Origin of the sequence: uncultured Porphyromonas sp., from assembly GCF_915070105.1 — a bacterium.
GTDB lineage: Bacteria > Bacteroidota > Bacteroidia > Bacteroidales > Porphyromonadaceae > Porphyromonas.
The window spans coordinates 1-56,192 of the sequence record NZ_CAJZFJ010000005.1; the positions used below are offsets into that span (position 1 = coordinate 1).

Below are 56,192 nucleotides of genomic sequence, written 5' to 3' on the forward strand. Positions count from 1 at the left end.
CCATGAACTACCTCGTCGAGGAATGGGGCGGTAAGTACCAGTGCCAGGAGATCTCGGCCAAGCAGGGGATCAACATCGATGCCCTACTGGAGAAGGTGCTCCTAGAGGCCGAGCTCCTAGAGCTCAAGGCGAACCCCAACCGCCGTGCCGTAGGGTCGATCATCGACTCCTCGCTAGACAAGGGACGTGGCTACGTAGCCAAGGTACTCGTACAGAACGGTACCCTACGTCAGGGAGATATCGTCCTAGCCGGGACGCACTACGGACGTGTCAAGGCTATGTTCAACGAGCGTGACAAGAAGGTCAATGAGGCAGGCCCCAGCGCACCTGTCCTCATCCTCGGTCTGGACGGCGCACCAGCCGCCGGTGAGACCTTCAACGTCATGGAGACCGAGCAGGAGGCTCGTAGTATCGCCAGCAAGCGTGAGCAGCTCAAGCGTGAGCAGGACACCCGCACGAAGAAGGGGCTTACCCTCGACGAGCTGGCTCGTCGTCGTGCCCTCGGGAACTTCCAGGAGCTCAATGTCATCATCAAGGGCGACGTGGACGGCTCTATCGAAGCCCTCTCCGACTCACTCATCCGTCTCTCCACCGAGGAGATCCAGGTCAATGTCATCCACAAGGGTGTCGGACAGATCTCCGAGAGCGATGTGGTACTTGCCTCTGCCTCTTCGGCTATTATCCTGGGCTTCCAGGTGCGCCCCAGTCAGGCAGCCCGTCGCCTAGCAGACCGCGAGGGTGTCGAGATACGTACCTACTCCATCATCTACGATACGATCGAGGATATCAAGTCCGCTATGGAAGGGATGCTCTCGCCTGAGATCAAGGAGAATGTCGTGGCTAATCTGGAGGTACAGCAGACCTTCAAGATCACGGGTGCAGGTACCGTCGCTGGCTGTATGGTCGTCGAGGGTAAGATCAAGCGTACGAACAAGATCCGCCTCATCCGTGATGGTATCGTCAAGTACGCTGGTGAGCTCGGCTCCCTCAAGCGCTACAAGGACGACGCTAAGGAGGTCGTCATGGGTCAGGACTGTGGTCTGAATATCGAAGGCTACAACGATGTCCAGGTCGGTGATATCATCGAGGCCTACGAAGAGATCGAGATCAAGAAGACCCTCGACTAATCCCTCCCCAACAGGGCTACCCAAGCCCCTATCCCTAAACAGAGGCGGTAGACTTCGTATGAGGTCTACCGCCTCTGCTCTTTCTTGCCCTTCCCTCCTATCCCCCTCGTATTCTCGTACCAATCATCGGTAGGAACTTGCTCCGAGGGATACTCTCTTCGGAAGCTTTCCCCCTTGGTACTTGGAGGAAGGCAGGACTTGAGACGAGGCACAGACACTAGGGCTGACGCATGATTTCTCTTGCACACTCCAGCCTTTGGATCTTCGGGGACATCATTTCATATCCCAGGGAACCTTAGCCCATCCCTAGAGATCCTACGTATTACCCCAAAGAAACAGACATACAAGCGAGCCCTACAGAGGATATACTTAGAGCGCACTTGTGTACACGCGTGTATACAGTTGTGTACACGTGGGTATACAGTTGTGTACACACGTGTACACTCATCTCTCCTCGGTAGGAGGTATTCGCTTGGCATATCTACACTAGGACACAGATACTTCTATCTTCGGCGTATGCTCCTTGACGACCTTGCCCTCGCACTATAGTGATTTCATGCGTCAGCCCTGGGAGAAATTGGGGAGGGCTACACTGAGATAGGTTTTTGGTTACCTTTGCCCTTGAGGAAGATGCTTTCCCCATAGCTCTAGCTTTCCCTCCATACCGAGGGGGAGGGTATGCTCAGCTGGTATATGCAGCGGGATAGAGAGCGACCCTTGATGACACCTAGTGTAGTGACCTTAGTTGTCAGATGGTATATGACCTATTGTAAGGGACAGCGAGGTCTCTCTCAGAGAGAAGGGGAGTGGCATACGAATCTGATGCACACACAATCATTATATGGAAGGATGAAAGATTTATTGATCCTATTATCTACAATTGCATTGTTTTGCTCCTGTACTTCAGGTACACCAGAGGTCCATCTTGCTTCGGGAGCACAGCAGGATCTCCCCCCGAACAGCTCATCACCTCAGCTTATCTTGAACCTCTCTGCCGAGGTTGCACCCTTTAGTCTCGCCACGGAGAGTGCGGGGGGTACAGATCAGCTACGGGGTACTACGGGGCGGTTCAATCCCTTAGATGCCTCTCAGCGCTTTATCTCGCTCTTTGCCCAAGCGGATCAGCCAGATGGGAAGACACTTTTGGCACACATCTACATCTATAGAAAGGATCATCCTAAGCAGGTGATCCATCACCTGCTCCCCCTTGTGGTATCTTCGGGTGGGAAGAATCTAAGCTTCCGTGGAGACCTTACTCTTAAGTCCCTTACGTCCCAGCAGGCTCTTATCTGGGAGGAGATGGTTAGAGATGAGCTGAGGGACTGTTACCTCTCTGCAGTCGTTGGCCTAGATGAGGAGGGGCGATTCACAAACAAGGGGGTACACAGCATCCCTCGCTGGGGAGATGCTTCGCCTCTTCCCGACAACTTCGTGGTGCTCACGAGCGAAGCGATCCCGCTTGTCTGGCACAGTGAAGAGGGGGGCAAGGGGGCTGTGGTGACCCCGATGGGGTATGCTCCTATCAAGTTCCGTATGCACGGCTATCTCATGGCGCTACGCTTCTACAATAGCTACCCTAAGACCATCATCAGACAACGGATCAGTGCAGAGAATAGCCTAGAACCAGATCTCGTCAGTGAGGGCGGTAAGGAGAAATACTTTCAGGCGCCCCGTCCTCCCTATGAGGTATGCCTTCTACTCTCGGGTGGGCTCTCTGCGACTTGGGATATGAGGGTGGACTTCTCTGATGGAGCCATTACTCTAAGACCTGATGAGGAATACCAAGCGGGGAAGTACTGGCGGCATAGGTATAGCCGTGCCTATGAGGGCAGGCCCGAAGGGGGACGACCGTCCTCTGATGGCCATCACTATGATTATCTGATCGCCAAGCAGGACAAAGGTACCTCCCGACTTGCCCTGCCTGTCCCTGTGATGTCAGGGGGCTTCGCTAAGTATCCCGAGGAGGATGAGGCGGTAGCTCTCATCTACTTCCCCGACCCCAATGATCACGGGGCAATTACCTTCGAGGGGGCTAAGTGGGAGGGCAAGCCTGCACCATTCTATGACAAGACCCCCTATACTCAGTACAGAGTGAAGACGAGAAGGGGAGGAAATAAACTCTATGTCCTTCCCCTAGAGGCGGGTGAGGCCAACGGCAATACGATCGAGAAGCTACCTAGGGCAGGAGCTCATAATAGGGTGTACTTCCAGACCTTCAATATTGCCCCTAACCCCTCCTCGACGACGCCGATCAAGGGTGACTCCGAAGCCCTCAGAGCAGACTATGCTGAGATCTACAAGGGTCTCAGCTGGACAAAGATCGACCTCCCTCGCTAAATCCCACATAGCCCTATCATATACTTATGGAGATGAAGACCCGATGTAAGCAACTCTACGAGATGCCCCGAGCACAGCTCTATCCCCTTCCACAGGCTCTACCTATCCTCGTTAGTTTCTCCCTAGATGGGATGATTGAGGATCCTGAGTATGACGATACTTGGGGGACGAGACGTCGGCGCAAGGGAATATTTGGGGAGCTCTAATCGTACTGGCTACATGATCCTCGCTCCTATATCTATTTATCCTTGCCCTGAGATGGGGGAGGCATTATGTCGGTATAGTCACACGTAAAGGATAATTAAACTACTTTTGTAGTGAATAAACGAGTTAGTCAGTCCTTATTAAATAAATCAGATTGCTCTATGACAATTGACCAATTCAACTTCGCTGGTAAGAAGGCCTTCGTGCGTGTAGACTTCAATGTCCCCCTCGATGAGCACTTCAACATCACCGACGATACCCGTATCCGCGCGGCTCTCCCCACTCTAAAGAAGATCCTTGCCGATGGTGGATCTGTCATCATCGGTTCGCACCTCGGCCGTCCTAAGAAGGTCGAAGATAAGTTCTCCCTCCGTCATATTCTTGCCCATGTCTCCAAGCTCCTTGGGGTGGACGTGAAGTTCGCTCCTGACTGTGTAGGAGACGAGGCTCGTGAGCTAGCTGCTAGCCTCAAGCCAGGGGAGGCCCTCCTCCTAGAGAACCTCCGCTTCTATGCCGAAGAGGAAGGTAAGCCCCGTGGTCTAGCTGAGGATGCCTCAGACGAAGAGAAGGCTGCGGCAAAGAAGGCCATTAAGGAGAGCCAAAAGGAGTTCACGAAAAAGCTCGCTGCTCTAGCTGACGTGTACGTCAATGACGCCTTCGGTACGGCTCACCGTGCACATGCCTCTACAGCACTCATCGCTGCTTACTTCGATGCTGACCACAAACTCTTCGGTTACCTCATGGGTAAGGAAGTAGATGCTGTGAACAAGGTGATGCAGGACATCCGCCGTCCCTTCACGGCTATCATGGGGGGCTCGAAGGTCTCCTCTAAGATCGACATCATCGAGAACCTCCTAGGCAAGGTGGATAACCTCATCCTCACCGGTGCTATGACCTATACCTTCGCTAAGGCTGCTGGTGGCAACATCGGGAACTCCCTCTGCGAAGATGACAAGCTCGACCTAGCTCGTGAGATCGTGGCCAAGGCCAAGGCTAATGGGGTGAACCTCGTGCTATCTACAGACTCCAAGATCGCTGATGCCTTCAGCAACGATGCTAAGACAGACTTTGCTCAGAACGACAACATCCCCGCTGGCTGGATCGGTATGGATATCGGTCCCGACAGTATACGTGCCTACCGTGAGGTGATCCTAGGCTCAAAGACGATCCTATGGAATGGTCCTACGGGTGTCTTCGAGATGGACAACTTCGCTGATGGCTCACGTGCCGTAGCCGAAGCGATCGCTGAGGCAACGGCTGCTGGTGCCTTCTCCCTCGTCGGGGGTGGTGATAGTGTCGCCTGCGTCAATAAGTTTGGCTATGCCGACAAGGTCTCCTATGTCTCTACCGGTGGTGGGGCTCTGCTCGAAGCCATCGAGGGTAAGAAGCTCCCCGGTATCGCTGCTATCGAGGACTAGACTTAGGTAAGACTAGTCTCCATTTATAGAGCTCCCCCGATAGCCCCATGAGGGCTGTCGGGGGAGCTTCTTTATTGTCTCTAGCTATGCAGGGTGGGGGATAGGTAGATATTACTACTTAGTTACTTTCAGGTAGATAGGGGCATAAATATCACCATTTGGAGGTATAGAATAGCGCCGTAAAGTGGGCTACCTTTGCCGTGCACTTCCCTTGGTGAGGAGACCATGGGGAGGTGTGGTATAGATATTCACTTACAAATCACATATCAAGATGAAGAAATCAATGCTCCTCGTAGCGCTCGCTACACTAACCCTTGGGATCACCTCCTGCGGTAAGGACACCCCTACCCCCAACCCCTCAAACGAAATTGTCAAGAGCGTCGTCGTCAATGCTACGGCCTATGACGAGTATGTCTACTTCTCCTTCGAGCAAGGGAAGGTAATCAAGAATGCCAAGTATACAGACGAGGCGATTAAGAAGGATAAGAGCTGGGACCTTGCCTTCCACCGCTATGAGCTACGTACCAATAGCGGTCTCTCTGGAGAGGGGAATGGTGGTGCATACGAGGTCGGTCTGCAGGACATCAAGACTGCAGTGACGATCCCTGCAGCGGATAAGTTCACCCCAGACAACCAGACGCAGGCACAGATTGTAAAGTTTGCACATGGAGACCCCAAGGCTGCTGCTCCTGTCCAAGAGAATCTCGCTCTCAATCCCATCCTCTCCACTATGAGGAAGGTAGAGGTAGATCCTGGGAAGAAAGGTCCTGATGGAAAGCCTGCTACGAAGACCGTAATTCTACACGAAGGGGCTATCGTACAGAACCTCGACAACCACGGTACATCTAAGCCCATTAGCTGGGTCACGGGCAAGGTCTTCATCGTACGTACTGCTACGGGCAAGCATGCTAAGATCAAGGTCGTCTCTCACCAAGAGCCCCTCGAGACCGCCAAGGGTAAGACCGCTACACCTGGGGTAATCCGCTTCGAGTACGTCTATCCTATCGACTAGTCTCAGCCACTAGTATTATAATCTCTAGCTCAGTCACTCCTGCCTCAGCTGTGGAGCGATATGCCTCCTACAGCTCTAGGGTGGGAGTGACTGAACGTTTCACCGAACACTGCACCACTTAGGTGTACGAGCTTTGTCATTGATGATCTATAGATATATATGGGTCACGCTACTGGGGCTACTCGCTCCTCTGTGTCTGAGTGCACAGACTGCAGTGCAGACGGCATCGCCTGACCCTACAGACTCCGTGGCTCACGATCATACACTCTCTGCAGTCGTCGTCACGGGGACGCAGACCCCTCGCCTGCTGAAGAAGCTCCCGATCATGACACAGGTCATCACAGAGCGAGACCTACAGCGCATCAACCCCCGCTCTGCAGCCGATGCCCTACAGATGTCTATCCCCGGGGTCAATGTCACGATGCACGGTGCACAGTACCGAGTGACGATACAGGGGATGTCGGGGGACTATATCCTCTTCCTCGTCGATGGGGAGAAGATCAGCTCTGAGGGGAATGGTGTCGTAGACCTCAATCGCATCGATATGTCCACCATCGAACGTATCGAGGTGATCCGTGGCTCAGCCTCTGCCCTCTACGGCTCCAATGCGATTGGCGGTGTCGTGAACTTCATCACTCGCCAGGGGCTCCGCCCCCTACAGGCGAATGCCTCTGTGGATGTCTCCTCCGAGGGGGTCGCCCGCTATGCGCTAGGCCTGCAGGTACGCCGTCAGGAGTTCAGCAGTACGACCTCCCTAGGCTACACCCATCAGGATCCCTATTCGATCAATATCCCTCAGAGTGACGGCTCGGTGGACATCACTCCTGCACGAGGACAGAAGACCAAGACCCTCGGACAGACCCTCCGCTATCGTACGCTGGACAGCCGTAGTGAGGTCTATGGCTACCTCCGCTATAGCTTCCGTGATCAGGATGAGCCGATCGTCACCCGACGCAATCACTACACTACGCACTCGCTTGGGGGGCGACTCTACCATGCCTTCAATAGTAGGCACAACGTCCGCTTCGACTACGCCAACGAACTCTATGACCGATCCGACTGGTTCGTCTACACCCACGACTATTCCCCTGTCTTCCTACAGACGGCTCATACGGCTCGCCTGCAGTACAACTATGGGGAGGAAGGGGCGACAAAGCTCTTTGCCAATGTCGGGGGGGAGGCCAACCAAGAGGCTCTGCAGGGCAACCGCTTTGACAACTTCCGCTCTACCTACCGAGCTGAGCTCTACTCGGGCTACCTACAGGCTGAGTATCGCCCTACTGATCGACTCTCCGTGGTCGGGGGGCTACGCTACGACCATCACTCCCGCTTCGGGGGGAGACTCTCTCCTCGGCTTACAGCCCTCTACTCAGTAGGAGACCTACGGCTCAGAGCTTCTTACTCGGAGGGCTTCCGCTCTCCTTCGCTGAAGGAACTCTACATGGACTGGGATCACCTAGGGATGTTCTTCATCAAGGGGAATACCTCTCTGCGCCCTGAGGTCAGCCGTATGATCAGCCTTTCCCCTGAATATCAGACACGGGAGCTGAATGTGACTATCCTAGCCTCCTACAACATCATTCAGGATAGGATCAGCCTCGTCGAGCAGTCCAATACCGACCAGCGCTATGAGAACCGCCCCGGTACGAGCAAGCTCCTCAATGTCCAGACCAGCATACGCTGGCGCATGCCTTGGGGGCTCAACCTCAACGCCGACTATGCCTACCTCAATACGATCGACCGCATACGCACCAAGTCTGGCATAGCACTCCCCTTCGCCTCCACCCGTCCCCATAACTTCACTGCCACCCTCTCCTATGATAAGCGGGTAGGGGATGGGACGATCTCGGCTAGCTATACCCTGCGTGGGGCTAGTCGTGTCACGACCGCCCAGTATAATGCAGATACGGATGACTATATCCCTGTTGTGCACCGAGCCTTCGCCCTCTCACGTATCGCCGTCACTGCTCTCTGGAGCAGTCGGGTACGTATCAGCATGGGGGTAGACAACCTCTTTGACTACATCCCCGAGAAGGTGAATGTCACGGGGAGCATCTCCCCAGGGCGGACGTTCTTCTCGACCCTTGCCCTCACGTTCTAGTCGTACTCTCCTGAGTAGGCTCATCGTGCACAAGTCATCTCCCTACCGCTATATAAGGGGATGATGTAGGAATGCCTTCGTGTCAATCCGATAGTTCATAAAGCCATCTCCCTGCCCACAGCAAATAAGGAGAAGCCTAACCAACGCTCCCGAGTAGGACGCATAGAGCGAACATATCAGCTGCCCAAGCTATTAGATGGATAGGGGACACCGAGCCCTCACTATCTACTAGCTTGGGCAGTCTCTATCTGTCCCCTCTGTGTGCAAATGCTTATCGATCCCACTAAGGTCTCTCCCTCCTCTCCCCACGCTCCCTGCCCTCGGCTCTGGGTCTTCAATCCCGGTCACGAGGAGGCTCTGCGTATTCCTCCACACCTGCGCTATACTCCGACGAGTGAGGTGCGTCAGATGCGCTATGACCTAGCTCCTCTGCTAAACCTGCTTGCTGAGCAGGGGGACTATATCTATCGTCCCGCCCTCACTCCCTCCGAGTCCGCTGTACTCCTAGACCATGAGGGGCATGTGACCTCGGTAGAGCATCTGCGGGGAGAGAGCCTCGAGGTAAAGCCGTGGGGGCTAGAGCCCCATATCCTTAGGGAGCTCCAGGAGGCTCCTCTACTGCAGGGGATAGACCTTCGTCTACCTCCCATTACCCCTACTTATCTGCAGATGGCTCATCGGCATGCTGCTCATGGACTCCTATCTAGGCTCGTGGAGCAGGGTGGATATCCTGCGGAGCTCTTACCTCGATGGGTGGAAGCTAGAGCCACCAAGGCAGAGACACAACGTGCCCTGCAGCGTGCCCTAGACGATAGAGCCCTTCGTGACTTGGGCTCACGGGAGGAGGTGCTCATCAAGCGTCCCTTCTCCTCCTCAGGGCGGGGTGTGCATCCCTTTCCTCGTCTCTATACCGAGCGACATCTAGAGGCACTCACTGGGAGCTGTCAGCGTCTCGGTATGATCAGCATCGAGCCACTCTGGCAGGTGAGGGAGGACTGGGCTCTGGAGTACGAACGTACGGCAGAGGGGAGGGTCGTCTTCGTCGCCTTCTCCCTCTTCGAGACGCAAGCTACGGGACGAGCCTATGCGGGCAATCTTCTCCTGCCTCAGATGGCTCTACGAGAGCGACTCACAGAGCACATCGGGGAGCGAGCACTAGCGGAGCTCATTCAGCTCCATAGCGAGTATCTCACCGAGGCCTTGGAGGACTCTGACTATGTGGGCTATATAGGCATAGACCTCTTCCTCTACGAGCAGGGCGGTGTCCTCAAGCTCCACCCCTGTGTAGAGATCAACCTACGTACGACGATGGGTGTACTGGCACACCTAGCCTATGAGCGTTACTTAGCTCCTCGGGCTAGCGGTCGCTTCCTCATCGAGTACGTGCCCCGCACCTCAGTTCCCGTGACGGAGGGCGATCTGCTCCTCACACCTTGGGACGAGGATGCGCTCTTCCGTGCCGTCCTAAGACCTTCCTAGTACCCACTCACATATCACACCTTTACTCTTCTAAGTCGAGGTGGAGGTTTGGTCGAAATTTCCCTGCTCTAACTTGCTCTGTATCTGATGTTACGAGAGGGGGTAAAACGCTCTCGGTAAGAGCGTCCTTGCGTTCTCGATAAGAGCGTCCATGTGCTCTTGGTAAGAGCGTTCATGCGCTCTCGGTAAGAGCGTTTTTGTGCTCTCGGTAAGAGCGTTCATGCGCTCTCGGTAAGAGCGTTTATGCGCTCTCGGTAAGAGCGTTTATGCGCTCTCGGTAAGAGTATTCTCGTTGCCTATCTAAGATGATGGTTATGAGCATGCTGAGTCCTCTATAGAGGGGCATCTCATGTCTGGTAGGAGGGCTGTCAGGATGTGTGATACGCTGGTCGTGCATTCGGGGTAGGAGGAGATAGCTGTGAGGTATGGGTGGGACGGCAAGGAGGGAATAGTCGCTAATTTGTTGTACATTTACCCTAAATATAATATGGAGTGCCCTATCAGCCCCCGTGGGGGAGGGTGGGGAACACAACTAACTAAACAATACTTCAGTATGAGCCAGATAAAAGAATTCATCAAGCAGAACGAAGGACGTTTCCTAGAGGATCTATTTGCCCTCATCCGTATCCCATCCGTGAGTGCCCAGAGTGAGCACAAGCCCGACATGCAGCGCTGTGCAGAGCACTGGCGTGAGCATCTGCTGAGCCTAGGGGTACAGACCGTCGAGATCTATCAGACGGCGGGTAACCCCATCGTCTTCGGGCACTACGAGAAGGATCCTTCCCTGCCCACCATCCTCGTCTATGCCCACTACGATGTGATGCCTCCCGAGCCACTAGAGCTGTGGAAGAGCGAACCCTTCGAGCCCGAGGTGCGTGATGGCCATATCTGGGCACGTGGCGCCGATGACGACAAGGGACAGTCCATGATCCAGGTCAAGGGCTTCGAGACGGCGATGGCACTAGGGCTGGTACACTGCAACGTGAAGTTCCTCTTCGAGGGTGAGGAGGAGATCGGTTCAACACATCTGGAGCAGTTCTGCCGTGAGCACCTAGAGATGCTACGTGCAGACAATATCATCGTCTCTGACACGAGCATGGTCAGCGCCGAGACCCCTTCGCTCACGACGGGTCTACGTGGCTTGGCCTACTGGGAGATCGAGGTCACGGGTGCCAACCATGACCTACACTCTGGCCACTTCGGTGGTGCGGTGGCGAACCCCATCAACGAGCTCTGTAAGCTCATCGCACAGATACAGGACAAGGACGGGCGCATCACCATCCCACACTTCTACGACGACGTCGTACCCCTCTCGGATGAAGAGCGTGCGATGATCGCCAAGATCCCATTCAGCGAAGAGGAGTACAAGAAGTTCCTCGACGTAGATGACCTCTTCGGCGAAGTGGGCTACCACACCCTCGAGCGTAATAGCTGCCGTCCTAGCTTCGATGTCTGCGGGATCTGGGGTGGTTACCAAGGCGAGGGAGCAAAGACCGTCCTACCCTCCAAGGCCTACGCTAAGGTCTCCTGCCGTCTTGTCGCCAATCAAGACCACCACACCGTCAGCGAAGCCTTCGTCAAGTATATCAAGCAGATCGCACCCAAGTACGTGCGTGTGAAGGTCACCCCCATGCACGGAGGTGAGGCCTACCTCTGCCCCATCGATCTACCTGCCTACCAAGCCGCCGAGGAGGCTATCGGCGTAGCCTTCGGCAAGCGTCCTCTAGCGGTACGCCGTGGGGGGAGTATTCCCATCATCGCAGCCTTCGAGCGGGTGTTTGGCATCAAGACGATCCTCATGGGCTTCGGTCTGGAGAGCAACGCTATCCATTCGCCCAATGAGAATATGCCCCTAGATATCTTCTACAAGGGCATCGAGTCCGTCGCCGAGTTCTACAAGATCTACCCCAAGAGATAAATCCTCCTGCATGTCCATACTGATCAAGAATGTCCTCCACGAGGACACCATCACTGACGTCCTCATCGAGGGCAACCGCATAGCTCGCATTGCCCCTAACCTCCCCACCCCAGAGGGTGCGGAGGTGATCGATGGGACGGACAAGGCTGTCATCCCAGGCTTCATCAACACCCATACGCATGCAGCGATGACCCTCTTCAGGGGCTACGGCGATGACCTACCCCTGATGGAGTGGCTCGAGGACTATATCTGGCCCGTGGAGGCCAAGATGACTGCCCACGATGTCTACGTGGGGGCTCGGCTGGCTTGTCTGGAGATGCTACGCTCGGGGACTACATGCTTCCTCGATATGTACATGCATCCACTGGAGACGGCTCGGGCTGTGGAGGAGCTGGGGCTACGTGCCCACCTCTCCTATACGCTCTTCGACCAAGGAGGGGCAGAGCGTGCAGCCCTTGATCGTAAGCGTAGCTACGAGTACTACGAGGCCTTCAAGGCCTTTAGTGACCGCATCACCTTCACCCTCGGGCCTCACGCTATCTATACGGTCAGTGGGGAGCAACTGCAGTTCTGCCACAAGTTCGCCGTAGAGCATAATGTCAAGATCAACCTCCATCTAGCAGAGACCAAGGGCGAGGTGGACGAGTGTGTCCGCCAGCATGGCTTGACGCCCGTGCGCTACCTCGAGAAGCTCGGCATCCTGAGCGAGCACCTGATCGTCGCCCATGTCGTGTGGGTGGATGATGAGGAGATGGACCTCCTAGCGAAGCATCGAGTGAGTGTCGTGCATAACCCAGCCTCGAATATGAAGCTGTGCAGTGGCTATACCTTCAAGTACGAGGAGATGAAGAAGCGGGGCATACGACTCGGCATCGGCACGGATGGTTGCTCTTCGTCGAACAACCTCGATATGGTCATAGCGATGAAGCTCGCTTCGCTCCTGGGTAAGGCTTGGCGGTTTAGCCCCACAGCGACCAAGGCTGCGGACATCTATCACTCCGCCACCATCGGCGGGGCAGAGATCCTAGAGATCCCTGCAGGACGTATCGCCGAGGGTATGCTCGCAGACCTCTCCCTCGTGGACCTCAACGTGCCCGAGCTGGTGCCTCTGAATAGTCTGACCTCCAACCTCGTCTACGCCACCTCCGGCAGTAGCTGTATCGACACTGTCATCATCGACGGCGTCATACGTATGCGAGACCGCTATGTCCCCGGCCAGGAAGAGATCATCGCCGAGGCAAGAGAAGTCGCCCGACGGCTATTCTCCCGCGGATAGATATACGCTATCTGAACCCTCTTATAGACCAGCCCATATAGCTTCTAGGCTATATGGGCTAGTTTGTATCCTTGCTTTTGCTATTCGTCTCTCCATAGACTGATTTCCATTTCATTGGCCATCGTATAGCCCCGTCTAACCAACTAATAGATTCGCTATATTTGTGATGAATTAATCATCATGTAGTAGCATCGCAGGTACAGAGTATAAGACACGACAAGTAAAGACTAGCTATGATCAAGAAAATAGATATTCCATCTTTTGGGCAATTTAAGGACTATAAGTGGGATCAAAAAGGACTGAAGGGGGTAGACTTCAAGCAACTGAATATCATTTATGGGAAAAACTACTCAGGTAAGACTACCCTATCAAGGATATTTGCAAGTATTGAGCAGGGATATATTACAGAGAAATATATCGAGGGAGCTTCCTTTAAACTAACAACAGAGGAGGGTGAGCTATCGGAGTCTACTTTATCCAACTCTTCACCCTATCAGTTCAGAGTCTATAACTCAGACTTTGTCAAGCGTAACCTAGCCTTCTTCTATGATGAGACGAAGTCCATTGAGTCTTTCGCTGTGATTGGCTCTACGAATAATGAGATTCAAGTATTGATTGACGCAATAAATGGAGAGCTAGAAGGTAAGGAGCAGGGTGAAGGAAAGCGTGCTATACTCCGTAGATATGCGATCAAGCTCCAGGAACTTGAGGAGAAGCAGAGGAGTGAGGTTGAGCATTGGGAGAAGCAGCGGAAAGATGAGGCTAAGCAGATAAAGCTGGATCCTCTGCTCTGGATGAGCAGGACTAAAACGTATAATGTCACTACGATAAATAAAGAAATAGAGGAGATACTTAGTGCAAGAGTAGAGGCGATTAGGCTGGATGCAGATATGATTTCGATGTATCAGAAGACAATCATGGAAGAGGTGAAACCAGAGATGAAGTGCCTACCAGATGAGATGCCACAGCTACAACAATTTATAGAGCGAGCTAGAGGCCTTGTAACAAAGGAGATCAATCTATCTAAGGTCATAGAGGCCCTAAGGGAAGAAGCTCGTCTAAATGAGTGGGTCGAGGCTGGATGCCACTTACATGAAGATGGGCATCAAGTCTGCAAGTTTTGTGGTAACCCTATCTCTGAAGCTCGCTGGCAGGGACTAAAAGAGCATTTCAGTAAGGATGCCTCTGAGCTTAGATCAGCGATCGATGCCTTACTCAATAAGCTGAGAGGAGCAAAGGAGGCTCTAGCAATATTTATTCAGGAGCGTGGTATCTCCTCTTCATCATTCTATTTCTCATTGGGTCATGATTATGCCACTTGGGAAGATGGATGGAATTGTATCAAGAGTGAGTATGGTCGGAGTATTGATGCATTGATACGACAACTTGAAGCTAGAAGGCAAGACCTATTCATGCCTCAAAAGTGGCATGAAGTCGCCGATCCATCAAGTAAGATACTTGACGGCATAAGGTCTCTTAATGAGCTGATATCAAAGAATAATATTTGGACTGAAAACCTTAATAACAAGAAGGAAGAGGCCAGTAAGCGTCTACGATACAACAGGATCCTCGATTTCCTAGAGAGGAGTGATGATAGTAAGAACAAGGAGATAAGGGATCGAGAGGTAAGGATTAAGGATCTCAAAAAAGTATATAGCGAGCTACATAAAGAGGTTGAGGATTTAGAGTGTGAGAAGCAGAGACTTAAAAGGAAATTGCAGGATGAAGGGAAGGCTGTAGAGGCTATCAATGCATACTTGTCGGAGTTCTTTCATTTAGATCACCTACACCTAGAGGCTCAGATCCCCATATCGGGTCGAGATGATGCTCATAGGGGTAAATTTGTTATCAAGCGGGGTGAAAAGATTGCACAGCAACTGAGTGATGGGGAAAGAAGCCTTATCGCTTTTTGCTACTTCATAGCCAAGATACAAGATGACCTTAATTCTGATGTTGCTGATAAGCTGATTATCTTCATGGATGATCCCATGTCAAGCCTCGATAGTACCCATATATCGGATATGTTTGACTTAATTGATACGATAATCTGTCATCCTCAGAAGTATCATCAGCTCTTCATTTCAACTCATAATCTTGAGTTCTTCAAGCGCATACAAGGACTTACCGCCAGGGTCGGCTCTCGCTGTAGTCTTAATGTGTATAGAGTGGAGCATCCTGCAATAGGTTCATGCAGTATGATCCAGGAAATGCCAGAGCTGTGAATGTATCCTAGGGTAGTACACTCGGAGGATTATGCCGATGTGTACACCTAGTCGGACTCTCGAATGTGGGCCTATAAAGAGAGGACAAGGAAATAGGTAATCTCGTTCTTAGAGGCCAAGTAATTGGATCACACATAAGGAATTCATCGTATTTCTGGTTAGCGGTAGGAAGTCTTATCTCAGGCTAAGTTCAACAGAAAGTCAAATCAACAAGTCTTAAAGTCACGAAGAAGGATACCCTGATTATCTCGACTCTCGTTTTGGTGCTACCATGATTAGGAGTCCAGGAAACGATAATTGGGGAGTAGCAGTCCTCTCTATATGGCAAATGAACTCGGGATTTGTTATATTTGCTATGCTCTTCAGGCAATAGACATTAGCAACTATCAGTAAGATTACTCAGTATGCTCGAACAACATTATCACGAGGCGGCTAACTACCTTGCCTCACGCCTTCCTAAGGATATTCGTACCGCTATCATCCTCGGTAGTGGTCTCGGTAAGCTCGGGGATATGCTCCAGAACCCTACCATCATCCCCTACACCCAGATCCCACACTTCCCACACTCCACTGCTATCGGTCATAAGGGGAACCTTATCGCAGGTACGCTCTCCGGGGTGCCCGTGCTCTGTATGCAGGGACGCTTCCACTACTACGAAGGCTATCCTATGGAGCAGGTGACCTTCCCCGTGCGGGTGATGAAGCTACTTGGGATCGAGAACCTCCTAGTGTCCAATGCCGCTGGAGGGATCAACCAAACCTTCCGAGTCGGGGATCTGATGATCATCCGTGACCATATCAACAACCTCCCCAACCCGCTCATCGGGCCTAATATGGAGATGTTCGGTCCTCGCTTCCCCGATATGACCCGTCCCTACGATAGGGAGTTTATCACGAAGGCTAAGGCTATCGCTCAGGAGCTAGGTATCCACGTACATGAGGGTGTGTATGTCGGCCTAACGGGTCCTTCGTACGAGACTCCAGCAGAGTACAACTACTGGGCACGCTCTGGCGGTGACGCCATCGGTATGAGCACCGTACCCGAGGTGATCGTAGCTCGTCACGCTGGTATCCGTGTCTTCGGTATGTCGGTAATCACGAACGAAGGGTGGCACTTCGATGACGACTTCGTGAATGACGGCGACGATGTGATCCGTGCTGCCAATGCTGCCTCCGATCGTATGGGGCGCATCTTCAGCGAGCTTCTGCGCCAGATCTAGGATGCCCTAGGAGAGCTCTTGCCTCGAGGGGGTAGAGTGCTATCCATAGAGGAGCGAGGCAGACATGCTAGCCTTCCCCCTTTCCGTAGGGGTGGGGCTAGTATGTCTGCCTCGCTTTGTGGTATCTGAGCCCTTTCGGTGGTCTTGGCTATATTACGTATCTTTGCTAGGATAATAGATTTTAGATGAGTATAGTACGAGCAGAAGACTATCATGTACCTGTCCTCCTCGAGGAGTGCCTAGAGGGTATGTGCCTCACAGAGCAGGGTATCTATGTAGATGTGACCTTTGGTGGCGGAGGACACTCACGGGCTATCCTAAGCCATCTCAGAGCGGGGGGACATCTCTATTCGTTTGACCAAGACCCCGATGCAGCCCTTCGTGCAGAGGAGGGTGAGTGCTTCACTTTTATCGCAAGTAACTTCCGCTATCTGGATCGCTTCATGGACTACTATGGTTGTCTAGGTCGAGTGGATGCTATCTTGGCTGACTTGGGGGTCTCCTCCCACCACTTCGATGACCTAGATCGAGGCTTCAGCTTCAGAGCAGAGTCCCCTCTGCTCGATATGCGTATGAACAATCGCGAGGGCAGATCTGCTCGTGATATACTGAACGAGTACGAGGAGACAGCACTAGCCGATATACTCTATCGCTATGGAGAGCTGAAGCAGAGTCGTAGGCTGGCACAGCTCATCGTCCAGGCACGCACTGCTAGGCCCCTCTCGACGGTCGGCGATCTCATCTCTGCGGTGCGTCCTGCGGTACGTCCCGACCAAGAGAAGAAGCAGCTCTCGTGCATCTTCCAAGCCCTGCGCATAGAGGTCAATGAGGAGCTCACAGCCCTAGAGGAACTCTTAGAAGCCAGTCGGCGTGTCCTCAGACCAGGTGGACGGCTCGTCGTGATGACCTACCATTCGCTGGAGGATCGTATCGTGAAGACCTTCCTGCGTAGTGCGGAGGCGACCTCTTCGTCCGAAGCACAGATCTATGGTGCTGGACGCTCTGCTTGGCATCTGGTCACACGCAAGCCCATTACCCCCAGCCCCGAGGAGCAGGCTGCCAACCCACGCTCCCGCAGTGCTAAGCTACGTATCGCCGAGCTACTATAATGATCACACAAGGAATGGATACATCCACACGATATACCGAGCCAGAGGAGGCTACCCGTCCCCTCATGAATGAACCTCAGGAAGAGCCAGCGGCACAGGTGCAGGATGAGGAGGACGAGGAGCATTTCCTCTTCGAGGGGTGGGAGGAGGACTTCCTCAATGCCCCTTGGCTGAAGCGTAACTGGCTTTTCATCCTCTTTGTCATTGCCTGTGGCCTAGTGAGTATTGCTTGGCCCTATGTGTATATGATTAACTTGCGTGAGGTCACTATGATGGAGCAGAAGCTGCAGGATATTCGCTACAAGTCGCTCTTCATCTCCGCTGAGAGGATCGAGTATGAGCGTATCGGTAATATCCTCGATCGAGTAGGGGAGTATCGCCTGCCACTCGTGCCAGCCTCCCAGCCCCCCTATCTCCTCCTCGATACGGGGCAGTATGCCTCCTCCTCACCCAAGGAGTAGCCTAACCTCTCTTATTCGGATGACTGAATGAACAGGCTAAAAAAGACGGTAAAGGCTCTCTGCATCCTCCTCGTGGGGCTGCTCTTCAAGCGGAGACGAGGGACAGAGTGGGAGCAACTGACACAAGACCGCTACCCCTACATCATGATACTCTTTGCTGGTATCATGGTAGCCCTCGTGATACGCATTGTCCTCTTTATCTTCAGTGCGGATGGTGCGGTCTACCGCAAGATGGCTCAGGAGATCAACCCCCCACGTAGCATCACGGAGACCCCTCTTCGAGGGACAATCCACGATCGTGAAGGGCACCCTGTGGCGATCACCTCACCCTATTACCGCCTCTTCCTCGACTTCAACGCTCAGGCACTTGCTCCTCTTCATCGCCCCCTCCCTCCTAAGGGAGAGACGACGAAGGACTCCTTGCAGCGTGCTCGGGTGCTAGAGCTCAAGCGTGAGTTTGACCAAGGGCTAGAGGCACTGGCCCTCCTCGTGGATAGTGTGTATGACCTCGGGCGGCATGGACTGTCCAAGGCTGCGCTAAAGGAGCACTGGCGCAAGGGCTTCAAGCGCAAGGATAGACACTGCGCTGTGGTAAGCCTAGACCTCTCCTATATGCAGCTCAAGGGCATACAGAGCTCAGCCCCCTTCGCTCCCGTACCCACCAAGCGTGGCCGTTCGCGAGAGAGCCTCTTCAGCAAACTCCTCGTACGAGAGGATCGCACCAAGCGTATCTACCCCTATGGCTCTCTGGCCTATCGCACGATCGGACAGCTCTACTCGGTCTCCAATAAGGATGGGCTCACCGATGGTCGAAGTGGTATAGAGAAGAGCTACAACAGCTATCTGCGTGGCAAGATAGGCCATGGCGTACGCTTCTATAATGCCGGTCGCTACGAGAGCATCATCACCGAGCCAGCTATCGAGGGAGCTAGCATCTACACCACGATCGATATGAACATCCAGAGTATCGTGGAGCGTAATCTACGTGAGCAGCTGGGTAAGCTCGAGGCCGAGAGCGGCACAGTCGTGCTCATGGAGGTCAAGACGGGGAAGGTCGTAGCCATATCCAACCTCCAGCGTATGTCCTCTGGTGGCTATGGTGAGACGACCAATATGGCGGTGGCTGATATGAGCGAACCTGGATCTACCTTCAAGGTTGCCTCGATGATGGTTGCCCTCGATGATGGAGTTGTCCATCCCAACGATACTATAGATGTCGGTAATGGCCTATGGAAGGTCGGGGGCTCCACCGTGAGAGACCACAATGCCCATCATGGTGGGTATGGACGCCTATCGGTGGCTCAGACGATCGTGAACTCTAGTAATGTCGGTGTCGCCAAGATCATCTACCGAGGCTATGCTAATCGCCCTGATGACTATGTGCAGAAGATCCGTGACCTAGGCTTCGGCGAAGACCTCAAGCTCGAGATTGACGGCTATGCCCGTGCCCGCATCCGTAAGCGTTCGGATAATCCTGATCGCTGGTCGGCTACGACGCTACCCTGGATGTCCTATGGCTACGAGACCCAGATCCCTCCGATCTACACACTGTCCTTCTTCAATGCCATTGCCAATGGAGGTCGCTATATGCGTCCTTACTTCGTGACCGAGATCCGTCAGCGAGATGCAGTTATCAAGACCTTCGAGCCGACAGTCGTCAGGGAGCAGATCTGTAAGCCCGAGACACTGCGTGAGATACAGGAGATGTTGCGACGAGTCGTCACCGAGGGAACAGGGAAGAAGGCACGTTCCTCCTTCGTCGCCATCAGTGGTAAGAGTGGTACAGCTCAGCTCTCCTCGGGACGAGGGGGCTACCGAGACTCCACAGGGCATGTGCGCCACCAGGTCTCTTTCTGTGCGTACTTCCCCTCCGAGGCTCCTAAGTACTCCTGTATCGCTGTGATCCGCAAGCCCTCCAGTCAGTATAGCGCTGGTGGGGGTGTGATGGCAGCTCCGATTATTCGGCGTATAGCAGAGAGCCTGCTCGCACTAGAGGCTCCTATCCCTCTTGACTCACTGCCAGCCTCTCGTCATCCCTCTGCTTATGCTCGGCCTATTGCCTCGGGTAGGGCTACGACCCTCGTCTCACTGCTTTCCCAGCTGGGACTACCTACTCCGAAGATCACCGAAGGAACGGGAAGCTACATCCAGATTGATACGGCTATGCACGTCCGCTCCTACACTCAGTCTCTAGGGCGTATCCCCGCTGTAGTGGGGATGAGTGCAATGGATGCCTGCTATCTCCTGCGCAAGATGGGGTATACACCTCGCCTAGTAGGTTCGGGCAATGTCCTCTCGCAGTCCGTCCCAGCAGGTAGTCCTGCTCGCCGAGCTACGGAGGTCATCCTACAGCTGGGCTTCGGCCACTAGTCCTCTCATCGTGGCTTCCATGAGGTTGCTTAGGGAGCGAGTACACAGCTCAGATAACTACCCTCTATTGGGCTGTCTATAACGAGTTCATCTGCCTCGTTCTTTCGGATACATAACATGCCCAGCTAGGGAGCACGTAATATTCGCCCCCGTCACCTTACACAGGTGGCGGGGGCGAACATTATATGCCCTTTCCTCCCTTTTCGGTATGTGCTCTAGCACCACTCTAGGTATCTCCTCTAGTACCATATCTTGTTTGTCGAGTAATTACTCCTCTCTCTGCTCTGAAGCGTTTGCCTGTGCTTGCTCTAGAGCCTCCACTGAAGTAAGTAATACAGAGGATGTGGGGCTCTAGTCTCTGTGAAGCACGGGCGATCTGTCTCTATGAATGAGAGCTCTTGGGTGTGAGGGGGGAATAGCTTCTTATAGTGGGCTTCTCTCTATCATTCATATCCCTATACAGGGCTGACACATGAAATCACTATAGTGCGAGGGCAAGGTCGTCAAGGTGTATACACCGAAGATAGAAGTATCCGTGTCCTAGTCTAGATATGCCAAGCGAATACCTCCTACTTAGGATGGATAAGTATACACGTGTGTACACAACTGTATACCCACGTGTACACAACTGTATACACGCGTGTACACTACCTCGCTCTAAGTATATGCTCTGTAGGGCTCGCTTGTATGTCTGTTTCTTGGAAATAATGCCTAGGATCTTTCGTGATGGGCTAAGGCTCCCTGGGATATGAAATAATACCCCCGAAGATCCAAAGGCAGGAGTGTGTGAGCGAGATCATGCGTCGGCCCTCCCCCCCGCACACCCCCATCGCCCGAGGTGGCCTATCGAGACACCACCCCACCCTGCTCTAACCGCCTCTGTATCGGGCACTACGAGAGAGAGCTAGAGGACATACCGAGAGCGTGACATAGGACATATAATGTTCGCCCCCATCACCTATGTAAGGTGACAGGGGCGAACATACTGAGTCCTCTCCTGCGCTCTCAATAGCATCGTGAGAGGGCTCTCAAGATCCACGCTACAGCCCTAGAGTAGAGACGTGTAGTAAGGGGGAGGGTACTGGTCTACTCGTGGACAGCGTTGAGGAGCGGACGACCCTCGACGAAGTCACGGACATTGGAGAGGGTCGTATGGGCGATATTCTGCGTTGCCTCGGCGGTGAAGAAGGCCTGATGGGAGGTCATGATGACGTTGTTGAAGGAGAGCAGACGAGCCAGCGTATCATCGTCAATGATCTTGTCGCTCTTGTCCTTGTAGAAGTAAGGCTCTTCCTCCTCATACACGTCTAGACCTGCGAAGCCGACCTGCTTTGTCTTGAGCCCCTCGATCAGGTCTTCGGAGTGGATGAGCCTACCACGACCCGTATTGATGATCATCACTCCACGCTTCATCTTGGCGATGCTCTCCCGATTGATGATATACTCGGTCTCAGGGGTGAGGGGGCAGTGTAGGGAGATGATGTCGGAGGCTGCATAGAGCTCGTCGAGGGTGACGTAGTGTACATCGTTGGCTTCGGCGAAGGCATGGTCGGGGTAAAGGTCGTAGGCGAGGATATTCATCCCGAAGCCTCGGAGGATGCCGATGAGTACCTTGGCGATCTTACCCGTACCGATGACCCCGAGGGTCTTGCCGTACATATCGAAGCCCATGAGGCCATTGAGCGAGAAGTTCCCGTCACGTGTACGCCAGGAGGCACGCTGGATCTTGCGGTTGAGCGAGAGCATGAGCGCCACAGCGTATTCGGCTACAGCATGGGGGGAATAGGCGGGGACACGCACGACGGCGATGCCTGCACGCTGTGCGGCTGCGATATCGACGTTGTTGTAGCCCGCACAGCGCAGGGCGATCAGACGCACCCCGTTGTCCTTGAGGTGCTGGATGAGCTCTGCGTCTACGTCGTCATTGACGAAGATACAGACGACCTCCACACCCTGGGTGAGGCTGACATTGTCTAGGCTTAGGTTGCCCGTGTAGTACTTTATCTCGAAGCCATACTGCTCATTGACGACCTGAAAGGTAGCCTTGTCGTAGGGCATCGTACCGAAGAAGGCTATGCTTACTTGTGACATTATTGTTACGAATTACCTGTCTATAAAACTTGTTTTGGGTTTTCTTTTTCGTGGGAGCAAAGGTACAATAAATACACAAAGTGACAAGTAGAGGTGTCAATACCGACACTTACCCTCACTCGGTTCATCCTTGAGCTTGAGAGGACTTCGCACAGCTCCCCTTCGGAGACCGACCTATCCCACCACCCCAGCCATCACTGCGCCCTAACCTCCGGGAAAAGGAAAGGGCTACACCCCAGCCGAAGCCGAGGGTGTAGCCCTATTCTATGAGCTAAGGGAGCCTCCCCTACTCTAGACCACGAGCACGGATAAGGCTGCGCATATCGGGCTCGGTGAGACCAGTGAAGGCGGTGAAGAGCTCCTTCACAGGACGGGAGTTACCACGAGAGAGGACGAGCTCACGCAGACGCTGACCATTCTCTGCCGTCATCCCTCCATGGGCGACAAACCAGTCGAAGATATTGCTCTCCAGCACCTGTGTCCACAGATAGGAGTAGTAACCCGCTGCATAGCCACCCCCAAAGACATGGAGGAAGTAAGGAGAGCGATAGCGTGGAGGTACCTGCGTGGAGTAGATCCCGAGCTTGTTCAGAGCCTGCTGCTCAAAGGTGGCTACATCCGTGACCTTCTCCCCTGCGGCGAGGATATTCCATGCCATATCGATGGTGACGGCACCGAGGTTCTCACCTAGGGAGTAGGCTTGGTTGAAGAGCGCAGAGGCCTTGAGCTTGTCGATCAGTGCCTGAGGCATGGGCTCACCCGTCTGGTAGTGGCGAGCATAGTTGCGTAGGACGATGGAGTCCGTCATCCAGTGCTCATTGAACTGCGAGGGCATCTCTACGAAGTCACGTGGCGTCTGTGTACCCGAGATGCTCTCGTAGCGCTGGGCGGCGAAGAAGCCGTGCAGGGCATGGCCGAACTCGTGGAAGAGCGTCTCGACATTGTCCGACGTCAGGAAGGCTGGTGCGCCGGGAGCGGGAGCGGGGAAGTTGCAGACGTTGTAGATGACTGGCTTACGTCCAAAGAGGAAGCTCTGCTGGACGAAGTTTTCCATCCATGCACCACCATTCTTGGTAGGACGGCGGAAGTAGTCGGTATAGAAGAGGGCGAGCGAGGAGCCATCCCGATCGATCACCTCATAGACCTTCACCCCATCAGCATAGACGGGGATATCGGTGCGGGGCTTGAAGCTGAGGCCGTAGAGCTTATTAGCGGCGAAGAAAACACCGTTCTTCAGCACACTGTCGAGGACGAAGTAGGGCTTGAGGTCATTCTCGTTGAGGTCAAACTTCTCCTTCTTCAGTCGCTCAGCATAGTAGTCCCAGTCCCAAGCCTCGAGCTTGAAGTCCTTCCCCTCCGTCTTCTGTGCAAAGGCCGTCAGCTCGGCAGCATCAGCCTGCACCTTCTTGCGGTAGGCAGGAGCGATCCCCTCGATGAGGCGATAGACGGCGGCTGGCTCACCTGCCATCTGGTCACTGAGCACCCAGGCTGCGAAGGTGGGGTAGCCGAGGAGCTTGGCCTTGTCGGCTCGTAGCTCGGCGATACGGGTAAGGGTTGGCTCGGTGTTGTTCGGATCATTGGGGCGAGAGGCACGAGTGAGCGAAGCCTCTAGGAGACGACGACGTACGTCTCTATTATTGAGCTCAGCGATATAGGCTGGGCGGGTCGTATTGGAGATCTCTAGGAGATACTTACCCTTCTGACCACGCTCCTCGGCGAGCTTGGCCGCACGGTCTATATTCTCCTGCGATAGGCCATCTAGCTCCTTAGCATCGGTGATGAGCAGGGCAGCGGCATTGGTTGCATCCCGTACCTGATTGACAAACTTCGTCTCCAGCACCGAGAGCTCTCCATTGATCTTGGAGAGCGAGTCCTTGCTGGCGGGCGAGAGGAGCGCACCCTCGTGGACGAACTGCTGGTAGAGTACCTCGGTGAGGCGTAGGTCTTCGTCCTTGAGCTGGGTATCGGTGTCGTGTACAGCCTTGACACGAGCGAAGAGCTTGTCGTTGAGCATCAGCGCATCGCTGTGGGCAGAGAGGAGCGGGGTGGCTTCCTCCTCCACCTTGCGGAGCTCATCGGTACCATTGGCTGCGGAGAGCGCAGAGAGCAGAGCCGAGGTACGGGTGAGCAGTCGGCCAGACTTCTCGAAGGCTAGGATCGTATTCTCGAAGGTCGGAGCCTCGGGATTATTGACGATACTGTCGATCTCAGCAGCCTGCTCTGCTATACCCTGCTTGAGGGCAGGGAGGAAGTGCTCGGGCTTGATACGATCAAACGCAGGGGCATAGAAGTCCAGCGTGCTCTCGACGAGGAGGGGATTATCCGAGGAGGACTTGGAGTGGCAAGCGGTAAGCATAGATACGAGACCGAGTGCGAGGATGAGAGATTTTGCTTTCATACGAATAAGGAGGATAGCTAGTGAGTGGGACTAGAGAAGAGGTTGCTTCTCCCCAATCCAAGCGATGGCATCATCTAGGGTGCGCATACTCGTGTCGGGAAGGTGGCGACGGAGGTCGGCGATGGAGCACCGCACACAGTAGTCACCAGCGAGGCCAGCGACGTCGATATGGCGGGCATTCATCAGTATATCGGGTACGGTGTCCTCGAAGGCACTATAGGCATCACGCTGGCGTGAGGTAGCCTTGGGGGCAAAGAAGACACCGCCTCGGGCACGTTTGGTAGCCATGAGCACCTCTGCCAGTGGAGGGTAGAGGGCTGCACCGATGGTATAGCGGACGCAGTGGACAGGCCATGGCCCTCCCTGCACGTCGAAGCTACAGTGGTCGGCGGGGTGCTGGTCTAAGGTCACGACGAAGGCATCATACTCGTCATGGTGCTCCTGTACCCAGCGGGTAAGATAGTCCATAGCCTCGATAGCTCCTGGCACTGCCAGTGAGCCGGTGATGAAGTCATTCTGAGGATCGATGATCAGTAGTACTTTCATTTAGGTAGTTTATTCAATAAGGTAGGCGAGGTCACCCCCGCAGATGGACTGCGGTGAAGGGACGACCTCGCCTAGTGAAATACTTGATTAGCCCGAGTCTAGAGCCTGTCTATTCCTCGGGAGTGAAAAGGGGTGACTCCTGCCTAGAGCTCTAGGTCTAGCCCGAAGTCCTCATGCCAAGGTAGTCCCTGCTTCTGCAGCTCTGCCATGAAGGGGTCGGGATCGAACTCCTCGACATTGTAGACCCCTGGACGGCGCCACAGCCCACGGAAGAACATCATCGCACCGATGGCGGCAGGTACACCCGTCGTGTAGCTTACGCCCTGTGCACCCGTCTCCTCGTAGGCAGCCTGGTGGCTACAGTTATTCCAGACGTAGTAGGTCTGCTCCTTCCCGTCCTTGATACCTCGTATACGGCAGCCGATAGAGGTCTCGCCCGTGTAGTTCTCTCCAAGCTCACCGGGGTTGGGAAGCACGGCCTTGAGGAACTGGATGGGGACGATCTCTACACCATTATATAGAATGGGGTCGATACGAGTCATACCGATATTCTGCATCACTCTGAGGTGAGTCAGATACTCTTGCCCGAAGGTCATCCAGAAGCGTGCACGCTTGATGGTCGGATAGTTCTTGACCAGAGACTCCAGCTCCTCGTGGTAGAGGAGATAAGACTCACGCACCCCGATATTAGGATAGGTCAGGGGCTTGTGGATCTCCTGTGGCTCGGTCTCCTTCCACTGCCCATCCTCATAGTAGCGTCCCTTCTGCGTGATCTCACGGATGTTGATCTCGGGATTGAAGTTGGTAGCGAAGGCCTTGTGGTGATCACCGCCGTTGCAGTCTACGATGTCTAGGTAGTGGATCTCATCGAAGTAGTGCTTAGCAGCGTAGGCCGTGAATACCCCAGTCACACCTGGGTCAAAGCCACAGCCTAGGATAGCCGTGAGCCCAGCCTCCCTGAAGCGCTCCTGATAGGCCCACTGCCAGCTGTACTCAAACTTTGCTTCGTCCAGAGGCTCATAGTTCGCCGTATCGAGGTAGTTCACACCTGCCTCCAGACAGGCATCCATGATGTGTAGATCCTGGTAGGGCAGGGCGACGTTGATCACGAGCTCGGGCTTGAACTCCCGCATCAGGGCCACCAGCTCGGGGACGTTGTCGGCATCTACCGCAGCGGTCTGGATACGTACATTCTTGATCTCCGAGGCGATCTTATCGCACTTGCTCTTGGTGCGGCTAGCGAGCATGATGTCGGTGAACACATCGCTATTCTGCGCCACCTTCTTAGCCACCACCGTACCGACACCGCCAGCACCGATAATGAGGACTCTTCCCATAGGCTTTATATTCGTCTTCGTTACTTGTTATGGATAGTCTTTTGCGTCTGCGCTGTGCATGCCCCTATCTCTTTGGCGCACACAGGCTAGGCAAAGATACAAAAAGTACATCAAGTCGCTAGGCAAGTAGACTCGCAGACTCCTCAGCGCCGAGACATAAAAACCCTAGAGATCGAGGACGAAGTAGCCGAGAAGCATCCGCCTCGGTCGCCGCACCTCCAGCTTGGATGTAGAGTTACAGAGTGTACCCCTACTACCTACGAGGGAAAAGTGTACACGTGTGTATACCATTGTGTACCCACGTGTACACTCTTGTATACACACGTGTACACAACATCGCTCTAAGTATGTCCTCTGTAGGGCTCTTCGGATGGGCATTTCCTAGGGCTAACGGCTAGGAGGGATGAGGTCTAGGCTAAGGCTCCCCGGAAGGCGAATGAGAGGAGCTCCCCAAAAGAGCCAAAGCGTGGAGCACACTGACTAAAGCGTGGAGCATACTAAGCTAGGCAGGGGAATGAGCACCACATACCACCCGACACTAGACCCTATATAAAAAGGGTAGAGGATGCCTCATCGAGACATCCTCTACACAACACTAACCATGTGACCCCTCCTCCCGAGGGGGGAAAGATACAAGCAAGTCTAATATGATGGGGATAGGCTCACGGCGGAGCACCCCTAGAGTCGGGCTAATGCCCTAGAGTATTCCCCTAGGCAGAGAGTGGGCTAGATTACCCTTCTGCTAAGGAGAGGATTACTTGGCATTCTCTGCCTTGTAGTGCTTGCGTAGACCAGCGAGGTCTCGCTCGAGCTGACGACGTACCTTGGCATACGAGGGGTCATCGAAGACGTTGGTCAGTTCGTTTGGATCCTTCTTGAGGTCGTACATCTCCCACTTATCTATATCGCCGTAGAAGTGCATGAGCTTGTAGCGTGTCGTACGGATCCCGTAGTGACGGCGCACAGCGTGCTCGCCTGGGTACTCATAGAAGTGGTAGTAGAGCGCCTTACGCCCGAGGTCGGGCTCCTTGCCATTCTTCAGCAGGAGGCGACGCAGGGAGATCCCCTGTATATCGCTGGGGATAGGTAGCCCCGCCATGTCGAGGAAGGTAGGTGCGTAGTCTATATTCTGCGTTAGGGTCGTGACGTCCCCACGACGCTCGTAGCCAAGGGCGGCAGGTAGGCGCATCACTAGAGGGGTACGCATAGACTCTTCGTACATAAACCGCTTGTCGAACCACCCATGCTCGCCCATATAGAAGCCCTGATCCGAGGTGTAGACGATGATGGTATTGTCCAGCAGGTCATGCTCACGTAGGTACTCGACGACACGCCCGATATTGCGGTCAAGGGAGTTAATCACCTTGGCATAGTCACGCATGTAGCGGTTGTACTTCCACACAGCAAGGGCACGACCTGTCGGTGGCGCTTCGAAGAAGGCACGAGAGAGTGGATCGTAGATGCTGTCGAACTTAGCCTTGACCCCCTCCTCTAGGCGGCCATAGATACCGTGTAGGTAGTACTTGCCCAGCCCAGAGGGGTTGGGGTTGGTACGCATCTTCAGGTCGTAGGTGATGTCCATATCCTTGAGGATACTCATCTCCTGAGCTGCAGCGGCAGGGCGTCCTGCGTAGTCGTCATCGAAGGTCTCGGGGGTGGGGAAGGTGCGATCTTCGTAGGCCTTGAGATCGACCGTATCAGCCATCCAGTCACGGTGGGCAGCCTTGTGGTGGATGAAGAGGGCGAAGGGCTTCGTCTTGTCTCGCTGCTCCAGCCAGTCGAGACTCATATCGGTGATGATATTCGTTACATAGCCATGGTAGCGGACGGTATCTGTGGCGCTGGCATCTGTGCCATTGGGTAGGCTATAGCCATCCTTCAGATGCATCCCTCGGGGGACGATGAAGGCAGGATCATAGTAGTCGCCCTGTCCGGGGAGGATCGCCCAGTGGTCGAAGCCCTGAGGGACACCGTCTAGGTGGATCTTACCGATCATCGCCGTCTGATAGCCACCTGCACGCAGGAGCTTGGGGAGGGTCTGCTGGCTCTGATTGAACTGGTGTGAGCTCTCGTTGTTGGTCTTACCATTCATGTGGCTATGCTTACCTGTGAGCATACAGGCACGGCTAGGGCCAGAGATGGAGTTGGCGACGAAGCTCTCGGTGAAGCGAACCCCCTCACGTGCTAGGGCGTCGATGTTGGGAGTGGAGATGTAGCGCTGGTCATAGGCACTGATCATCTGATAGGAGTGGTCGTCTGACATGATGTAGACGATGTTTAGGGGGCGTGCCCCTGGGGTAGCCTTCGTGGCACCCTTTGTTGCTGACTGGGCTCCTGCTGTACCGACGGCGGAGGCTAGTGCTCCTGCGACACAGAGGATCTTGTGGCTAGTCATAGGGTTAATGCTGTGTTTACGATGCATATATGCGGGACTATTCCCAGCACAAAGATAAAAGATATTCTACTACTACCTAGTGCATTAGCTGATTTAACACCCTCTGGGGAACATAAGCAGGGCTAGTGCGCTTATCTTTGTAGTCAGGGGCAGCATCCCTATGTCCCTCTATCCTGCATCAATAGACAAGTTACATACATATATGAAGTACCTCATCGTCGGCCTCGGCAATATCGGTCGTGAGTACGAGGCGACACGTCACAACATCGGCTTCCGTATCGCCGATGCCCTCGCCGCACGTCTCGGCACCAGCTTCGCCACCAAGCGCTACGGAGACGTAGCCACAGGTCGTATCAAGAACGCTCAGGTCGTCCTGCTCAAGCCCTCCACCTACATGAACCTCAGTGGTGAGGCTGTACGCTACTGGATGAGTACGGAGCGCATCACCATCGATCATATCCTCGTCCTCGTCGATGACCTCGCCCTACCCTTCGGCACCCTCCGCCTGAAGGGCAAGGGGAGCGATGCAGGGCACAATGGGCTCAAGAATATCGCCCAGCTCCTAGGCTCACAGGCCTACCCTCGCCTACGCTTCGGTATCGGCAACGACTATCCTCAGGGCAAGCAGATCGACTACGTCCTCGGCTCCTTCCACCCTGAGGAGGAGGCACGTCTGCCTCAGCTCATCGAGTATGCCTGTGAGGCTACGGCAGCCTTCTGCCTAGAGGGCATCACCTCTGCGATGAACAAGTACAATTCGGCAGCCCCTAGCGACCTCTGATATACTAAACCTATCAGACCTATTTGCCCCATTAGACCTATTTGATATTAGCCCCCACCCTCTAATCCCTACCCCTCATGCCACTCAAGGTCACTAAAGAAGCCGCTCTCCGCTACCACGAGGAGGGCAAGCCTGGGAAGATCGAAATCCTCCCCACCAAGCCCCACGACACCCCCTATGATCTCTCTCTAGCCTACTCGCCTGGTGTCGCCGAGCCCTGCCTAGCGATCGCCAGCGATGTACACGATGCCTACCGATACACCAACAAGGGCAACCTCGTAGCCGTCATCTCCAACGGTACTGCTGTCCTCGGTCTCGGAGATATAGGAGCTAATGCCAGCAAGCCCGTCATGGAGGGCAAGGCACTACTCTTCAAGATCTATTCGGGAGTCGATGCCTTCGACATCGAGGTCAATGAGCGTGACCCCGAGGCCTTCATCCGCACGGTCAAGGCTATCTCCCCTACCTTCGGAGCTATCAACCTCGAGGATATCAAGGCACCCGAATGCTTCGAGATCGAGCGCCGACTCGTATCCGAGCTCTCTATCCCCGTCATGCACGACGACCAGCACGGCACTGCGATCGTCTCAGGGGCTGGTCTGCTGAATGCCCTAGAGCTCGCCGGCAAGCGTATCGAGGAGGTACGTGTCGTCGTCAGTGGTGCAGGGGCGGCTGCCCTCTCCTGCGCACGGCTCTACTGCTCACTCGGGGTACGTAGGGAGCATATCCTGATGTTCGACTCTCGGGGAGCAATCGCCACGGCTCGTACCGACCTCAACGAGATGAAGCGTGCCTTCGCCTCAGCCCGTACCGACATCAAGACACTGGCTGAGGCCATGGTCGGGGCAGACGTCTTCCTCGGACTCTCTAAGGGAGGGATGGTGACGGCTGATATGGTACGCTCTATGGCAGAGAAGCCCATCATCTTCGCCCTAGCCAACCCAGACCCCGAGATTACCTATGAGGAGGCGAAGGCTGCTCGCCCCGACGTACTGATGAGCACCGGGCGAACCGACTACCCCAATCAGATCAACAACGTCCTAGCCTTCCCCTATATCTTCCGTGGAGCTCTCGACACCCACGCCACCGCCATCAACGAGCCCATGCTCCTAGCTGCCACACGAGCCCTCTCTGCCCTTGCACACGAGCCCGTCCCCAGCTACGTCAAGGAGGTCTATGGGCTGGATAGCTTGACCTTCGGTGCCGAATACTTCATCCCGAAGCCCGTCGATCGTAGGCTCATCGAGCGAGTCTCCACCGCTGTAGCCGAGGCGGCTATAGCGAGCGGGGTGGCACGGCACACCATCACCGACTGGGAGGCCTATCGCCACAGCCTCCGCCAGCGACTCAGCTAGCAGACACGCTCCGAGACGAAAGCCACAGAGCCCAGGGGGTACACTAGGTACGCCCTGGGCTCTGTGGCTTTCGTCTCTCTCGTGAGCCCCGATAGAGGTTCACGGAGAGAAGAGAGGGTGGGGGAAGGGGAAAAAGGGAGGCTTAGCTGTTTACCTCGGCGAAGAACTCCTCGTTGTTCTGCGTGCGCAGCATGAGGTTCTTCACATTCTCCATAGCCTCTATGGGGTTCATCTCGGAGAGCACCTTGCGTACCGACCACATACGCTGCTGGGTGGCAGTATCCTGTAGGAGGTCGTCTCGGCGTGTACTGCTGGCTACGAGGTCTACGGCTGGGTAGATACGCTTGTTCGCTAGGCGACGGTCGAGCTGGAGCTCCATGTTGCCCGTACCCTTGAACTCCTCGAAGATCACATCGTCCATCTTCGATCCCGTCTCCTGCAGAGCGGTGGCGAGGATCGTGAGGCTACCGCCACCACGGATATTACGTGCGGCACCGAAGAATCGCTTGGGCTTCTGCAGGGCATTGGCATCCACACCCCCAGAGAGTACCTTACCAGAGGCAGGCTGTACGGTGTTGTAGGCACGAGCCAGACGGGTAATCGAGTCGAGGAGGATGACGACATCCTGACCACTCTCCACCATACGCTTAGCCTTGTTGAGGACGATCTCGGCGATCTTCACGTGGCGGTCTGCTGGCTCGTCGAAGGTCGAAGCGATGACCTCGGCATTGACACTCGCTGCCATATCGGTGACCTCCTCGGGACGCTCATCGATGAGCAGGATGATCATGTAGACCTCGGGGTGGTTAGCTGCGATGGCGTTGGCGATATTCTTGAGCAGGACGGTCTTACCCGTCTTGGGCTGAGCGACGATCAGACCACGCTGCCCCTTACCTATGGGGGCGAAGAGGTCTACGATACGCATCGCTATCTTGTCCTGTACGGCGGGGTTGCGTGGGGACTCAAGCTTGAACTTCTCGTCGGGGAAGATCGGGGTGAGGTGGTCGAAGGGGACACGGTCACGCATCTCCGAGGGTGTACGACCATTGACTCGGGTGATCTTGTCGAAGGGGAAGTACTTATCCCCCTCCTGTGGTGGGCGGATAAAGCCCTCCACGAGGTCTCCTGGGCGCAGACTCCACTGCTTGATCTGAGCTACCGAGAGGTAGATATCATCGGGAGAAGGTAGGTAGTTGTAGTCCGCAGAGCGAAGGAAGCCATAGCCATCAGGCAGGATCTCCAGCACCCCAGAGCACTCTAGGATACCGCCGAAGTCGAACTCATCCTGCCCCCCCTTGGCGACGGGGCGAGCAGTAGTATTGCTAGACTGCTGAGCCTTACCCTCGTGGCGAGGCTTGATAGGAGCAGTAAAGGCGGGTAGGACCTGATCCAGCACAGACTTGCTATCCTTGTGGCGGAAGACGATACGTCCAGCCCCCTCCGTGCCCTCGCTCTGTGGCTGAGTAGCAGACTGAGCGGCGGGCTGCAGCTCTGTAGCTGGATCTATTTCACTAGCAGGAGCAGAGACAGCCTCAGCGACTGTGGCTCCCACGGGCACGACACGTGGTAGGGGCTCAGCTCCCTTAGTCGGTGCCCCTACGGGGCGAACCTCTGGCTGGGGCTGGTTGGGAGTCGGAGTAGCCTTGCCAGCCTTAGGTGCAGGCTCTTCGCGAAGGCGCTCCTCCTGAGGAGCATCTGGCTCCTGACTCTCACTAGCCTTGGCTACAGCAGAGAGGGCCTGCTGACGCTCGACCTCCTTCTGACGAGCCTGCTGCTCGGCCTTGCTGGGACGCCCACGCTTGCGCTTGGGAAGATCAGCTTCGCCTTCCTCTGTAGCGGGAGTGGAGGGATCAGGGGTGGATGATTTGGGGGCGGGTGCTTGTGTTGTTTCATGGCTGGTCTTCTTGCCCTTAGGCTGCTCGTCATCGGCATCCTTACGGGGGCGTCCGGGCTTGCGCTTCTCGGTCTGTGTCCCAGCTAGGGTCATTGCCTGCTGGTCGAGGACTGCGTAGACGAGTTCCTGCTTGGCCTCGAAACTCTCTGGACTAAGCCCGACTTCGTCTGCGACCTTGCGCAGTTCATCGAGGCTCATATTGGAGAGCTCTGTGATGTTGTATCGCTGCATACTTAAAATATAAATGTTAGTGCCTTCCACTAATGGGGCTGGTAGCCGTACCATAGATGATCGTCCGCAGGTCAATAGGCGGATCGATGAGCGACAACCAAAGTCCTTGGGTGAGGGTAGAGAGCAGGGAGGGTACAGGTATCCTCCGAGTCATCACCCGAAGATCCTAGCTGGGGCTCGGCATCCCTGTGGGGAAGACGATGAAAAACTTCTGTCCTTAAACTATTCGGGACGGGTCGTGGGGAATAATGGGGGAAATGCAAAGACGGATGAGGCAGAGTACCAACATCTAGGGGAGGGGGTGCTGTGGTGATTGGGCTGGGATTCGAACCCAGGACCGATAGCTTAGAAGGCTATTGCTCTATCCAGCTGAGCTACCCAACCATACACTGCAACGAAGCATGTCTATTGCAATACAATCCTCCAAGATGTCACGAGCGTCATCGAATAGAATTGCGCCACAAAGATAGCTTAAATATTTTACACTCCCCTATCTAAGCCCTATACCTCAGGGTCAAAGGATGAAATCACCATGGTGCGAGGGCATAGTAGCCAAGGAGCGTACACTCAAGATAGAAGTATCTGTATTCTAGGTATAGATATACCATGTGTATACCTCCTACCTAGGAGGGATGAGTATACACGTGTGTACACAACTGTATACCCACGTGTACACAACTGTATACACGCGTGTACACTACCTCGCTCTAAGTACCATCCCAATAGGCTCTCATATTTAGCTCTCCTCGGGACTAACGTCTAGGCACTCGAAAAATACTACTAGGGCTCCCGTTGGACATGAAATAGCGCTCCCCAAAGAGCCGAAGAAAGGAGTGTACAAAAGTGATCATGCGCCCCCCTACCCTATATCCCATCTAGCTCCCGCTCCAATCGCCCTCTCTCCCCTCACTCCCTATCATTACATTCTCTTACAGTCACCCAAGCCTCCTCTCACCCCGACACACAGCGGCTGAAGAACCTCCTCTCCCAAGAACCATTCCTCCCCCTACGAACCCACGCTGTATCGCACATATCGAGAGGGGTACAAGAGGACATACAGAGATAGGTATATCGCTCTCGGTATGATCGTCCCCATCACCTTACATAGGTGATGGGGACGATCATACCGAGTCCTCTCCTACCCCTCCAATGCACCCGTAGATAGGGGGAGCGGAATGGGCGTCACATCCGTGTCACAACAGCCACGCCACGGGGCACTCCCCAACCCTCCCCGAGCAGGCGAAGAGTCGCCAGGGGGCGATGTATACCTAGGGGATAAGATATATGGAGAGAGGAAGGAGGAGAGAGGAAGGAGGAAAGACCAAAGGGGGAAGTAAAACTGAACGGAAGGGAGAGATGTAAAACCTTTATACCTTTATACTGGTTATTGTGGTGATTAATATTATATAACTTAGATCAATTTCATTATGAAGAGATTCTTGGCCTTTGCCCTCGCGTTCCTCGCCCTGTCAGTGACGACTCTCCGAGCAGACGACGACCGCATCATCGAGTTCAGAGAACTCCCTAAGACTGCACAGCAGTTCGTGACCAAGTACTTCGCTGGCCGTGAACCCGTCCTCGTCAAGCAGGATCGCGACTTCATGTCCACGACCTATGAGGTAACTCTCTCCGATGGTACAGAAATTGACTTCTTCTCCAATGGCCAATGGAAGGATGTCGATGTCAAGTATAACACGATGCCCCTAGGCTTCATCCCGGCCCAGATCACCAAGACCCTCAATGCCCGCCATGCTGGCGATGCGATCAAGCAGATCGAGCGCAAGGGACGAGGCTACAAGGTAGAGCTAAGCTCTGGGCTAGAAGCTTACTTCAACGCCCATCTACAGCTCGTCCGCTACGACGACTAACCCCTATATCCATAGATGAAGAGACGAAGCATCATCACGCTGACCCTCCTCGGTCTCATTCTACTCTCCACCCCTGTGCTCTCCGCACAGGGTGGAGATAAGGTGAGCCATGAGGCAGGACGTCAGCCCAACACCACCGCTCAGCAGGCTCAGGCCGACAGTGCCCTCTATCGACTGATCCCCCTCCCCTACCCCACCAATGCCCTAGAGCCTGTCATCAGTGAGCGCACTGTGAAGCTCCACCACGGCAAGCACCTAGCAGGCTACGTCACGAAGCTGAACCAGCTCCTCCGTGAGAGCCGGCTCTTGGAACGTGACCTCGTGAAGCTGGTAAAGTTCGCTAGTGGCTCGATCTTCGACAACGCAGGTCAGCTACTGAACCACAACCTATACTTCACGCAGTTCAAGCCCGCCGTCATGGATCGCATTGACGAGCCTAAGGGTAACCTAGCGGAGGCTATCAAGCGTAGCTTCGGGAGCTTCGAGAAGTTCCGTGAGCAGTTTGAGAAGGCAGGTGTATCGATCTTCGGCTCTGGCTGGCTGTGGCTCGCTACGGATGAGGCAGGACGTCTCTATGTAGACAAGGAGCCCAACGCAGGCAACCCCGTGACCTCAGGTCTCATCCCCCTACTCGGGATCGACATCTGGGAGCACGCCTACTACCTCGACTATGAGAATAGACGTGCCGAGCATCTCAAGCAGATCTGGCACATCATCGACTGGGAGGTAGTCAGTCGTCGCTACGAGGAGCGTGCGAGCTTCTACGCTAAATAGACACTCCCCCCCTTATCCACTATCCCCCTATACAGCGAGAGGGCTATCCACTAGGTGTGGATAGCCCTCTCGCTGTATAGGAGTGTGGGGGATTAAGTGCGGGGATTAAAAGTAGCCCTCAGGATCGTTGTTATGCTCGTAGCTAGAGAAGTAACGATAGAAGTCCATCGCAATGCTCTCCCAGTCCTGCGTACCTAGCAGGGACATTAGACGACGAGCTATCACCTGATGCCCACTAGGAAGATCCTTGAGAGGGATAGGAAGGAAGGTTATCTTCTTGAGTTCCTCCTCACTCTTACCCGCCTCCTTAGCCTCCTGGACTCGGCGGTCATAATCCGCTTGCATCCTCATTACAATATCATCTTGGAAGTCCTCCTTGTCTGCGTAGACACTGATTGGGAGCTTGAGATGCAGGAGTTGACGTCCTGCCTTAACGGCATCGTTAGGAGCATAGAAGGGAGAAGCCTTTCCATCTTGAAGTTTTCCCTTAGGGGTATGCCATAGGGCAATATTCAGGTTGAACTGACTGATGGTGGGGAACTGCAGATACCCCTTGATCCCGATGGGTTCCGTATCGGGGAGGAAGGTATAGAGGTTCTTACCATCAGGACCCACAGGACTCTTGGTAGCAGAGCCATTCCACACGTTGGTATCGCAGTAGACATACTTGAGGATGTTCGTAGGGTCAGCTGGATTAAGTTCCACTTGCGCCCCATCAAACCCCTTTGCTTCCGTTGGATAGAAGAAGAACTGATAGTTACTACGATTGGCTTCGGAGGTGTACTCAGTGTTGAGCGTATCTCCCTTAGCATTGAAGAGGAGAATCTTCACTCCATAGTCTGGAGCATCAGCAGAGCCACCACCATAGTCGTGCGTCATATAGGCGATGAGATCCCAGTAGGGGTGCTTGGCATCCTGCCTGAGTACCCACGACTTTCCTGACCTCACGAAGGTGAACTCCTGAATATCATAGATATTACGGTGGACATACTTCCCACCTGAGGGTACGAAGTGGTAGTTCTTACGACCATGTAGGTGTCCCATACTGAGGGAAACCTTAACCATAGTAATCTCATTATCAGACCCACCTATGGGGACAGGGACAATCACATCCTTACCGCAGGAGGTAAGGATAAGGGCGAGAGCTAGGAGGCAGAGGGAGAGGCCTTGTTTTAGATTCTTTTTCATCTTAGTTAGAGGTGCTAGGGAACATATTTCTATTGAGCACTGATGGAGAAGTTTATACGAAGATTGATATCTGTATCAGCCCCCGGGGTAACAATAGATGCGAAGGGGCGGACGACGCCAGGGGAGATGAACTTCGTGTTGAAGAAGTGAGCCAGAGTGATAACCATACTCATATCCTTCTGCTTCTTGGATGAGGTAGCCTCTGGCTTAACAAACTGGAGGAGACCAGTCAGCCCTACGGGATTCTTCTTCCCCGCAAAGACGTCACAGTAGGCATAACTATAGCTCATAAGAATAGGAGTCTCGATATACTTAACCTTATCCGTGACATCAGGATCTACCTCCTTGAAGAAATGCTGGTGGCGATTGATCTGCTCATCGGAGACGAGCTGGTCGTTCATGAGCTCACCCGAGAGGTTCTTGTAGGCGATCTTCAGTAGGTAGACACGATTGGGTGTCTTGGCGGTACTCTCGACGGTGAACTTCTTGGAGTAGCCTGCCCCCTCGATGAAGCGGACGGTCGCCCCCCTCTGATCCAAGCCTATCTTCTGTACAGCCGCTGTGGAGAGGTCTACATCATCGAGGGTCGTCTCGGTGGAGAAGGTCTTACCTGCCTTTAGGGTCGCCTCGGTGAGGGTGAGTTCGGCGAAGGTGGGATTATCATGCCCCTTGTTCTGCCTTTCGTCTACGGGTGGCTTCGGTGTATTCTTGCCACAGGAGACCAGCGTGCCGGTGAGGGCTAGGGCGAATGCTCCGAGGAGGAGCGGTGCTAGTGTCTTACTCATTGCTTTATTATTGATAAGAGAGTTCTGTCAAAGGTGTGGAGGGATAAGCAAGGATCTGCTAGAAGTGCCAGTGCAGAGCGAGACGGATGTCCCGCCCGACATCGTGCGAGTAGTAGCGTGCGCGGTTCGTGTACTCCTTGTACTCGGTGTCGAGGAGGTTATCGACACTGAGGGAGAGACTGAGCGACTGCCGCTCCGTCATCTGCTTCGTCACACGAGCCTCGAGCCCGAAGAGATGGTAGGCAGGCGGACTCTGGGTGAGGTCGGTAGCAGGGTCAAAGCGACGCTGACGATCTACGAAGCGGTGCGAGAGCGAGAACTCCCCCGTGTACGAAGAGCCAAAGGCCTTGCGTAGACCAAGCTCCTCCGAGATCCTAAGCGCAGGAATATAGGGATAGTAGCGTCCCGTCTTCATCTCATTCGCCCAGATCATAGAGCCCTGCACACGGGCATAGAGGAGACTAGGGATGAAGAAGTAACGGGCATCGAGGTCGAGCCCACGGAAGAAGGCATCACTCTGCTTGTAGCGGAAGACGGGATACTGCCCCGCCAGCGTCTCGGCATACTCCTGCGAAGGCTCATCATAGATATAGCCCTTGATCCAATGCAGGTAGCCATCGAGCGTCAGATCCCATCGCTCAGAGTGATGGACGAGGGAGCTCACCCACTTGTAGCCTCGCTCGGAGCGCAGTGTGCGGTCACCGTAGACGAAGATAGCAGAGCCGTGCTGGCTACCTAGGCTATAGAGCTCCTGCACGTGAGGGCTGCGCCAGGCGAGTCCGAAGTTGGAGGTTACCTTCCATCCCTGCCCGAGGTGAAGGTGTCCGCCTAGGCTGTAGGTGAGGTTCAGGAAGGAATGGTCGCCCGAGAAGTATTGGCCTGCGACATCGTAGCCTGCTACGGACATCTGCTGACCGTCTAGGCGCACACCCAGCTCTGCCCCGAAGTGATCATCCGCATAACGCTGTAGGGCATAGCCGCCCCAGGTGCTCTGGGTATAGTTGGGGATAGGGGGGGTGAAGCCTGTACCACTATTGCTGTAGTTGTCCACGTACTCGCCATGTACCCCAGCCTCGCTGTCCCAGCGGTGGTAGTGCTTGCGCCATGAGGCATCGAGCTGGGTGGAGGAGAGAGAGAGGGAGAGGGTGGGGACATTGGCATAGGCGGTATTACGGCGGATCGCATACTCGTCTCTATTGTCCCGCTGGAGCGAGGCCTGCAGGGTGAAGCGACCGAGGTGGTCGTTCTCCCAGCTCCCCTTGACCTTGCCGAGGTAGTGGACGACATGGTGGTAGGGATTGCTGATACTGCGGGAGAAGGGGCGGAAGATGTCGGGCATACCACGGCGTAGGAGTTCCGCCATACCCTCACGGCTACGTAGGTGCCCCGAGGGAAGGAGACCCGTCTTATTCTCATAGCGACTGAAGAGCCCTTCGACACTCCACTCCCCGTGCTTCCAGCCCAGTGCTAGCGAGGTATTGAACTCACGCACACCGGTATTCATCAGCCGATACTTAGCCGAGGAGCGGTCACCAGCATTGGTATAGGAGCCTTGCACTCGGTAGGCGAGGCTTCGATCAGAGAGCGTCGCACCCTCTAGGTGTAGCGAGGTACTTCCCCGATGACCATTGGTAGCATAGGCAGCCCCGACGGCTCCGTGGAGCGACTCCTCGCCGTAGGGTAGACCCGCCTGCTCCATGACGATAGCACCCGCCATAGCCTCGGCACCATAGCGTACGGCCTCGGCACCCTTGATGACCTGTATGTGATTATTACCCTCGACATCCACCTCAGGGGCATGGTCCTCGCCCCACTGCTGTCCGGACTGGCGCACACCATTATTCATGATGAGCACACGATTGCCATACATACCGTGGATGACAGGCTTGGCGGTCGTGGTGCCCGTCTGTAGGCTCGTCACACCGCTGATCTCGGTGAGGAGCGAGGCGAGGTTACGCCCGAGGCTTCGCTCGATCTGCTGGGAGCTGAGACGACTGACCACGGCATTAGCCGAGACCACACGACGTGTACCCTGCACGGTGACCCCCGTGAGGACACGCTCCTCGCTCGTCATATATAGGGTATAGTTCCCTTCGGTAGGACTCCCTTCGCTACGGCGGAGGGTCTCGAGGGAGACGAAGCCCTCATGATAGCCGAGGACGTGGACATGTAGGCCATCGGTCTCTTTGGGAGAGAGGGATAGCCTGATCTCGCCAGAGGCATTGGCCTGATACGTTTGCTTGCCGAGGTGTGCGACAGCCTGTGGGAGGGGCTCCTTCGTACGAGCATCGAGGATGCGTACGAGGATACTCCTCACCGCCACCTGTGCCCTAGCTGGAATATAAAGCCCAAGGAGAAGGACAAGGAGCACACACCGGTACCAAGGATGGATACGTGATGAATGATACATGAAAGGGTGAATGGGATGATGTACTCATCGAGTAGCTGTGCACCATAGAGCTGGCACACGAGGAGACTCGATAAGACAGATAGAGACATGGATGAGACGACCCTCGGATAGGGCGCTCACACATATAGGGTTGGATATGGAATCGTAATGCGGGGCGGAGGAGCTCCATCCATAGGAACGTCCCCCATCGGAGAGGCACAGAGCGCCCCTCAAGCCTTCGTGGCTTAGGCTAAGGTATCAGCAGGTGGTGCTCGTAGCTGGGCTAGGCACAGATGGTCACACGACCAGATGCTCTCGAGGCGAGTGCCGAGGAGGCGCACACCGAGCACCGAGGCGAGTAATGCGACACCTAGAGCTAGAGCTAGGAACGGGGTATGGACGAACTGACAGAGCACACATCCCGTCTGGTCTACGTGCGTGGTCAGCTCCTGTGAGGAGGACATAGAGACGGCCTGCACATCATCAGCTCGGTGGCTGAAGTCATGCAGGGTAACCATCGCTAGGAGCCCTAGGAAGAGCCCTAGGAAGATGGCAGCTAATCGTCTGCGCTGTCCTATCCTATACATAGAAGTAGTTCCTATGGGAGCAAATATAGTAAAAAACTAGCGCACAAAGCCATCCACAACGTAGGGGCAAAGCATAATCTCTTTCGCACCCTCCATTCTTTGGCTCCTTGGGAATATTATTTCATACCCCAGAGAGCCTTAGCTGTATCCCGAGCTGTATCCCGAGAGGGCCTAGGTATTCGTCCCGAGAAGAGCCAAATACAAGCGTCACTGGGGACATACTTAGAGCGAGGAAGTGTACACGTGTGTACACAGTTGTATACACGTGGGTATACTGTTGTGTACACACGTGTATACTCACCTGCTCTAAGTAGTAGGTATACGCTCGGTCTGTCTACACCTAGGACACAGAGGTTTCTATCTTCGGGGTATGCCCCTTGAGTCCTTCGTCCTCGCACTATGGTGATTTCATGCGTAGGCTCTGTCAATAAAGCAAGTGGAGCAGTAGGAGCCCCTCTTTGGACTCCTACTGCTCCACGATATGGGTGGTATCGGCAGATGCCGAGAGCACCACCCTAGCTAATGACTAGTGGACTACCAGCGAGACTTCTTCTTGCCCTTATACTTATCGAAGGGTGAGGAGTGGCTATCGCCCTTTCGGCTAGAGCGGGGTGAATAGTCATCATGATGCTTCTTCCCCTTGCGTGGTGCACGTGGACTGTCGTCGCCATGGGGACGCTTGCCCCGACGCTCACGCTTGCCCTCGGAGGCTCCTACGGCATCAGCGTAGTCTACGACGATACGCCGACCATCCACCTCGTAGCTGCTCATAGAGGAGACGACCTCTGAGGCCTCGTGCTCATCTACCTCGAAGAACGAGAAGCGGGGCATGAGATCAATCTTACCGATCTTCACACGACCTGGGACGCACTTGTTGATGAGTTCAATGAGCTTGTTGGGGTACATCTTGTCGAGCTTACCAAAGTTGATGAAGAGGCGCTTCATCCCTTCCTCGGCTACGGCATTGCGCTTGTCACGCTTCTCCTTGCGCTCTGTGGGGAGCTTACCCTTGTCATCCGCCTCCTCGATAGCTTCCTCGCTGTCGTAGTAGTCGAGCATACGGCGAAACTCCATGAGCATAATACGGCGCAGGAGCTCCTCCTTGTCGAGCCAGTCGAGCTTGCGTAGGAGGTCGGGCAGTACACTCTCCAGTGTAGCATCCTCCGTGATATCTACTCGCTCGATGCGATCAGCTAGACCGAAGAGCTGCTTCTGACAGATCTCCTGCCCTGTCGGTAGGTTCTTGCGCTCTAGGGTAGCGTGTGAGATGCGCTCTATATCCCGAATGCGTCCTCGCTCACGGCTGTGGCAGATGGCAATGGATAGTCCCATCTTGCCCGCACGAGCTGTTCGGCCACTGCGGTGGGTGTAGCTCTCGATATCATCGGGTAGACCGTAGTGGATCACGTGGGTCAGGTCGTTCACGTCTAGTCCTCGGGCAGCGACGTCGGTAGCTACGAGGAGCTGGAGGTTGCGTATGCGGAACTTCTGCATCACATAGTCACGCTGAGCCTGAGAGAGCTCCCCGTGCAGGGCATCGGCATTATAGCCATCTCGGATCAGCTGGTCAGCGATCTCCTGAGTCTCCTTACGTGTACGGCAGAATATGATCCCATAGATACTGGGGTAATAGTCTGCGATACGCTTTAGGGCAAGGTACTTGTGGCGGGCAGAGACGACATAGTAGTGATGCTTGATATTGGCATTACCTTGGTTCTTGGTACCGACGACGATCTCCCGAGGCTGGTGCATGTATGAGGCAGCGATCGAGCTGATCTCACGTGGCATGGTAGCCGAGAAGAGGAGGAGGTGACGCTCCTTGGGTACCTGAGCGAGGATGGTCTGTAGGCTCTCGGTGAAGCCCATATTCAGCATCTCATCCGCTTCGTCAAGCACAACAGTCTGCACCTCGTCCAGCGAGGCGACACCACGCTCCATGAGGTCGATCAGACGGCCTGGAGTAGCGACGATCACCTCGACTCCACGACGCAGGGTGCGTATCTGTGCCTCTATGGATGAGCCCCCATAGACAGGGAGGATACGTACCGAGGGGAGATACTTGCTGTACTCGGTGAGGTCGTCGGAGATCTGTAGGCACAGCTCACGGGTGGGGCATAGGACGAGGGCACGTGCATGGCCAGAGGCATTTGTCCGAGTCTTGGACTCGTCGAGGCTACGTGCGACGTTCTGTAGGAGGGGTAGGCCGAAGGCAGCAGTCTTACCTGTGCCCGTCTGGGCTAGTGCGATGAGGTCTTGGGGCTCTCCGAGGAGATGGGGGATTACAGCTTCCTGCACGGGCATAGGCTGTTCGTAGCCAAGCTCCGCTACGGCTTGGCAAATAGGGGCACTCACCCCTAGGGCTTCAAATGTCATTGATTGCTCTTGTGATTAAATACGCCTAGCACTTGATTGGCTCTAGGCTGTGTGCTCTCATGGACTACCTCAGCCCAACCTCTGCACACGTTACTGATAATTTACGACGAGAGGGCATATAGCCTCGCAGCTACTCGCCCTATACAAGCATGCGTCTAGCGCTGCTCTGTCTGTAGCTCACGACTCTTATCCCCAAGGTAGCCACCATGATGGCGGAGGGAGTAGTCGTGATAGGTGAAGCCGATGCGCTGCATCACGCTCACCACGAGCAGGTCACCCAGTACCGTCATCACTGTAGTGCTGGTGGTGGGGGTGAGCCCGAGGGGGCAGACCTCCTGAGGGTTACCTGTGGAGAGGCAGACATTGACCTCCCCAGAGAGGGGGCTATCGGGGTTACCCGTGATCAAGATGAAGGGCAGGGTGGGATACATCCTGCGGGTGAGAGCGACGAGCTCTAGCACCTCACGGGTCTTACCCGAGTTGCTGATCAGCAGCATCACATCGCTGGCGCAGACCATCCCGAGGTCGCCATGCTGCGCCTCGCTAGGGTGCAGGAAGTAGGCCGGTGTACCTGTGGAGCTGAAGGTCGTAGCGATGTTATGAGCGATCTGCCCCGCCTTACCCATACCCGAGGTGATGAGCCTACCGCCCCCTTCATGTACGCGCTCTAGGATTAGACCTATTGCTCCCTCGTAATCATTCTCATGGGGGATATTCTGTAGGGCGTAGATCTCAGCCGCTAGGATTTGCTCGATGGTATACTCGTGGGGTGTACTCACTGCTTCATTCTTATCTCGCCTGCAAAGATAAGTCTTTCTATCCATTCCACATACGACCTTTACCTCGGCAAGGGTACACTAGGAACATAGTCGTCGGGGAGGTGGGGAGGATGACGAGGGGGCAAATCAGCATTAGTAGGTATTGTCGTGCATAGAGAGATGGTATAGCTTTGTGATACAGAATATATCACCAAGATAGACAGACGACCAACGTATGGAACAGATCAACATCGAGGGACTAGGCGCCGTCCAGGAGACCCTCATCATCCCTCTGGCGATGCGTGCCCTTGACCTAAAAAGCAAGAAACCCATCCTAGGAGACAAATACGCAGCAGAGCTCTATGAGCGGGTAGCCTACGACAAGGAGAAATTCGCCCCGAAGAAGACCCCGAGCTACTACGGATGCCTCCAGCGTGCTCGCTACCTCGACGAGGAACTCATCCGCTATGCCCGACAGCTCCATGCCTCGGGCATACCCTTTGTGACCGTAAACGCAGGCTGTGGGCTCGATACCCGAGGCGAGCGTATCGCTGAACGCACCTACGGGGCGGTTCACTTCGACATGGACTTCCCCAACGTCATACAGCTCCGTCGTACGCTGCTCGGCGAGCGTGAGACCTTCATCGAGGGCAACCTCCTCGAAGAGGCTTGGATCGAAGCCCTCAAGGCCAAGATCACCCCCGACACCCACGTCTTGATCGCCATAGAGGGGGTATTTGCCTACCTTAGCAGGGAGGAGATCCAGCGTGCATTACGACTTATACACACGGCCTTCGCTGGGCGGTGTGTCGTAGTCTTCGATGCCCTAAGTAGCTTCTGGGCGAAGCGGTCACGACAGCACGACACCCTACGGCACATGGAGGCGAGCTTCACAGGGGGCATAGACTCCGAGGAGGACATCCTCGGCCTACTGCCCGAGGCTCACTTCGAGCGCAAGATACCCATCGTCGATCTCATGGCACAGGTCTGGTGGGTAGCACACCTCATGAAGCTCACCCGCAAGATGCGCAATAACGTCCAGATCTTCACCTTCACCCTCTAGTCCCCCCACCAAGCGAAAGCCCTGCCCCCTCCCCTACCCAATCTCTATAATAGAGCTGGGTGAGGGGAAGGGGCAGGGCTTTCTATTACCCTATATATGGGATGGGGGCGGGAAGGAAAAGGTGGGGCTAATGCTCGTACTTGTACTTACGCTTGTTCTCCTCGCTAAGGAGGGCAGAGGGGTCAGCCATCGTACGCTCAATGAGTTCGCCGAGCACACGGACGAAGGCGGGGGAGCTATTGAGACAAGGGACATAGGTGAAGCTCTTGCCTCCGCAGTGTAGATACTCGCTACGGTAGTAGCTATCGATCTCCTGAATGGTCTCTAGGCAGTCACAGACGAAGCCCGGGCAGACCACCACGATACGCTCTGCTCCCTCATGCGCTAGACGCTGGATACGCTCACTCATATAGGGGCGCATCCACTCATGCCGTCCTAGGCGGGACTGATAGACCAGCTCGACCTGCCCGTCCTCTAGCCCTAGGTCTTGCTGGAGCTGGGCACGGGTCTCCTCGCACTGCAGGCGGTAGCAGTCCTCCTCGGCATGTCGCTCATGCCAGCCCCTGCGATGAGCACAGTGGTCGGTGTGTCCGTTGTGCTGCCGGCACTCCTTAGGGATATGGGAGAGGGGGATACCATGCATCGATACGATGAGGCGATCAAAGGGCTCCGAGAGATAGGGACGGACCTGCTCCGAGAGCACCTGCCGATAGCTCTCATCTCGATAGAAGGGAGGGAGTAGGCGGAAGCGCAGTGATAGCCCCAGCCGACGAGCCTCCTCCAGCGCATAGGCGACTGCGGTCTCGTAGCTACTGCGGGCATAGTGGGGATAGAGTGGAGCGATGAGCACCTCCTCCACAGAGCTCAGCGAAGCCAGCGCCGATAGTGCACTCGCCGTACTGGGCTCAGCATAGCGCATCCCATAGGCGACAGGACACCGACAGAGCTCACTGAGCTCACGGGCAATAGCCTCGGTATGGGTAATCAAGGGGAAGGCCTGCCGCTCCTCATCCCAGATCGTGCGGTAGTTAGCAGCCGACTTCGGAGCTCGCCTCGGGACGATGATACGATGCACGAGAGGGTGGCGCACCCAGTAGGGTAGCCCGATGATACGCCGATCCATGAGGAACTGCAGCAGATAGCTATGCACATCGGCTACTGCAGGGGAGGCTGGGGAGCCAAGGTTCAGAAGGAGGATAGCCTGCTTAGAGGCTTGCTCTGCCCCGAAGAGCGAGGAGGTGGGACTACTCATCTCGTCGGGGCGAAGAGAAAAGGCCCTCCTTGGGGTCTATTCATCGTCATTCGTCTCTAGGGTATAGTCTTGGAATAGGAAATCATTATAGGGGAAGCGCTGTACGTGTATCTCCCGCACACGATCATAGAGGAGCTGCTTGAGCTCCTCGATACCTGCGCCTGTACGAGCAGAGATGAAGCAGCAGCCCTCCTCGCCTAGTCGTGCCATCCAGCTCGCCTCGAGTTCCTCACGAGAGAGGTTACGTCGGCTACGCTCGGAGAGGTCGTCAGCCTCCTTGGCCTCGTAGGTGAAGGCGTCGATCTTGTTGAAGACGAGGATCACGGGACGCTCATCCCCTGCGGTGATCTCACGCAGGGTCGAGGAGACGACCTCGATGTGCTCCTCGAAGTTGGGGTGCGCTAGATCCACCACGTGTAGGAGCAGGTCGGCCTCACGCACCTCGTCGAGGGTGCTCTTGAAGGACTCGATGAGCTCCGTCGGGAGCTTGCGGATGAAGCCCACGGTGTCGGAGAGCAGGAAGGGGAGGTTATGGATAATGACCTTGCGTACGGTGGTGTCGAGCGTGGCGAAGAGCTTGTTTTCGGCGAAGACATCACTCTTGCTCAGGACGTTCATCAGCGTGGACTTCCCGACGTTCGTATAGCCGACGAGGGCGACACGTACGAGCTTGCCTCTATTCTTGCGTTGCATGGCCATCTGTCGGTCGATGCCCTTGAGCTCCTCCTTGAGGTGGGCGATACGATCCTGTATGAGACGCTTGTCGGTCTCTAGCTGGGTTTCCCCTGGGCCACGCATCCCTACCCCACCTCGCTGACGCTCTAGGTGCGTCCATAGGCGGGTCAGACGGGGGAGCATGTAGCGGTACTGCGCCAGCTCGACCTGCGTCTTGGCGTAGGCAGTCTGTGCTCGGGAGGCAAAGATATCGAGGATGAGGCTCGTGCGGTCGAGGATCTTGACCTTGAGGGTAGCCTCGATGTTGCGTAGCTGCTTCGGGCTCAGCTCGTCGTCGAAGATGACGAGCCCAATCTCATTCTCCTCCACATACTGACGTATCTCCTCGAGCTTGCCCTTGCCGACGAAGGTCACAGGGTGTGCCTGCTCCAGACGCTGGACAAAGCGCACGACGGGGCTAACCCCTGCCGTACGGGATAGGAAGTCCAGCTCATCTAGGTACTCCTGAGCCTGCTCCTCGGACTGACTGCGGGTGATCAGTCCCACCAAGACCGCTTGATCGCTCTTGGTATCGGTGATAATAAACTCTCTCATATTACACGAGCAAAGGTACTACAATGTCCGTAATGCACCCTGTGCCCTAAGCTCTAGTCCCTCGGCTAAGCCCCCCGAGAGGGAGCACCCTCTGAGAGACAAGGAAGGCTACACCGCAGGACATGCTTGCGATGTAGCCTTCCGCCTAAGCCTGAGGCTAGGACCTAGAGGAGACCTTCGATAGCCTTCTTCAGGACATCCTTGCTCTGAGCGCCGACGAGCTTAGAGACGACCTCACCATTCTTGATGAAGAGGATGGTGGGGATGTTACGCACGTTGAAGCGTCCAGGTAGGTCGCTGTCCTGATCCACGTCGCACTTGCCGATGACGACACGGCCGTCATACTCGTGGGCGAGCTCCTCGATGATAGGGGCTACCATCTGGCAGGGGCCACACCATGTAGCGCCGAAGTCTACGACGACGGGCTTGCTGTCTGCGATGAGAGTCTCGAAGTTCTGGCTATTAATTTCTAGTGCCATGATAATTCCTTTCGTTACTTAATTCGTTACTTAATATTGATATTGTTACTCGTTCACGCTCATTTCTATCCCGTGGTGACGGCAGAAGTCTAGGAGAGCTGTCGTCGGGGCGATGAGATTGCGGTCATAGCTCAGCCGTACATCATTACGCCCTGTACCATCGGTGATACGTATAGATAACATAGCATAGCCCTTATTGTTCTCACCGTCTCGGTCGGTGAGTGTAGGAGCGAGTAGCTGGCTCAGTTCGGTGATGACCTCTGGCTCGATCGTGCGCACATCTATCTCTAGGCTGACGCTACGGATCAGCTCTGACGCTGCAGTCGAGAGCAGATCTACACGATGGATCTTGAGCTCCAGCTCATCCCCATAGCGACGCTTCTGCACCACCCCGGAGAGCAGGACAGAGTATCCGACTCTGCAGTACTTGGCGAAGTTGGTATAGCTCTCGGAGAAGAAGGCAATATCCGTCGCCCCGACGAGGTCCTCTACCGTGATACGGGCATAGGGATCACCACGCTTGGTCGTACCCTCATAGACCTTGGTGATCAGCCCACCGAAGGACACCTGCCGTCCCTCTCCTATAGCCGCTAGGTCACCTAGCTCCGCTGTGGTATGGGAGCAGTAGCACTCCAGCAGGACTCGATGGGGATCGAGGGGATGCCCCGAGAGGTAGATGCCGATGAGGTCACGCTCACGGTTGAGCCGCTCGATGCTAGACATCTCCGGGTAGGTCGAGGGGGGTGTAGGCCGTGGGATCTGTAGGGCCTCCTCGTCACCGCCGAAGAGTGAGGCTTCGTTGAGCCCCTGCTCACTCATCACCATCTGCCCGTAGCGGATCAGTGCCACGAGGAAGGTATCATCCCCGCTATCCATCGGTGCGGAATAGAGCTCTCGAGGGAAGCCAAAGCTGTCGAAGGCACCCGAGAGGATCAGGCTCTCCAGCGTACGCTTATTGGCGACCGAGGAGGGGATGCGCTCGAAGAAGTCATAGACCGACTGATACGCTCCACGCTCCTCACGATCGCTGACGATCAGGTCTACGGCAGAGCTCGAGACTCCCTTGATGGCATTCAGACCAAAGCGGATACTGCCCTCACTATTGACGGAGAACTTGTAGCCCGACTCATTGACATCAGGGCCGAGGACAGCGATGTTCATCGCTCGGCACTCATCCATGAGCTTGACGAGCTCGGTGATATTGCTGAGGTTACGGCTCAGGGCTCCTGCCATGTACTCGGCAGGATAGTTAGCCTTGAGGTAAGCCGTCTGGTAGGCGACCCAGCTGTAGCAGGTAGCATGGCTCTTGTTGAAGGCATAGCTGGCGAACTTCGCCCAGTCACTCCAGATCTTCTCCAGTGTGTCCTTCGCATAGCCGTTCTTAGCTCCCCCAGCGAGGAACTTGACCTTGAGGGCCTCCATCTTCTCCTTGAGCTTCTTCCCCATCGCCTTACGGAGCTCGTCCGACTGTCCACGGGTGAAGTCGGCGATCTCACGGGAGAGGAGCATCACCTGCTCCTGATAGACGGTGATCCCATAGGTATCCTGGAGGTAACGCTCCATGCAGGGCAGGTCATAGGTGATCTCCTTGCGTCCGTGCTTACGATCGATGAAGTCGGGGATGTAGTCCATAGGCCCGGGACGGTAGAGGGCATTCATCGCGATCAGATCCTCAAAGGTCGTGGGCTGGAGCTCACGGAGGTACTTCTGCATCCCTGCCGACTCGAACTGGAAGGTACCCACCGTCCGTCCCGCCTGATAGAGCTCATAGGTCTTCGTGTCGGTCAGCGAGATCTTGTCAATATCGATCTCCAGCCCGTGACGCTTCTTGATATTGGCCAGAGCCTCCTTGATCACCGAGAGGGTCTTGAGTCCGAGGAAGTCCATCTTGATCAGCCCCGTGGACTCGATCACCGAGCCCTCATACTGGGTCACCAGTAGGCTCTCCCCCGTGGCCTTGTCCTCTGCGGTGCTGAGGGGTACGACATCGCTGATATCCATCTTACCGATGATAATTCCGCAGGCGTGTACACCCGTGCTACGGATGTTCCCCTCGAGCATCTGAGCGTACTTCAGCGTGTCATGCAGGAGCGGGTCAGGGCTGAGAGAGGCCTGCTTCAGCTCGGGGACATGGTCTATGGCCGCCTTGATGGAGATGGTCTTGACATCAGGGATCTTATCGGGGATGAGCTTGGTGAGGCGGTCGCTCTCCGATAGGGGGAGACGCTGCACACGTGCCACATCCTTGATCGCACTCTTGGCGGCCATCGTGCCATAGGTGACGATATGCGCCACACGCTCGTAGCCGTACTTCTCCGTGACCCAGCGCAGCACATCGGCACGACCATCGTCGTCGAAGTCTACGTCTATATCGGGCATAGAGATACGGTCGGGGTTGAGGAAACGCTCGAAGAGCAGGTCGTAGCGTATCGGGTCAATATCCGTGATATTGAGGCAGTAGGCGACTGCTGAGCCTGCCGCCGAGCCACGTCCCGGACCTACGAAGACCCCCATAGAGCGAGCGGCGGCGATGAAGTCCTGCACGATGAGGAAGTAGCCAGGGAACCCCATATTCGCAATCGTCGAGAGCTCGAAGTCTATACGCTCCCGTACGGCATCGGTCAGTCCCTCCTCGCCGTACTTGCGCCGAGCCCCCTCGTAGGTGAGGTGACGGAGATAATCGTCGGCCGAGGCGAACTCCTCGGGGATCGGGAAGTCGGGCATCAGAGGGCCGTGGTCGATGCTGTAGTGCTCGACCTTGGCGCAGATCTCCTCGGTCGCAGCCAGAGCCTCGGGGACATCGGCGAAGAGCTCATTCATCTCCGCCGTGGTCTTCATCCACTCCTGCTTGCTGTAGCGCATACGGGCAGGGTCATTGAGATCCTTGCCCGTACTCAGGCAGATCAGTCGGTCATGCGCCTCAGCATCCTCCTCATTGAGGAAGTGAATATCATTGGTAGCGATGACCTTCACCCCGTGCTTGCGTCCCAGCTCTAGGAGGATGGCATTGACCTGCTGTTGCTTCTCGTAGGTCTCTTGGTTGCCTAGGGGATTGTCGGTCTTATGGCGCTGGAGCTCGAGGTAGAAGTCCTCCCCGAAGATCCCCTTGAACCACTCGATGCTCCGCTCTGCCTCATCGATATTGCCGTACATGATATGCTGTGGGATCTCGCCCCCGAGGCAGGCGGAGGAGGCGATGATCCCCTCGTGGTACTGCTCCAGCAGTTCCTTATCTATACGGGGGCGATAGTAGTAGCCGTCTATCCAGGCACGGGAGACCATCTTGATGAGGTTCTTGTAGCCCGTGAGGTTCTTGGCCAGCAGGACGAGGTGCCAGCCACTATTATCTATGGACTGGGTGGGACGATAGGGGTTGGGGACGTTGGCCTCCTTGCTGAAGCGTGAGCGGCGAGCGCAGTAGACCTCACAGCCGAGGATCGGCTTGAAGAGGGGCTTGGCCTCTGCCTCCACCAGCTGGCTACGTAGCTCCGTGAGCCGTGCCTCCTCCTCCGCACTGCGAGCCTGCTGAGCCTCTAGGCTCTGGATCTCCTTCTTCAGCGCCTTGCGCTCGGAGATGAGGGGGGCATTCTTCTTCTCGACGTAGTCGTAGAACTCCTTGATGCCAAACATCGCACCATGGTCCGTCAGGGCGATACCACTCATCCCATCCTGGATCGCCTTATCGACGAGCCCCTTGACCGAGGCCTGTCCATCTAGGAGAGAGAACTGAGAGTGCACGTGGAGGTGTACGAAGCGCTGCATATAGCTTACCAAATAGACATTTCATTGATTTACAGAGGTAGGGAGGCATTTCTCACACCTCCCCTCCCCCATTGGTGACGTACAAAGTTACCCTAAATCCCGCTTATCTCCTTCCCCTCTGCCCGACCTCCCTCTACTCTCGGGGATGAGGGATGAAAGCACTAGAGACCGAGGGCAAAGTAGTCAAGGAGCACACCCACAAGGCATAAAGACCCGTACCCGAGGCGTAGGTATACCCTACATACACGGCCCTACCTAGGGGGGTATTGTGTACACGCGTGTACACACTAGTATACCCACGTGTACACTACTGTATACACGCGTGTACACTCTCCCGCTCTAAGTATGTCCTCTCTAGCGCCCTCATAGGTACGTCCATCCCCCAGCTAATGTGCTGGGAATGGAGCTTATGCCGAGGCATCACTCTGGGACACGCAGTACACCCTACCCCCAAGAGCCTAGGAGAGGAGCATACGCATGGAGCGCAAGCCTCACCCCTGACTACTTCTTCTCCTACGCATCAGCTCAATTGAAAAAAAAATAACTTTGTGCGAGATTAGGGAGATCAGTATATCTACTGGTCTCTCTAGGGATAGCTGGATCGAGCAAACAATACATATCTTAATCGGAAAGACAATGAAGTACATGAGTATGCCTTCTATAGTGGCAAAAGCTATCACATGCCTGCTCTTCTCTACGGCAGGCACCACCCTCTCCCACGCACAGACAAGCGATAGTATCGCCCATACGATGCTCGTCGCTGACTATGACTACACCTGCCAGACCTCCAATGCCAAGGGCGAGGAGCTAAAGGTGAGCTACGGCCTCACACTACAGGTCGCTCAGGATATGGCGTGCACGATGGGCAGGAAGCGACACAGCGGAGAGAACGACATGAGCGAGCGACTCCTCTACGCCCCTGTGACCTGGCAGAACTACCCGCAGGGCAAGATGACCTCCATCGAGACCATCCCTCCCTACCAGTATCTCACCTCGGAGGCGATGCCCCAGCTGAAGTGGAAGGTGCAGGCCGAGCACGACACCATCTGTGGCCTGCCCTGTCAAAAGGCTATCGGCCAATACGGCGGCAGGACATGGACGGCTTGGTTTGCCGAGGGACTACCCAGCCGCTTTGGGCCATGGCGACTAGGTGGACTACCGGGTCTGATCCTACGGGCTGTCTCGGAGGATGGCATCCACCACTTCGAGTGCAATAGGGTGGACTTCGTCAAGGAAGCCATAGCCTACAGCGTACCCAATGAAGCCGTGAAGTGCACACGTGCCAAGTTCGTCAAGCTACGCAACAGCACCTTCGGCAACCCCAACTACCTCACCAACCCGACGTACTACATCAAGCCCGAGCAGATAGGGAGTATGACCGTCATGGCAGGGAGCGTACTGATCGGTACAGTCCCCATCAACATGAAGCCAGCGAAGTACCAGCCACTAGATCTCTGATGCCCTATGGTGAGGTTCGTACTCCTCATATTCCTCTGGTCACTAAGTCTCACACCGGCCCTAGCACAAGGCTCCAAGATCAGTGTGACCGGGCAGGTGCGCTGTGGCACCAAGCCTGTGGAGGAGGGCATCGTAGCCCTCCTGCACCCATCCGACAGCAGTGTCCTAGCCTACTCGATGACCGATAGGCAGGGACGCTACTCGGTAGAGGCAACCACTGCGCTTAGTGAACTGCTCATTAGGGTGACGGGCTTCAACATCAAGAGGAAACTCATGCGCATCAAGGCGCTCTCACAGACCCTCGACCTAAGCGTAGAGGAGGAGAGCATCCTACTGCGTGAGCTGGTGGTCAAGTCACGGAAGCTATGGGGAGGCCGAGACACGATCAACTATCTCGTCTCGGCCTACACCCGAGGCCACGACCGCACCATTGGCGACATCCTACGCCAGCTCCCTGGCATCACCATCGAGGAGAACAATGTGATCAAGTACCAGGGGACACCCATCAATCACTTCTACATCGAGAACCTCGACATGCTGCAGGGGCGCTACAACCTAGCCACACAGGGCATCAAGGCGGAGGATGTAGCCACCGTGCAGGTACTAGAGAGGCACGAGCACGTGCGTGCACTACAGGACCAAGCACCACCCGAGCGGGCTGCCATCAACCTCAAGCTCAAGAACACCGCTAGGGGCGTATGGAGCCGAACAGCCCGCCTAGGTGCAGGAGCCTATGCCCAGACACCACTCTGGGATGCCTCCCTCCAAGCGACCTATTTCACCAAGGCTCGACAGCACCTCATCCGCTACAGCGGTAACAACCTCGGGCAGGAGAGCGATCCCGCCACCGCCCACTATGGTATCTCCTCCTCGGGGGACGCACCTCCACTAGTGCATATCATCAAGCATGGGACATCTCCCGTAGGCAAGAGCCTCTTCGGCTACCGCCACGGGGTAAACCTCAACAACCTAAACAAGCTCTCCGATAGCACCACCCTCACCTACAACCTCCACTACAGCCACCTCTTCTCCCACGGTCATTCCTCCTCCCAGACCACCTACATACTCCCCGATGCCTCTCGGATACTACTCGTCGAGGACGTCGCCGATCGCACCTATACGAACACTGCGAACCTACAGCTCGTCTACGAGACGAATAGACAGCGCCACTTCCTCTACAATACGCTCTCCCTCTTCGGTCGGTGGGAGGAGGGACTAGGGACTATCTACTCCCAGAGCATGAGTAGCTCCTCCCAGCCAAGCGCGAGCACCATCGCACAAGCCCTACACTATCGCTCCCTAGGACTCTCCAACCGCACCCGCCTCGTGCACCGCACCCCTACCGGTGGCGGTATCGAATGGGTCTCTACCAACAGCCTCTCCTCCACCCCACAGATACTAGCTATAGGAGGTAGTCGGACTGCCCGCCAGCGTATAGACCTCACCTCGGTCTCCACGACCAATAGCCTCCAGCTCCTACGTGACCTACGCTCTCACCGATGGACACTGAGCGCATCTGCTCATCTCAATGCTGCCTATACAGCTCTGTCCTCCCACCTCACTCACCCCAATGCCCCTACCGCCCCTCGGGGGAATATGGTACACGTACACACGAGTGCAGATATAGGCCCCGTGGCTCGGTATGTACATGGGTCGCTCCAGTCTACGCTCAGCCTTCCCCTCGCCCTGACCTACACCTACCTCGACAATGCCTCTATCCCTGCAGAGCAGACCGATGCGAGGCGTCTTCGTCTGTACCTACTGCCCTCCTTCACCCTGCAGTGGAGAGCGAGTGATTACTTCACCTTCGACGCCAGTGCAGGCTACTTGGCTCGGGAGACCCCTTGGGCAAGGCTCCTCACGGCGAGTCTCATGCCGAACTATCGTAGTCTATCACGCTACCGAGCGACCCTCAACGATAGCTACGATGCTAATGCTCACCTCAAGGTCTCCTACAAGGATCTCTTCTCCGGCCTCTTTGCCCACGTAGAGGGTGGCTGGAGACGTTCGTGGAGCGATATAGCCTATGGTACCACACTCGACGCTCAGGCTCGCTCCGTCATCGAGGCTGTCCACCAGCCCCACCACAGCACCCTCTATACGCTCTCCGCATACGGGCGTAAGGATATCGACTGGCACACCATGCAGCTCGAGCTCGCTGCCACCAGCGCACAGACCGAGAGTGAGGTCCTACGTCAGGCGACCCTCACCTCGTACCGCACGGCAGACTACGGCCTTAGGGGGACACTTGCCCTAGACCTCATCACGGGATATCGTCTGCAGTATCAGGCGAGCTGGAGGCACAATCGCTCTACCTCCGCCAGCTACACCTCGGCATACAGCGAACTAAGTCAGCAGGCACGACTCGATCTGCGCCTCATCCCCTCTCGCCTATTCCTCAAGCTCCAGGCTAGCCATACCCACAGCGACCAGTCAGCATCTGAGCAGAAGGACTACCTCTTCGTCGGTGCGGGACTGAAGTATACGCTGTCAAAGAGGGTCGAGCTCGAGCTCAACGGGGACAACCTCACGAACACACGTACCTACATCATCCGCTCCCTCCGAGATCTGGAGGAGCACTATACCGAGTATCACCTCCGACCGCTCTCCCTAGTCCTCACGGCTCACCTCTACCTCTAGGCTTCACCGCAGGACGAGTGCCCACCTCTCCCCCCTCACGCTACCCGACTCCCCTCCATACCTCGCTCCTGGGCACCGTCCCCAGCACATACTCCGCCCCCACATATCCCGCAAGACAAAGAAGGTCCTCCCCTCTACCTTCCCCCCCCTGCTAACAGCCTCTGTATCGGGCATTCCGAGAGGGCAAAAACGAACATACCGAGAAGGCAACTGCGCTCCTATAAAGAACGCCCTCGTCACCTATGTAAGGTGACGAGGGCGTTCT

The 56,192-nt window shown here is 55.3% G+C and carries 37 protein-coding genes and 1 tRNA gene; 21 read left to right on the top strand and 17 right to left on the bottom strand.

Translation table 11 applies throughout. The features are described from left to right. The 14 genes from infB to QZ554_RS01035 all read left to right on the top strand — a co-directional run. A partial coding sequence (gene infB / locus QZ554_RS00970; RefSeq protein WP_297193551.1) for a translation initiation factor IF-2 occupies positions 1–1,127 on the top strand: 1,127 nt, incomplete at its 5' end. Between the two features lie 885 nt (positions 1,128–2,012). Next, complete coding sequence (locus QZ554_RS00975; RefSeq protein ID WP_297193552.1) at positions 2,013–3,464, top strand: hypothetical protein; 1,452 nt, start codon at positions 2,013–2,015, stop codon at positions 3,462–3,464. Between the two features lie 26 nt (positions 3,465–3,490). Next, positions 3,491–3,670, top strand: coding sequence for a hypothetical protein (locus QZ554_RS00980; RefSeq protein ID WP_297193554.1), 180 nt, complete (start codon positions 3,491–3,493; stop codon positions 3,668–3,670). Between the two features lie 159 nt (positions 3,671–3,829). Beyond that, positions 3,830–5,086 (top strand): phosphoglycerate kinase, encoded by a 1,257-nt coding sequence (locus QZ554_RS00985; protein WP_297193556.1) that lies wholly within the window; start codon positions 3,830–3,832, stop codon positions 5,084–5,086. 271 nt (positions 5,087–5,357) lie between these two features. Next, positions 5,358–6,098 carry an HmuY family protein gene (locus QZ554_RS00990; RefSeq protein WP_297193558.1) on the top strand — a complete coding sequence of 247 codons (741 nt, stop codon included), beginning with the start codon at positions 5,358–5,360 and terminating at the stop codon, positions 6,096–6,098. A gap of 142 nt (positions 6,099–6,240) precedes the next feature. Next, positions 6,241–8,199, top strand: a complete 1,959-nt coding sequence (locus QZ554_RS00995; protein WP_297193560.1) for a TonB-dependent receptor — start codon at positions 6,241–6,243, stop codon at positions 8,197–8,199. A gap of 267 nt (positions 8,200–8,466) precedes the next feature. After that, the gene (locus QZ554_RS01000) at positions 8,467–9,678 is read left to right on the top strand and encodes a hypothetical protein (RefSeq protein WP_297193562.1); all 1,212 of its coding nucleotides are present in this window, start codon (positions 8,467–8,469) and stop codon (positions 9,676–9,678) included. A 553-nt stretch (positions 9,679–10,231) separates the two neighbouring features. Next, entirely contained in the window at positions 10,232–11,596 is a 1,365-nt protein-coding gene (locus QZ554_RS01005; RefSeq protein ID WP_297193564.1) for a dipeptidase, read from the top strand. Positions 11,597–11,606: 10 nt separating this feature from the next. After that, positions 11,607–12,872: an amidohydrolase gene (locus QZ554_RS01010; protein ID WP_297193566.1), complete on the top strand. Its 1,266-nt coding sequence runs from the start codon at positions 11,607–11,609 to the stop codon at positions 12,870–12,872. Between the two features lie 233 nt (positions 12,873–13,105). Beyond that, a complete protein-coding gene (locus tag QZ554_RS01015) occupies positions 13,106–15,094 on the top strand; it encodes an AAA family ATPase (RefSeq protein ID WP_297193568.1) in 1,989 nt (662 codons plus the stop codon). A 404-nt stretch (positions 15,095–15,498) separates the two neighbouring features. Further along, positions 15,499–16,314 carry a purine nucleoside phosphorylase I, inosine and guanosine-specific gene (locus tag QZ554_RS01020; protein ID WP_297193570.1) on the top strand — a complete coding sequence of 272 codons (816 nt, stop codon included), beginning with the start codon at positions 15,499–15,501 and terminating at the stop codon, positions 16,312–16,314. A 185-nt stretch (positions 16,315–16,499) separates the two neighbouring features. After that, positions 16,500–17,423: a 16S rRNA (cytosine(1402)-N(4))-methyltransferase RsmH gene (gene rsmH, locus QZ554_RS01025; RefSeq protein ID WP_297193572.1), complete on the top strand. Its 924-nt coding sequence runs from the start codon at positions 16,500–16,502 to the stop codon at positions 17,421–17,423. 14 nt (positions 17,424–17,437) lie between these two features. Continuing rightward, positions 17,438–17,884, top strand: a complete 447-nt coding sequence (locus QZ554_RS01030; RefSeq protein ID WP_297193574.1) for an FtsL-like putative cell division protein — start codon at positions 17,438–17,440, stop codon at positions 17,882–17,884. Positions 17,885–17,911: 27 nt separating this feature from the next. Continuing rightward, positions 17,912–20,254 (top strand): penicillin-binding protein, encoded by a 2,343-nt coding sequence (locus QZ554_RS01035; protein ID WP_297193576.1) that lies wholly within the window; start codon positions 17,912–17,914, stop codon positions 20,252–20,254. Between the two features lie 1,086 nt (positions 20,255–21,340). Here QZ554_RS01035 and QZ554_RS01040 read toward each other — a convergent pair. The 5 genes from QZ554_RS01040 to QZ554_RS01060 form a co-directional block, all read right to left on the bottom strand. Next, on the bottom strand, positions 21,341–22,345 hold the full coding sequence (locus QZ554_RS01040) for a 2-hydroxyacid dehydrogenase (RefSeq protein WP_297193578.1): 1,005 nt from the start codon (positions 22,343–22,345) through the stop codon (positions 21,341–21,343). Between the two features lie 286 nt (positions 22,346–22,631). Beyond that, a complete protein-coding gene (locus QZ554_RS01045; RefSeq protein WP_297193580.1) occupies positions 22,632–24,743 on the bottom strand; it encodes a M3 family metallopeptidase in 2,112 nt (703 codons plus the stop codon). Between the two features lie 30 nt (positions 24,744–24,773). Then, positions 24,774–25,289: an isochorismatase family protein gene (locus QZ554_RS01050; protein WP_297193582.1), complete on the bottom strand. Its 516-nt coding sequence runs from the start codon at positions 25,287–25,289 to the stop codon at positions 24,774–24,776. 143 nt (positions 25,290–25,432) lie between these two features. Next, a complete protein-coding gene (locus tag QZ554_RS01055) occupies positions 25,433–26,626 on the bottom strand; it encodes a saccharopine dehydrogenase family protein (protein ID WP_297193583.1) in 1,194 nt (397 codons plus the stop codon). 754 nt (positions 26,627–27,380) lie between these two features. After that, the gene (locus QZ554_RS01060; RefSeq protein WP_297193585.1) at positions 27,381–29,021 is read right to left on the bottom strand and encodes a sulfatase; all 1,641 of its coding nucleotides are present in this window, start codon (positions 29,019–29,021) and stop codon (positions 27,381–27,383) included. Positions 29,022–29,223: 202 nt separating this feature from the next. Between QZ554_RS01060 and pth the strand changes: the two genes are divergently transcribed. Together pth and QZ554_RS01070 are read left to right on the top strand one after the other, a co-directional pair. Further along, positions 29,224–29,802 (top strand): aminoacyl-tRNA hydrolase, encoded by a 579-nt coding sequence (gene pth / locus QZ554_RS01065; RefSeq protein ID WP_297193587.1) that lies wholly within the window; start codon positions 29,224–29,226, stop codon positions 29,800–29,802. A gap of 77 nt (positions 29,803–29,879) precedes the next feature. Further along, on the top strand, positions 29,880–31,157 hold the full coding sequence (locus tag QZ554_RS01070; protein ID WP_297193589.1) for a malic enzyme-like NAD(P)-binding protein: 1,278 nt from the start codon (positions 29,880–29,882) through the stop codon (positions 31,155–31,157). Positions 31,158–31,299: 142 nt separating this feature from the next. On the opposite strand, the gene rho is transcribed toward QZ554_RS01070, so the two are convergent. Together rho and QZ554_RS01080 are read right to left on the bottom strand one after the other, a co-directional pair. Further along, a complete protein-coding gene (gene rho / locus QZ554_RS01075) occupies positions 31,300–33,282 on the bottom strand; it encodes a transcription termination factor Rho (RefSeq protein WP_297193591.1) in 1,983 nt (660 codons plus the stop codon). 307 nt (positions 33,283–33,589) lie between these two features. Beyond that, positions 33,590–33,666 (bottom strand) — tRNA-Arg (locus QZ554_RS01080). Between the two features lie 1,043 nt (positions 33,667–34,709). Between QZ554_RS01080 and QZ554_RS01085 the strand changes: the two genes are divergently transcribed. Both QZ554_RS01085 and QZ554_RS01090 read left to right on the top strand, forming a co-directional pair. Beyond that, on the top strand, positions 34,710–35,150 hold the full coding sequence (locus tag QZ554_RS01085) for a PepSY-like domain-containing protein (protein WP_297193593.1): 441 nt from the start codon (positions 34,710–34,712) through the stop codon (positions 35,148–35,150). A 75-nt stretch (positions 35,151–35,225) separates the two neighbouring features. Continuing rightward, positions 35,226–35,924, top strand: coding sequence for a superoxide dismutase (locus tag QZ554_RS01090; protein ID WP_297193619.1), 699 nt, complete (start codon positions 35,226–35,228; stop codon positions 35,922–35,924). Between the two features lie 105 nt (positions 35,925–36,029). Here the strand turns inward: QZ554_RS01090 and QZ554_RS01095 are convergent, their stop codons facing one another. The 6 genes from QZ554_RS01095 to QZ554_RS01120 all read right to left on the bottom strand — a co-directional run bounded on the left by QZ554_RS01095 (position 36,030) and on the right by QZ554_RS01120 (position 44,070). After that, complete coding sequence (locus tag QZ554_RS01095; protein ID WP_297193594.1) at positions 36,030–37,112, bottom strand: hypothetical protein; 1,083 nt, start codon at positions 37,110–37,112, stop codon at positions 36,030–36,032. A 29-nt stretch (positions 37,113–37,141) separates the two neighbouring features. Then, positions 37,142–37,897, bottom strand: a complete 756-nt coding sequence (locus QZ554_RS01100) for a hypothetical protein (RefSeq protein ID WP_297193597.1) — start codon at positions 37,895–37,897, stop codon at positions 37,142–37,144. A gap of 58 nt (positions 37,898–37,955) precedes the next feature. Next, positions 37,956–40,307, bottom strand: coding sequence for a TonB-dependent receptor plug domain-containing protein (locus tag QZ554_RS01105; RefSeq protein ID WP_297193599.1), 2,352 nt, complete (start codon positions 40,305–40,307; stop codon positions 37,956–37,958). Positions 40,308–40,531: 224 nt separating this feature from the next. Then, positions 40,532–40,873, bottom strand: a complete 342-nt coding sequence (locus QZ554_RS01110; RefSeq protein ID WP_297193601.1) for a hypothetical protein — start codon at positions 40,871–40,873, stop codon at positions 40,532–40,534. A gap of 534 nt (positions 40,874–41,407) precedes the next feature. After that, a complete protein-coding gene (locus tag QZ554_RS01115; protein ID WP_297193603.1) occupies positions 41,408–43,246 on the bottom strand; it encodes a DEAD/DEAH box helicase in 1,839 nt (612 codons plus the stop codon). A gap of 155 nt (positions 43,247–43,401) precedes the next feature. Beyond that, entirely contained in the window at positions 43,402–44,070 is a 669-nt protein-coding gene (locus QZ554_RS01120) for an SIS domain-containing protein (protein ID WP_297193605.1), read from the bottom strand. 169 nt (positions 44,071–44,239) lie between these two features. Here QZ554_RS01120 and QZ554_RS01125 point away from each other — a divergent pair, with 169 nt between their 5' ends. Then, positions 44,240–45,067 (top strand): class I SAM-dependent methyltransferase, encoded by an 828-nt coding sequence (locus QZ554_RS01125; protein WP_297193607.1) that lies wholly within the window; start codon positions 44,240–44,242, stop codon positions 45,065–45,067. Positions 45,068–45,194: 127 nt separating this feature from the next. On the opposite strand, the gene QZ554_RS01130 is transcribed toward QZ554_RS01125, so the two are convergent. The 4 genes from QZ554_RS01130 to dnaE form a co-directional block, all read right to left on the bottom strand. Then, a complete protein-coding gene (locus QZ554_RS01130) occupies positions 45,195–46,319 on the bottom strand; it encodes a ferrochelatase (protein WP_297193609.1) in 1,125 nt (374 codons plus the stop codon). A gap of 36 nt (positions 46,320–46,355) precedes the next feature. Beyond that, positions 46,356–47,588, bottom strand: a complete 1,233-nt coding sequence (hflX, locus tag QZ554_RS01135) for a GTPase HflX (protein ID WP_297193611.1) — start codon at positions 47,586–47,588, stop codon at positions 46,356–46,358. A 164-nt stretch (positions 47,589–47,752) separates the two neighbouring features. After that, positions 47,753–48,067: a thioredoxin gene (gene trxA / locus QZ554_RS01140; RefSeq protein ID WP_297179226.1), complete on the bottom strand. Its 315-nt coding sequence runs from the start codon at positions 48,065–48,067 to the stop codon at positions 47,753–47,755. 45 nt (positions 48,068–48,112) lie between these two features. Next, the gene (gene dnaE, locus QZ554_RS01145; RefSeq protein WP_297193613.1) at positions 48,113–51,829 is read right to left on the bottom strand and encodes a DNA polymerase III subunit alpha; all 3,717 of its coding nucleotides are present in this window, start codon (positions 51,827–51,829) and stop codon (positions 48,113–48,115) included. 663 nt (positions 51,830–52,492) lie between these two features. Between dnaE and QZ554_RS01150 the strand changes: the two genes are divergently transcribed. Then, positions 52,493–53,287 carry a GLPGLI family protein gene (locus QZ554_RS01150; RefSeq protein WP_297193615.1) on the top strand — a complete coding sequence of 265 codons (795 nt, stop codon included), beginning with the start codon at positions 52,493–52,495 and terminating at the stop codon, positions 53,285–53,287. A gap of 6 nt (positions 53,288–53,293) precedes the next feature. Continuing rightward, the gene (locus tag QZ554_RS01155; protein WP_297193617.1) at positions 53,294–55,927 is read left to right on the top strand and encodes a TonB-dependent receptor; all 2,634 of its coding nucleotides are present in this window, start codon (positions 53,294–53,296) and stop codon (positions 55,925–55,927) included. Positions 55,928–56,192 lie beyond the last annotated feature (265 nt).

What these genes read in the sequence shown, in the direction of transcription:
- QZ554_RS00980 (WP_297193554.1), top strand. Translation starts at nt 3,491, where the DNA reads ATGGAGATGAAGACCCGATGTAAGCAACTCTACGAGATGCCCCGAGCA.
- QZ554_RS00985 (WP_297193556.1), top strand. Translation starts at nt 3,830, where the DNA reads ATGACAATTGACCAATTCAACTTCGCTGGTAAGAAGGCCTTCGTGCGT.
- QZ554_RS00990 (WP_297193558.1), top strand. Translation starts at nt 5,358, where the DNA reads ATGAAGAAATCAATGCTCCTCGTAGCGCTCGCTACACTAACCCTTGGG.
- QZ554_RS00995 (WP_297193560.1), top strand. Translation starts at nt 6,241, where the DNA reads ATGATCTATAGATATATATGGGTCACGCTACTGGGGCTACTCGCTCCT.
- QZ554_RS01000 (WP_297193562.1), top strand. Translation starts at nt 8,467, where the DNA reads ATGCTTATCGATCCCACTAAGGTCTCTCCCTCCTCTCCCCACGCTCCC.
- QZ554_RS01005 (WP_297193564.1), top strand. Translation starts at nt 10,232, where the DNA reads ATGAGCCAGATAAAAGAATTCATCAAGCAGAACGAAGGACGTTTCCTA.
- QZ554_RS01010 (WP_297193566.1), top strand. Translation starts at nt 11,607, where the DNA reads ATGTCCATACTGATCAAGAATGTCCTCCACGAGGACACCATCACTGAC.
- QZ554_RS01015 (WP_297193568.1), top strand. Translation starts at nt 13,106, where the DNA reads ATGATCAAGAAAATAGATATTCCATCTTTTGGGCAATTTAAGGACTAT.
- QZ554_RS01020 (WP_297193570.1), top strand. Translation starts at nt 15,499, where the DNA reads ATGCTCGAACAACATTATCACGAGGCGGCTAACTACCTTGCCTCACGC.
- rsmH (WP_297193572.1), top strand. Translation starts at nt 16,500, where the DNA reads ATGAGTATAGTACGAGCAGAAGACTATCATGTACCTGTCCTCCTCGAG.
- QZ554_RS01030 (WP_297193574.1), top strand. Translation starts at nt 17,438, where the DNA reads ATGGATACATCCACACGATATACCGAGCCAGAGGAGGCTACCCGTCCC.
- QZ554_RS01035 (WP_297193576.1), top strand. Translation starts at nt 17,912, where the DNA reads ATGAACAGGCTAAAAAAGACGGTAAAGGCTCTCTGCATCCTCCTCGTG.
- QZ554_RS01040 (WP_297193578.1), bottom strand. Translation starts at nt 22,345, where the DNA reads ATGTCACAAGTAAGCATAGCCTTCTTCGGTACGATGCCCTACGACAAG.
- QZ554_RS01045 (WP_297193580.1), bottom strand. Translation starts at nt 24,743, where the DNA reads ATGAAAGCAAAATCTCTCATCCTCGCACTCGGTCTCGTATCTATGCTT.
- QZ554_RS01050 (WP_297193582.1), bottom strand. Translation starts at nt 25,289, where the DNA reads ATGAAAGTACTACTGATCATCGATCCTCAGAATGACTTCATCACCGGC.
- QZ554_RS01055 (WP_297193583.1), bottom strand. Translation starts at nt 26,626, where the DNA reads ATGGGAAGAGTCCTCATTATCGGTGCTGGCGGTGTCGGTACGGTGGTG.
- QZ554_RS01060 (WP_297193585.1), bottom strand. Translation starts at nt 29,021, where the DNA reads ATGACTAGCCACAAGATCCTCTGTGTCGCAGGAGCACTAGCCTCCGCC.
- pth (WP_297193587.1), top strand. Translation starts at nt 29,224, where the DNA reads ATGAAGTACCTCATCGTCGGCCTCGGCAATATCGGTCGTGAGTACGAG.
- QZ554_RS01070 (WP_297193589.1), top strand. Translation starts at nt 29,880, where the DNA reads ATGCCACTCAAGGTCACTAAAGAAGCCGCTCTCCGCTACCACGAGGAG.
- rho (WP_297193591.1), bottom strand. Translation starts at nt 33,282, where the DNA reads ATGCAGCGATACAACATCACAGAGCTCTCCAATATGAGCCTCGATGAA.
- QZ554_RS01085 (WP_297193593.1), top strand. Translation starts at nt 34,710, where the DNA reads ATGAAGAGATTCTTGGCCTTTGCCCTCGCGTTCCTCGCCCTGTCAGTG.
- QZ554_RS01095 (WP_297193594.1), bottom strand. Translation starts at nt 37,112, where the DNA reads ATGAAAAAGAATCTAAAACAAGGCCTCTCCCTCTGCCTCCTAGCTCTC.
- QZ554_RS01100 (WP_297193597.1), bottom strand. Translation starts at nt 37,897, where the DNA reads ATGAGTAAGACACTAGCACCGCTCCTCCTCGGAGCATTCGCCCTAGCC.
- QZ554_RS01105 (WP_297193599.1), bottom strand. Translation starts at nt 40,307, where the DNA reads ATGTATCATTCATCACGTATCCATCCTTGGTACCGGTGTGTGCTCCTT.
- QZ554_RS01110 (WP_297193601.1), bottom strand. Translation starts at nt 40,873, where the DNA reads ATGTATAGGATAGGACAGCGCAGACGATTAGCTGCCATCTTCCTAGGG.
- QZ554_RS01115 (WP_297193603.1), bottom strand. Translation starts at nt 43,246, where the DNA reads ATGACATTTGAAGCCCTAGGGGTGAGTGCCCCTATTTGCCAAGCCGTA.
- QZ554_RS01120 (WP_297193605.1), bottom strand. Translation starts at nt 44,070, where the DNA reads ATGGATAGAAAGACTTATCTTTGCAGGCGAGATAAGAATGAAGCAGTG.
- QZ554_RS01125 (WP_297193607.1), top strand. Translation starts at nt 44,240, where the DNA reads ATGGAACAGATCAACATCGAGGGACTAGGCGCCGTCCAGGAGACCCTC.
- QZ554_RS01130 (WP_297193609.1), bottom strand. Translation starts at nt 46,319, where the DNA reads ATGAGTAGTCCCACCTCCTCGCTCTTCGGGGCAGAGCAAGCCTCTAAG.
- hflX (WP_297193611.1), bottom strand. Translation starts at nt 47,588, where the DNA reads ATGAGAGAGTTTATTATCACCGATACCAAGAGCGATCAAGCGGTCTTG.
- trxA (WP_297179226.1), bottom strand. Translation starts at nt 48,067, where the DNA reads ATGGCACTAGAAATTAATAGCCAGAACTTCGAGACTCTCATCGCAGAC.
- dnaE (WP_297193613.1), bottom strand. Translation starts at nt 51,829, where the DNA reads ATGCAGCGCTTCGTACACCTCCACGTGCACTCTCAGTTCTCTCTCCTA.
- QZ554_RS01155 (WP_297193617.1), top strand. Translation starts at nt 53,294, where the DNA reads ATGGTGAGGTTCGTACTCCTCATATTCCTCTGGTCACTAAGTCTCACA.